At 45.1% G+C, this 57,671-nt stretch carries 44 protein-coding genes and 1 riboswitch (2 of these 45 only partly in view); of the genes, 11 read left to right on the top strand and 33 right to left on the bottom strand.

The genetic code is table 11. From position 1 onward, the window contains the following. The 3 genes in view from NST34_RS04045 to NST34_RS04035 are tightly spaced (at most 13 nt apart) and all read left to right on the top strand, a layout consistent with a single transcriptional unit that may run on beyond the window. Positions 1-441: the 3' portion of a DUF4358 domain-containing protein gene (locus NST34_RS04045; RefSeq protein WP_042184975.1), read on the top strand. 48 nt of this gene lie to the left of the window's left edge; the window shows 441 of its 489 coding nt (coding positions 49-489); its start codon lies off the left edge, out of view; the stop codon is at positions 439-441. A 6-nt stretch (positions 442-447) separates the two neighbouring features. Then, positions 448-1,833 (top strand): MBOAT family O-acyltransferase, encoded by a 1,386-nt coding sequence (locus NST34_RS04040; protein ID WP_341127223.1) that lies wholly within the window; start codon positions 448-450, stop codon positions 1,831-1,833. A gap of 13 nt (positions 1,834-1,846) precedes the next feature. Next, positions 1,847-2,986: a DHHW family protein gene (locus NST34_RS04035; RefSeq protein WP_341127222.1), complete on the top strand. Its 1,140-nt coding sequence runs from the start codon at positions 1,847-1,849 to the stop codon at positions 2,984-2,986. Positions 2,987-3,700: 714 nt separating this feature from the next. Here NST34_RS04035 and NST34_RS04030 read toward each other — a convergent pair. The 3 genes from NST34_RS04030 to NST34_RS04020 are packed head-to-tail and all read right to left on the bottom strand — an operon-like array spanning position 3,701 to position 7,035. Beyond that, positions 3,701-5,110: a sensor histidine kinase gene (locus NST34_RS04030; protein WP_341127221.1), complete on the bottom strand. Its 1,410-nt coding sequence runs from the start codon at positions 5,108-5,110 to the stop codon at positions 3,701-3,703. After that, positions 5,094-5,741, bottom strand: a complete 648-nt coding sequence (locus NST34_RS04025; RefSeq protein ID WP_076300313.1) for a response regulator transcription factor — start codon at positions 5,739-5,741, stop codon at positions 5,094-5,096. Before NST34_RS04025 ends, NST34_RS04030 begins: the two co-directional genes overlap by 17 nt. 10 nt (positions 5,742-5,751) lie before the next feature. Continuing rightward, entirely contained in the window at positions 5,752-7,035 is a 1,284-nt protein-coding gene (locus NST34_RS04020) for a glycoside hydrolase family 5 protein (RefSeq protein ID WP_341127220.1), read from the bottom strand. A 156-nt stretch (positions 7,036-7,191) separates the two neighbouring features. Between NST34_RS04020 and NST34_RS04015 the strand changes: the two genes are divergently transcribed. After that, the gene (locus NST34_RS04015) at positions 7,192-7,635 is read left to right on the top strand and encodes a hypothetical protein (protein WP_341127219.1); all 444 of its coding nucleotides are present in this window, start codon (positions 7,192-7,194) and stop codon (positions 7,633-7,635) included. 81 nt (positions 7,636-7,716) lie between these two features. On the opposite strand, the gene gshAB is transcribed toward NST34_RS04015, so the two are convergent. Both gshAB and NST34_RS04005 read right to left on the bottom strand, forming a co-directional pair. Then, positions 7,717-10,047, bottom strand: coding sequence for a bifunctional glutamate--cysteine ligase GshA/glutathione synthetase GshB (gshAB, locus tag NST34_RS04010; protein WP_341127218.1), 2,331 nt, complete (start codon positions 10,045-10,047; stop codon positions 7,717-7,719). Between the two features lie 19 nt (positions 10,048-10,066). Then, on the bottom strand, positions 10,067-11,419 hold the full coding sequence (locus NST34_RS04005; protein WP_339800538.1) for an MATE family efflux transporter: 1,353 nt from the start codon (positions 11,417-11,419) through the stop codon (positions 10,067-10,069). Between the two features lie 207 nt (positions 11,420-11,626). Between NST34_RS04005 and NST34_RS04000 the strand changes: the two genes are divergently transcribed. The 5 genes from NST34_RS04000 (at position 11,627) to NST34_RS03980 (ending at position 18,254) form a co-directional block, all read left to right on the top strand. Then, complete coding sequence (locus tag NST34_RS04000; protein ID WP_339800535.1) at positions 11,627-12,544, top strand: ArsR/SmtB family transcription factor; 918 nt, start codon at positions 11,627-11,629, stop codon at positions 12,542-12,544. Between the two features lie 18 nt (positions 12,545-12,562). Beyond that, the gene (locus tag NST34_RS03995; RefSeq protein WP_341127217.1) at positions 12,563-13,837 is read left to right on the top strand and encodes an MFS transporter; all 1,275 of its coding nucleotides are present in this window, start codon (positions 12,563-12,565) and stop codon (positions 13,835-13,837) included. A gap of 240 nt (positions 13,838-14,077) precedes the next feature. Next, entirely contained in the window at positions 14,078-16,096 is a 2,019-nt protein-coding gene (locus tag NST34_RS03990; RefSeq protein WP_341127216.1) for a serine hydrolase domain-containing protein, read from the top strand. A 59-nt stretch (positions 16,097-16,155) separates the two neighbouring features. Next, positions 16,156-16,833 (top strand): response regulator transcription factor, encoded by a 678-nt coding sequence (locus NST34_RS03985; protein ID WP_341127215.1) that lies wholly within the window; start codon positions 16,156-16,158, stop codon positions 16,831-16,833. Next, complete coding sequence (locus NST34_RS03980) at positions 16,830-18,254, top strand: HAMP domain-containing sensor histidine kinase (RefSeq protein ID WP_341127214.1); 1,425 nt, start codon at positions 16,830-16,832, stop codon at positions 18,252-18,254. The genes NST34_RS03985 and NST34_RS03980 overlap by 4 nt, the downstream gene beginning before the upstream one ends. Before the next feature lie 395 nt (positions 18,255-18,649). Here NST34_RS03980 and NST34_RS03975 read toward each other — a convergent pair whose 3' ends face one another. The 6 genes from NST34_RS03975 to NST34_RS03950 form a co-directional block, all read right to left on the bottom strand. Next, entirely contained in the window at positions 18,650-19,378 is a 729-nt protein-coding gene (locus NST34_RS03975) for an ECF transporter S component (RefSeq protein ID WP_341127213.1), read from the bottom strand. Continuing rightward, positions 19,360-21,030 (bottom strand): ABC transporter ATP-binding protein, encoded by a 1,671-nt coding sequence (locus NST34_RS03970; RefSeq protein ID WP_341127212.1) that lies wholly within the window; start codon positions 21,028-21,030, stop codon positions 19,360-19,362. Before NST34_RS03970 ends, NST34_RS03975 begins: the two co-directional genes overlap by 19 nt. Next, complete coding sequence (locus NST34_RS03965) at positions 21,003-21,893, bottom strand: energy-coupling factor transporter transmembrane component T (protein ID WP_076286160.1); 891 nt, start codon at positions 21,891-21,893, stop codon at positions 21,003-21,005. Before NST34_RS03965 ends, NST34_RS03970 begins: the two co-directional genes overlap by 28 nt. Further along, positions 21,893-22,867, bottom strand: coding sequence for a DUF4430 domain-containing protein (locus NST34_RS03960; protein ID WP_341127211.1), 975 nt, complete (start codon positions 22,865-22,867; stop codon positions 21,893-21,895). Before NST34_RS03960 ends, NST34_RS03965 begins: the two co-directional genes overlap by 1 nt. Positions 22,868-22,940: 73 nt before the next feature. After that, positions 22,941-27,560: an S-layer homology domain-containing protein gene (locus NST34_RS03955; protein ID WP_341127210.1), complete on the bottom strand. Its 4,620-nt coding sequence runs from the start codon at positions 27,558-27,560 to the stop codon at positions 22,941-22,943. A gap of 206 nt (positions 27,561-27,766) precedes the next feature. Next, a riboswitch (cobalamin riboswitch) is annotated at positions 27,767-27,967 on the bottom strand. 90 nt (positions 27,968-28,057) lie between these two features. After that, positions 28,058-28,624 (bottom strand): hypothetical protein, encoded by a 567-nt coding sequence (locus NST34_RS03950; RefSeq protein ID WP_341127209.1) that lies wholly within the window; start codon positions 28,622-28,624, stop codon positions 28,058-28,060. A 219-nt stretch (positions 28,625-28,843) separates the two neighbouring features. Here NST34_RS03950 and NST34_RS03945 point away from each other — a divergent pair, with 219 nt between their 5' ends. Further along, complete coding sequence (locus NST34_RS03945) at positions 28,844-30,565, top strand: cellulase family glycosylhydrolase (RefSeq protein ID WP_341127208.1); 1,722 nt, start codon at positions 28,844-28,846, stop codon at positions 30,563-30,565. Positions 30,566-30,626: 61 nt separating this feature from the next. On the opposite strand, the gene NST34_RS03940 is transcribed toward NST34_RS03945, so the two are convergent. From NST34_RS03940 to NST34_RS03910, 7 genes are all read right to left on the bottom strand, one after another. Further along, a complete protein-coding gene (locus NST34_RS03940) occupies positions 30,627-30,920 on the bottom strand; it encodes a hypothetical protein (protein WP_042184951.1) in 294 nt (97 codons plus the stop codon). A gap of 24 nt (positions 30,921-30,944) precedes the next feature. Continuing rightward, on the bottom strand, positions 30,945-31,502 hold the full coding sequence (locus NST34_RS03935; RefSeq protein ID WP_341127207.1) for a hypothetical protein: 558 nt from the start codon (positions 31,500-31,502) through the stop codon (positions 30,945-30,947). 108 nt (positions 31,503-31,610) lie between these two features. Further along, positions 31,611-32,264, bottom strand: a complete 654-nt coding sequence (locus NST34_RS03930; RefSeq protein ID WP_341050257.1) for a M48 family metallopeptidase — start codon at positions 32,262-32,264, stop codon at positions 31,611-31,613. 81 nt (positions 32,265-32,345) lie between these two features. Further along, the gene (locus tag NST34_RS03925) at positions 32,346-33,719 is read right to left on the bottom strand and encodes a hypothetical protein (RefSeq protein WP_341127206.1); all 1,374 of its coding nucleotides are present in this window, start codon (positions 33,717-33,719) and stop codon (positions 32,346-32,348) included. Between the two features lie 118 nt (positions 33,720-33,837). After that, positions 33,838-34,434: a hypothetical protein gene (locus tag NST34_RS03920; protein WP_341127205.1), complete on the bottom strand. Its 597-nt coding sequence runs from the start codon at positions 34,432-34,434 to the stop codon at positions 33,838-33,840. A 168-nt stretch (positions 34,435-34,602) separates the two neighbouring features. After that, positions 34,603-35,256 carry a bacillithiol biosynthesis deacetylase BshB2 gene (gene bshB2 / locus NST34_RS03915; RefSeq protein WP_341127204.1) on the bottom strand — a complete coding sequence of 218 codons (654 nt, stop codon included), beginning with the start codon at positions 35,254-35,256 and terminating at the stop codon, positions 34,603-34,605. Positions 35,257-35,279: 23 nt separating this feature from the next. Continuing rightward, the gene (locus NST34_RS03910) at positions 35,280-35,624 is read right to left on the bottom strand and encodes a YojF family protein (protein WP_341127203.1); all 345 of its coding nucleotides are present in this window, start codon (positions 35,622-35,624) and stop codon (positions 35,280-35,282) included. Between the two features lie 270 nt (positions 35,625-35,894). Here NST34_RS03910 and NST34_RS03905 point away from each other — a divergent pair, with 270 nt between their 5' ends. Then, a complete protein-coding gene (locus NST34_RS03905) occupies positions 35,895-36,353 on the top strand; it encodes a hypothetical protein (protein ID WP_341127202.1) in 459 nt (152 codons plus the stop codon). 150 nt (positions 36,354-36,503) lie between these two features. Here the strand turns inward: NST34_RS03905 and NST34_RS03900 are convergent, their stop codons facing one another. From NST34_RS03900 to NST34_RS03830, 15 genes are all read right to left on the bottom strand, one after another. Further along, the gene (locus NST34_RS03900) at positions 36,504-37,727 is read right to left on the bottom strand and encodes an MFS transporter (RefSeq protein ID WP_341127201.1); all 1,224 of its coding nucleotides are present in this window, start codon (positions 37,725-37,727) and stop codon (positions 36,504-36,506) included. A gap of 111 nt (positions 37,728-37,838) precedes the next feature. Continuing rightward, positions 37,839-39,398 carry an aminomethyl-transferring glycine dehydrogenase subunit GcvPB gene (gene gcvPB, locus NST34_RS03895; RefSeq protein WP_341127200.1) on the bottom strand — a complete coding sequence of 520 codons (1,560 nt, stop codon included), beginning with the start codon at positions 39,396-39,398 and terminating at the stop codon, positions 37,839-37,841. A gap of 26 nt (positions 39,399-39,424) precedes the next feature. Further along, entirely contained in the window at positions 39,425-40,825 is a 1,401-nt protein-coding gene (gene gcvPA, locus NST34_RS03890) for an aminomethyl-transferring glycine dehydrogenase subunit GcvPA (protein ID WP_341127199.1), read from the bottom strand. A gap of 54 nt (positions 40,826-40,879) precedes the next feature. After that, entirely contained in the window at positions 40,880-41,662 is a 783-nt protein-coding gene (locus NST34_RS03885) for an SDR family NAD(P)-dependent oxidoreductase (protein ID WP_076286146.1), read from the bottom strand. A gap of 14 nt (positions 41,663-41,676) precedes the next feature. Further along, positions 41,677-44,832 carry a glycoside hydrolase family 2 TIM barrel-domain containing protein gene (locus NST34_RS03880; protein ID WP_341127198.1) on the bottom strand — a complete coding sequence of 1,052 codons (3,156 nt, stop codon included), beginning with the start codon at positions 44,830-44,832 and terminating at the stop codon, positions 41,677-41,679. 78 nt (positions 44,833-44,910) lie between these two features. Further along, complete coding sequence (locus tag NST34_RS03875; protein ID WP_076286144.1) at positions 44,911-45,723, bottom strand: carbohydrate ABC transporter permease; 813 nt, start codon at positions 45,721-45,723, stop codon at positions 44,911-44,913. Next, a complete protein-coding gene (locus tag NST34_RS03870; RefSeq protein WP_076286178.1) occupies positions 45,720-46,673 on the bottom strand; it encodes a carbohydrate ABC transporter permease in 954 nt (317 codons plus the stop codon). The genes NST34_RS03875 and NST34_RS03870 overlap by 4 nt, the downstream gene beginning before the upstream one ends. A 62-nt stretch (positions 46,674-46,735) precedes the next feature. Then, entirely contained in the window at positions 46,736-47,959 is a 1,224-nt protein-coding gene (locus NST34_RS03865) for an ABC transporter substrate-binding protein (RefSeq protein ID WP_179085840.1), read from the bottom strand. Positions 47,960-48,116: 157 nt separating this feature from the next. Further along, on the bottom strand, positions 48,117-49,337 hold the full coding sequence (locus tag NST34_RS03860) for a response regulator transcription factor (RefSeq protein ID WP_341127197.1): 1,221 nt from the start codon (positions 49,335-49,337) through the stop codon (positions 48,117-48,119). After that, positions 49,315-51,063, bottom strand: coding sequence for a sensor histidine kinase (locus NST34_RS03855; RefSeq protein ID WP_341127196.1), 1,749 nt, complete (start codon positions 51,061-51,063; stop codon positions 49,315-49,317). Before NST34_RS03855 ends, NST34_RS03860 begins: the two co-directional genes overlap by 23 nt. Before the next feature lie 139 nt (positions 51,064-51,202). After that, positions 51,203-52,909: an amylo-alpha-1,6-glucosidase gene (locus tag NST34_RS03850; protein WP_341127195.1), complete on the bottom strand. Its 1,707-nt coding sequence runs from the start codon at positions 52,907-52,909 to the stop codon at positions 51,203-51,205. 284 nt (positions 52,910-53,193) lie between these two features. Further along, a complete protein-coding gene (locus NST34_RS03845) occupies positions 53,194-54,891 on the bottom strand; it encodes a hypothetical protein (protein WP_341127194.1) in 1,698 nt (565 codons plus the stop codon). Between the two features lie 61 nt (positions 54,892-54,952). Beyond that, positions 54,953-55,798, bottom strand: coding sequence for a TolB family protein (locus NST34_RS03840; RefSeq protein ID WP_341127193.1), 846 nt, complete (start codon positions 55,796-55,798; stop codon positions 54,953-54,955). 141 nt (positions 55,799-55,939) lie between these two features. Continuing rightward, positions 55,940-57,520, bottom strand: a complete 1,581-nt coding sequence (locus NST34_RS03835; RefSeq protein WP_341127192.1) for a hydantoinase/oxoprolinase family protein — start codon at positions 57,518-57,520, stop codon at positions 55,940-55,942. After that, positions 57,520-57,671, bottom strand: the 3' portion of a protein-coding gene (locus NST34_RS03830; RefSeq protein WP_038568756.1) for a DUF917 domain-containing protein. 961 nt of this gene lie beyond the right edge of the window; only the last 152 of its 1,113 coding nucleotides appear in the window; its start codon lies beyond the right edge, outside the window — the gene reads right to left on this strand; it ends in the stop codon at positions 57,520-57,522. The genes NST34_RS03835 and NST34_RS03830 overlap by 1 nt, the downstream gene beginning before the upstream one ends.

The raw sequence follows: 57,671 nt of genomic DNA, 5'->3' as shown, positions 1-57,671 counted from the left end.
ATGCTTAGCGCCTGTTCCAGTAGTAACAATGAAGCCGTTGTCGAAACCAATCTGACGCCGAAAGAAATGATCGACGAGATGCTCGCAAAAGTGGAACAGCCTTCATTAATGGAAGTTGAAGAAGATATGGTAGCTCAGCTGTACCATCTAGCTCCATCATTACTTGAAGATTATAGCATTAGAATGCCAATGATGAATGTGAAAAGTAACGAAATTGCCATTTTAAAAGTTAAAGATGCAAAAGATATCTCTACTGTCGAAACCGCCGTCAAAGAGCGTGCGACTGATATTCAAAAGCAATTCGAACAATACCTTCCGGATCAGTATGAGAACGCCCAAAATTATAAGCTGGTCACAAAAGGCAATTACATCTTATTCGTGATTTCGGAGAGTGCTGATCAGCTGGTGACTGAATTTGATACCTTGTTTACTAAAAAATAATTAGCGATGGTATTCAGCAGCCTACTGTTCCTATTCCTGTTCCTGCCGGCTGTCCTTGCACTCTACTATGTTTCGCCTTGGCGAATCAAAAACCTCATATTGTTCTTAAGCAGTCTGGTGTTTTATGCTTGGGGCGAACCCGTCTACATTGTAATTATGTTGCTGTCCACCATTACGGATTACGGCTTTGGTCTACTTCTTAGTAGACCGAAGCTAACTAAGGTACAGCGCAAGTGGATTGTGGTTAGCTCTATGGTTATTAACCTGGGCTTATTGTCGTATTTCAAATATGCAGATTTTCTCATCCAAAATGTAAATGAACTCCTCGGTACTCATATCCCATTAACTGATTTACCACTACCTATTGGGATTTCGTTCTATACCTTTCAATCCATGTCGTACATCATTGACGTATACAGAGGAACTGCTAAAGCACAGCGAAATTGGATTGATTTTGGTACGTTTGTAGCCTTGTTCCCGCAATTAGTAGCCGGTCCTATCGTTCAATACAACACCATCGCAGAGCAATTACGAGCGCGTTCGGTGGATATCCCCATGTTCGCAGAGGGTGTACGGAGATTCATTATCGGACTAGCCAAAAAAGTGCTGCTTGCCAATAACATCGGTTTGCTCTGGCACACCATCTCCAGCTCCAATCTAGATTCCATGCCTGCTTTAACCGCTTGGATTGGCATTATTGCATTTGCTTTTCAGATCTATTTTGATTTCAGTGGATATTCGGATATGGCGATTGGCCTCGGACTTATGTTCGGCTTCCGCTTTAACGAGAACTTCAACAAACCTTATATTTCACAGAGCATTACCGACTTCTGGCGGAGATGGCATATTTCCCTTAGCAGTTGGTTTCGTGACTACGTATATATCCCGCTTGGAGGCAACCGCCGGGGTTTAGGCATTCAAGTGCGCAATATCCTCATCGTCTGGCTGTTGACGGGAATCTGGCACGGAGCAAGCTGGAATTTTCTACTCTGGGGATTATACTTTGGGGTTATTCTTATCTTTGAAAAATGGTGGGGATTAAAGCTACTGAGCCGCCTACCGCGCTGGGTTAGGCATCTATATGCCATTGTACTTATTCTCGTCGGATGGGTCTTGTTCGCCTTTGAAGAACTTCCATTGGTGCTTAGTTACTTGCAAGCGATGCTCGGCTTTAACGGTCAGCCATTGTGGGATACCACTACTTTATACTTCACTTACACAAACGCGATTCTACTTGTGGTACTAACTTTAGCCTCTGCACCTTTAAAAGCTTTCAAGCGTATGGATGCTAGAACGATCCCTTCTCTGATTTGGTATGGTGTGCTGTTCTTCCTATCTGTCGCTTACTTAGTGGATGCTACCTTTAACCCATTCTTATATTTCCGATTCTAGGGGGTGATTGTTTATGAAGCAGAGAACGGATCGAATACTAGTGGTGGGATTTGTCGCGACGCTGTTTCTGGTGGGTATAACCTTTTTCTTATTGCCAGTTCAACGTTTCTCTGAGCTAGAAAACCGATATTTGCAAAGCGCTCCCCAACTGACATGGGACAATTTATTATCCCACACCTACGCGGAAGAGGCGGAAAGCTTCGTAACCGATCACTTCCCTTTTCGCGCCAAATGGGTATGGGTGAAATCGGCGATGGAGCAAATGAGGTTGCAGCAAGAGAATAACGGAATTTATAAGGGGAAAGATGGCTACTTATTCGAAAAATTTGAGGCACCTGATCACAATAAGGTTCAGCAATATACAGCGGCTGTGAAGCGTTTTGCCGATAAAAATGCGGAAGCCAAAACGACCTTTCTGCTTGCGCCGACATCGGTAGGCTTGTACAACGAGCGTCTGCCCTGGTTAGCACCCGTATATTCGCAAGCCGAGGTGAATCAAACGATTGCTGAGGATGTAGGGGATAGCCTTACTTTTATAAATGGATTTAATGTTCTTGCTCCTCATGCCGCAGAGGACATTTATTATCGGACCGATCATCACTGGACAACCTACGGCGCTTATTTGGCTTACATAGCTTATGCTAAAAGTATGGGATGGCAACCTCTGTCCCAGAGCGAATTCGAGATTGAGACGGTTAGCGATTCGTTCCTTGGAAGCTACCATACGCGGAGTCAATTTAACGGAGTGGCACCAGATTCCATTCAAATGTATAAGCCAGTTCATGATGTATCCACCAAGATGCATATTGTAGATACGGGTGAGACTTTAACAAGTATGTACGATCCAAGCTATCTGGAGAAAAAAGATAAATACTCTTATTTCCTAGGCGGCGTTCATGCCCTTATGAAAATCACAAGTCAGCTTGATCCTAAAGTGGTCAAACAGGAGAAGCTGCTCGTCATCAAGGACTCCTATGCGCATAGTGTCATCCCTTTTTTGACTCAGCATGTACCGGAAATCCACGTGATCGACATTCGTTATTATAACGGGAGTATCAGTGAGTACATGGCTCAGAATGATATCAAGGATGTATTGATGCTGTTTAATACAGCTACTTTTGTTGATAATGCTTCGATCTTGAAGCTGAATTGATGGTAGGGCGATGAATATGGTGATGGCTGGTGAAGAATATGGTGATTGTGTGATGAATATGGTGATGGGGCGATGAATATGGTGATTGTGTGATGAATATGGTGATGGGGCGTAACTGCGGGAAGTTTGGACTTTCGGTCGCTGTTGTCTCCAGATGTTTTTGATTTTACCGCTATCAGCGGATAACATCCGGAGACAAAGGCGAACGCTCCGCTCCTACAGTTCCAAAATTCCCTCCGTTACTTTTCACCATATTTATGGGTTAAATCTAAAAACCATTCACGATTATGTGTAGAATCGTGTCTCTGCCGATAGCTTTAAAGCGAATGAATCCTCCTTGAAGGAGTGCTTCATTTATTATGAGCTGCAATTCAATTCCACTAGCATTGCATTAAGCTTCACATCACACCACTTTGCGGATTAGGGAAATCCTCCCTAAAATTAGTCAATTATCGGCTCAATTTGTGACTTTTAAGGAAATCCTCCCTAATAAATACGAGAATATCCTCTTTATGAATGAAACACCCTGATAATTGGGGAGATTTTCCCTAATTATCGCTTGGAGCACGATTAATCTCACATAATTAGGGAGGCTTTCCCTAATCTAAACATTTAATCATTGATAGTGCCTGATACATATTCATTATGAGGTTGATTAAGAGTGAAAGAGTTGCAACAGTAACTGAAGATTTCTTAAGGGACATTTTCCTCCCACTAGCAATTATTTTCTGTAACCTCAACATCAAACCAAACACTAAAACTAATATACGAATCCTCTAATGTGGCTTCATATTTTAGATCATTCTTAGCTAGAATCTCCGCGACGATAGACAGGCCAAGTCCAGTTCCTGAGATTTCTTTATTCCGAGACTCCTCGATGACATAGAACGGGTCCCAAATATACGCTAGATGCTTCTCTTTTAGGCGCGTGGTTTTATTAGTAATGGTGAATTTCAAAGTGCCTTGGGTATCATTCGCTACTGAGATTCCAAAGACATTCTCTTCCCCATATTTAATGGCGTTACTAATTAAGTTGTTGAATACAATTTCTATCTGGCTAATATCCTCTTCAACGATGGATTGTTCAACCGAATGGAAGTCGGTCTGTAATGTCAGGTTTTTATTTTTAAGCGTAATGTTATATTGTGAGATCACTTTGAGCAGAAGCTCTTTAAGATCGAATTTTTCTTTATACACTTCGGTCTTTTGAATCTTGGACAGTTTAATTAAGTAATCCACCATATCAGACGTATACTTCACCTGTTCCAAAATGATATCCGTATACGTACCATCATCCAAATCATCTTGAATGCCAATGGTATACGCCTGGATTAAGGATAACGGTGTTTTTACCTCGTGTGAAATGCTTGAGATCAGTGTGTTTAAGCTTTGATTTTTCTTTTCCAGCTCTGCATGGGCACTTTTCAGGCGCTGACTCATCTGGTTAATGCTCTTTGATAATTCTTCGATTTCATCTCCGGATTTAATCGTCACTTGTTTAAAATCAAGATTGGAGATATCCTTCGCTACATCCTGCAATTGCTCCAACGGAGTAATGATTTTCCTCGAAAAATAAGCCACTAACAGCAAGCTAATAATAATCCCCAAAAGAATAGAATAGAAGCTGAATTGGTTTACGATGTTTAAAGCATCTGTATTGTGCACAACCACTGTGCCGATGAGGATTAAGCTACCATCCTGCTCATATATTTTCGTTAACAGGCTGGACTTCAATTTCCCCTGATTAAATAATAGATTCACCGTTTTTCCTTCATTTACCTTTTGCAAAACTTCTTCCGTAATCCAGAACTTATTAAGTGCCACTTTATCTTTGTACAACGCAAATTGAATGTTCTCATTGATTATTGTTGCGCTTCCGTTGTTCTCAACCCTAACTATCGTTACATTGTTATTGTTCTCGATCGCTGTTTCTTTCTCCATGAGCTGATCCAGACTGAGATCCTTTACTTCGTCATATATGTCGTTAATTTTGGTTTTCATTTTGTAAAGGTAATAATCAGACGAGAAAAAATTGTGCAATGAATAGGACGTCCCAAATACAATCAGCAGAATAATACTTACCATAATCAATAACTTCGTGCTTATTTTATTGATTTTTATCATGGAAGCTGTACCCCATTCCCCTGTGTGTAATTACGTGGTCAGCCCCAATCTTATCGCGTAATCTTTTGATATGTGTATCCACGGTTCTCTCTTCACCAAGATAATCCATCCCCCAAACGGAAGATAACAAAGAATCTCTGGACAAAATCCGGCCTTTATTCTCGTATAGGAAGGTTAGCAGTTCAAACTCTTTTTTATATAGGGACAGCTCCTCCCCATTCTTGAACACTTTTTTTCGCTCAAAATCAATTTCTAAGTCCCGTATAGCAGCTACTTTTTCGGTACCCAGCATTTTTTTGATTCTCAGCATTAAGATCCGTGGATCGAATGGTTTTCTTATATATTCATCTGCACCGATATCTAATGCGCTAAATTCATCGTCATGGGAAGATCGAGCGGTCAACATGACCACCTTAGCTAAACTAACCTGCTTGATTTCATTGCACACCTCAATCCCGCTTCGCTTAGGCATCATCCAATCCAGTACCACAAGGTCGATCTTATTCGAAAAAAAGAGCTCCAGCGCCTCCTCCCCATCCATAGCTACCCAAACGTTATAGCCCTCTTTTTCGAAATAAGTCTTCAATATAGTAGTCATGTGTTTCTCATCATCCGCAATTAGAATGTTCAAGTAGCATCATTTACTCCTTTCCTTCAAGTCCTTTCTTCAATACTTCCCATATTGGGCTATCGACTACTTTTCGAGGAGGCTGTTCGCCATTCTCTATCGCTTGCCAATATTCCCAGGTTGGGGGCTTACTTCCCAATTCATAATCCATACCGTCCCAAGTATCCTCGCGGAAAGCATAAAACGCCCAGTGCCAGCCGAAATCATCAAAAATCGAGATTAAATCAGCCATGTATTGATCTGCACCTTTTACTAATCGATTCGTTCCAAACTCTTCTGCAACAATCCGGTTTGCGGGGATGTTATTTTCCTTTGCCCACTGCGCAACAGGTTCCAGAAATTCCTTTAAGGCTTCCTTGTTAAAAGCTTTTTCCGTTTTATCTTCTCCTACTTTTATCGTTCCAGGATATTCATAGGTTAACCCTTTTTTCTTATTTTGACTGGTTAGCTCGTAAGGCTCGTACATATGAAAAGCATACAACACATTCTCATCATCGATCGGTTTTAAATATTTAAAGGCCCAAGGCGTAGCATACAGCCCAGAATTTACGATAATTGGTGTCTTCGTATCTACGGTACGAATAGCGGTCACTATCGTCTCATATAAAAGATTCAAATCCGCAGGGGTATTCTCTACTGAGCTATACCATTCGCTGTAGTCCTGTGTCCAGAAGTCATTAAATCCCGTGGCGGTCTCTGGATGTGGCTCATTTATCAGGTTATAACCGATTACCGCAGGATGATCTTTCAACCGGCTTGCTAGATCTCTCCAAAACACTGCCGCTTGTTCATGATAACTGAAATCTTTCCATATCCGGTCATCATTTTTGTAATTATTGAACTGCCTCCAGCGATCTCCGGGGAGACTGAGGACGGTCAGCACTACTTTGGAGCCCCGAGCCTCGGCTGCATCTAAGTCCGCTTTTAACTCGGCAAAATCCTCCTCAACAATCCCTTCATACTTATCTGCATTCCCTATTAGAAAATCTTTATCCGGGTTCGCATCCGGTTTGTCATTAAATAAAAAGTCACTGTCTTTTGCCCATTTATCTGGTGCCAAACGAATGAATTCAATATTCTGCTCTTTCGCAGCATCATAGTTTTCCGGTAAAGATTTTGAATTCATGAAATTGGTTCCTTTTCTCTGGCCATCCCAGAAGGCTAACTTCTCATTCCTTTCTTTCGTTTCTTCCTTCTTCTCTTCTTTCTTCAGTTCTGGATTGGCTTGTGATGGTACCGAACTGCATCCGACAACCAACAATAAGATCAACACGATAAAAGCTTTAGATTTCTTCATTTTCTCACCTCGTAGCCTATCGTAGCGAATCTCTGTTACAAGAGTGTCACAAGGGGTCGGAATCAAGCTCTACAAGTAGGTAGCTGATGAATTTCATACGAATCCAAGAATCGAACCTTACTCTTTCATATTCTATTTCTAGGAGGTGAGTATAATATGACCATTCAGTTTGTAGATTTAAGACTTTCCAACCAAGCTGCTTCGGATGCTACACCAGCAGTTATTCCACTAGCAGCGACTCCCCTTGTTTTTGGGGATATTGGTATTCAGACCGCAGGCGTATCGGCAGATAATCAAGGCAATGTCCGCATACTTTTGACTGGATTTCTAAAAGTAGAAAACAATCCTCTTTCCAACACTAATACCGTTAATGTTCGCAGAAACGGAACCATCATTTTCACCACAACATTTGGTGTTGCGATCAGCAGAGAAAACGAGGCTTTCGGCTTTACAGCAGTAGATGTTCCACCGCCAGCAGCGGTCGCAGCAGGTCAAATTCAGTACACGGCGGAGATCTTCACTAATGCTGCTGCAACAGATCCCTTTAATAATGTCCAAGCCAGAAACTTTAGTGGCGTTGCGGCAGCGGGTAACTTCTAGCATTAATATGCAGCGGGTGGATGAGCGAATTGTCTCATTTAAAAGCAGAAGCTCAACCAAAAGTACTGGTTGAGCTTCTGTTCATTCTCCAAACAACAGATCCAAAATCCGTTCATCCGCTTGGCGGTTCTTGCCTTTATAAGGATAACAATGAATATGAATCGCTGGATTAAAATTGATCTCAATAATGCTGTAATTGGTATCGGTAGCCACTTCCCTAATATCATCAATCATCATGTCTACTCCACAAATAGTGGCCCCTGCAGCTTTAGCTGATTGAATGGCCAGATCTTTATAGCTGTCAGGAATCTCATCAGTAAAGTCTAAGCTATCTCCACCGGTACTAATATTCGAATTCTCCCGCAGGTAGATGATCTCATTCAATGGAGGGATATCGCTCCAAGCCATAGTGTGATTATTCAACAACATCTCTTCTGCTTCGCCAATCCGAATCTTCTCAAGCGGAGTTTTGTAGCCACGACCTCTTAGCGGATCCTTATTCTTTTCGTGAACCAGCTCTTCTATTGTATGTACACCATCACCGACCACATTCGCCGGAACCCGGTGCAATACTCCGACTACTTCATCACCCATGACTAGAAAACGATATTCTTTCCCCGTCATAAATTCCTCAAGCAGCACTGTTCGATCATGCTCGAAGGCGATTGCGAAGGCTTTTTGATAATCTTCTTTGGAGAAATCATCTGTAAAAATAGTAATGCCGAGTCCAAAGTTGGTTGATTTGGGTTTGATCACTATTCGCTTATTACGATAAGTGCCATATGCATTCATTGCCGCTTCCAGATCTCCAAATGCCTCACCTGAGGGAACACGAATGCCTTGTTGTTTGAGAACTTCCTTCGTAACAATTTTATTCTCCATAATTAGTACCGTGCTGTAAGAATCCAGGGATGTCTTCGTAGCCTGCTTAACGTATTCTTTATGATCGCCTTTCGTAAGTACAACGAAGTTCTCTTCCCGATCGAGCAATTGGAACTTAATCCCACGTTTAACCGCTGCCTTCAGCAGAAGCTGTGTAGATAGCTCCAAATCCTCATATCCGACAAATCGGTATCCATTCGCAAGACTTTCCTTAGCATATTGTTTGGCTTTATTCAGATGATATTTAATAAAAGAGGATTGTTGAACTTCCGACTTCACAATTCCCGCAAAGCTCTGATCTGAATTTAGAATCTTATCCTTAGCTTCGTTCAGAACGTTCGAGAACTGTTTATCCTCTGGGTTCAATAGCTGTATCATATCCTGCATCTCTTGCATACAAATTAAAGCCTTCTGTTCCATTGTCCCGCAAGAATCTCCGTAATCATGCAAACAGCCTTTGATCCCCTCCATGATCAATTGATCATGATTAAGATTCGCCATCTTCTGATCCTCTACTCCGAACGGTTCGTCCTCTTTCATTAACATATACAGGATAAACAGATGAATGAAAGTCATTGATTCTTTGCTTATTCCTATTTTATAGAGTGGATTGAGATCAATAAAACGAAGCTCCAAATAGGCAATCCCATCCTGCAGCAGCTCCTCTAACGGATGTTTACCTCTTGCCGTCTTCACTCTAACCGGGCTATAGAACTCTTTTACACTTAATAATTCTTCCGATTCTATCAACGCTTGTAAATCATGTACATATTCCGTAAGCGAGTCAAAAGATACATAGAGAGGCTTTTCATTCCGATACCCGCATTCGCTATTTCGCAGTGAATTCATATTCAGATAATAGAAGCTTTTATCATCATCCGATTCACCACGTGCCACACATTGCTCCATATAAGTCTTATCAAAAACAGGACTAGCACCTGTTAAATAGATTAGAAGCCAGCGGTATCGCAATAGGTTGCGGGCTATTTTTAAATAGGTCGCATCTTTGAAATCTTTAAAACTCTCTTGTGGATCAGCGATATCATGAAGCTTTTTTAGAAATTGTTCATCAAAAGAGAAATTATAATGGATCCCACTCAGCAATTGTCTTTTACGACCATACTTATCGGCTAGCTGATGTCTATACTCGTCCTCTACCGGATTACCCATTCTGGCAATGGGAATGTCCTTATCATTCGGTAGCATGGGAGGATTACTACTCGGCCACAGATATTCTTCATTAAGCTCTAGCGACACAATATCCTGCAGCGCCTCCAGAAAGTTATAAGTCTCTTCAATAGAATCAAAAGAGGGTGTCACCATTTCAACCTGACTCTCTGAGAAATCCGTTTGAATATAGGGGTTCTCCAGCTTGTTTCCAAAGGCTTTTGGATGTGGTGTCAGCGCAAGTCTTCCCTCTGGATCCACTCTGACATTTTCTTTTTCCAGTCCAAATTCTCCGTGAAAAATCTCCTTATTCAAATGGTTATCCTTTAAAAGCTGTATGAGTTTACGATTTAATAAAGCCATTCCTACGCTCATCCTTTGCTTAGTAATTTGCCTGCTGTTTATTCATTCTGAACAAAGATCTTCTAAACCAGAACACAAGAATAACACCCTTGAACACACTGCTTAGCGCAATCGACATCCACACCCCATTCAAGCCAAAAGGTTCGGATAAGAGTAGGGCTAGTGGAATTCGGAGTGCAGTAAATGAAATACTAAAGATCGGTGGGATGTGGGTTTGACCCATGCCGTTAAAAGCACCTACTGTCATCAATTCCATACACATGAATAATTGTGAGTAACCGATGATCCGCATATAATCTGCGCCCAATTCCAAACTTGTCTGGTCTGATAAAAACAATGAAAATAGCTGCTGCGGGAACGCAATAAATATAAGCGACACGATCACGCCAAAAATGGAGGTTAAAATTAAGGCCTGACGATACCCCTGCCCAATACGATCGAAGCGACGTGCTCCATAATTTTGACCAAAAAAGGCAGCAATAGCTCCCTGTAGTCCGCCAATGGTCATATAGGAAATGGATTCAATTTGGATTCCTACTTTTTGAACCGCAATAGCATCCGCTCCAAATCGTACAATGATCTTGGCAATGATGATCGATATGATCGTAAAGGTGACCCGTTGGATCGTTATTGGTAGCCCCATGCGGATGACTTCTTTCATTTGACGACTGTCCCACGCGGATGTGTTTGAAATGAGTTCTGACTTTTTTGTCTTCACGATAAAAAGAGCCGTAACCAAAATGTTCGCCGTTAATGTTGCAATAGCTGCCCCCGCTACTCCCCATCCTTCAAAACTGCCCCAGCCAAAAATCAAAAATGGATCAAGGACAATATTAACCATAAGACCAATAGAGAAGATCTGAAACGGTTGTTTACTATTTCCCATAGCGTTTAAGAGCGTTGCGAATAACGTATTCACGATGGAAAATACCGATCCAAATATCGAAATCACTAGAAATTGTCTAGCCATCCGCTCTACTTCATCACTTCCAAGATCAAAAAAACCAATCAACTGATTCTTGGTTAATAGCACTAAACTCATATAGAGAAGTCCTAATAAAATAGACATCATAAATCCATTCTTTATATAAGATTTAGCCTTCTCTAACTGACCAGATCCCATGCAATGCGCCACCTTAATCCCTGTGCCGATCGTAACCATAGTCGATAAAGCAATCGCTAGATTAATGAAAAAACTCGCTGTACCAATCGCGGCAACCGGACCACTTCCTAATCTTCCAACCCAAATCATATCGACTAGACCATAAGTAGTAGAGATGAAATTCGTCGCAATAATCGGAAGCGTTAATTTCATTAAGGTAGGCATAATAGGACCCTGAGTCAAATCGTTTGTGTCCTTCAAGTCCTTCAAGTCTAATTACACCTTCTTCATCTAATTTCAAATCCATTATATAACCACACACTTATATAAACAATTGATTATGTGTGAACAATATGTTGAGTTCGGATTTTTCGGTGAAATGGCTATTGAAAAGAACGATTAGTTCGTTTAGAATAAAACCAACGATCAGTTCTATATTTATAGAACTAATAACAAGTTCAGTATTTCACTGAAAGAATGGAGCAGCTCTTGGATTATAAAGTAGAGGTCGATTTTGCACCCATGTATGAATGTGTTAGTAGTATGACTGCTTTTCTAAGTAAGCAGAACCATACTGCCATGGATTCCGGCAAGCTCTGGGTACGCGATGTTCAAGCCAGATTCGCGCCAATGCTGCTACGTAAAATGCAGGAAGTCGTTAAGAAACTTGATGATTTCAGTTTGGCTCCCTATATTTGGTGCTGTCCGGGAGAGCGTTCGGTAGAGGGGTTTTTGGAGTGGTTCGATGGTTTATCTTCGGGCGAACTGTATGAAATATCCGGACGTTTCGGCCAATCGGTCCCTTCCAATCTTGCGGAGCTTAGGGACACTGCCGCTGACATCCTCCGCGAATGGAACTCAGGTTACTTCAGTGGAATCGATCCTAATATCATCAAAGGGCTTGAGCAAGAAGCCGAATCAAGACGCGCGATGCTAAGCGGGAACAATGATATGGAAGTCTTTGAAGCAGCTACTGCTGGAATGCGCCTTTATCCAACCGAACATCTGAAGCAGGTCATTATCATTCCGCAATATCATGCTCGTCCACTGGTTACGACCGCTATGTATGATGAATTCGTATTCACCAGCTACTCTTGTGATGTTCTCCCTCCGGAAGCTGGACGGCCTGCGCCTGCATTACTCCGCCTTACCCGTGCGTTGTCAGATGAGACCCGGCTGTATATCCTTCGTTTGCTCACAGGCAAGCAGCTCAATTTCACAGAAATCGTGCGTGAGGTAGGACTTTCTAAAAGCACAATCCACTACCATCTTATCGCACTGCGTGCAGCTGGGCTGGTCATTGTCCATACCAATGTTAGAAACGCATCGTACAGCCTGCGATTAGAAGCGTTAAACGGGCTGCCTCAGCAGATTGGGGCGTATTTGGAGAGTTAAGAAAGGAGCTACCAAGCAATGATAAAACGCAGCTATTATGGTCTACTCTCCACCATCACTTTAAGCGCTTTTGGAGATGCTTTTGGCTTACTGGCTATGGAATGGCTCGTCTATGAGCTAACCGGTTCTAAGCTAGCGATGGGAGCACTCGCGCTCAGCTCCGGCATACCTGAGCTGCTGTTGCGCTTGCTCGGTTCACCGTTGTCCGATCGGCTGCACCGGATCCGTTTTATGGCCTGCTTGGCAGCCATTCGCTTGTTGGCTATAGCACTGCCACTCGGCATGGGCCTGGCTGGCCAATTGCAGCTGTGGCATCTGTTTGTCGCCGCGGGTCTCAGCGGATCTTGCGCCGCATTGTTCATGCCAACAGCGATGGCTGTTATTCCTGGCGTTGCCGACAGCCGGAAGCTGGTGCGAGCTTTTGCTATCATTGATGGCAGCAAAAGCGCAGCAGTCCTGCTGGGGCCTGCCTTAGCAGGTGCGTTGACCGCTGCTAGTGGAGCGCTGCCCGCCCTTGGCATCAACATGATATGTTACGCAGCCGCCATCACTACCTTGCTGTGCTTACAAAAGCTACCGAAACCTTCTCCAGCCCCAGGTAGTTTCTCCATCACCGTTTACGTTCGCGAGATAGCCGAGGGTTTTACCTTCTATAAACAATTTCCTGCAATGCTTACGATTATGATCATGGCCTCCATCAGTAATTTAAGCTCAATTGCCGTCTGGACGATGATGGTCCCTTTTGTACGCGAAGTGCTCCACCGCGATGCGGCCACGATGGGCACGCTAAGTACAGTTTTCGCACTGGGAACCTTAGTCGGGCTAAGTGTGATTTCCATGATAGGGGAAATTAAAAAAAGACGGCTTGTCATGCTTAGCAGTCTGGGGACCATAGGTTTAGTGACTACCTTATGGGGGTTATTCCCTAGTTTTTCTTTTGCTCTCGCCGCTGTATTTGCTACTGGGACGTTAGGTCCCTTCTTCGGTTCCTTAAGCTCTTCACTCCATGGACGTCTAGTTCCGAGCCATCTGCAAGGAAGAGTCAATTCTATTCGCTTTCTGATCGGTGGCGGCTTGCAGCCTTTTGGTGCTTTTGCCGGTGGCGTGATTGCCCAGCATTATGGGGTGTCCGCACTTTTTGTAATCTCCGGACTGCTTCCAATGCTCTGTGCTAGCGCAGCCTTGCTGCTCCCCGGACTAAAAGCGCTGGATGGTGACCTTTCCACCCTTGAGGCTACCCATAGGCGACCCGTTGTGGAAGTTCCGTCACAAGGTGTTGTAACTGAACGATAAGTGGGGATATGTAGAAGAGTTCACTGATTCTAATAGAAACAGCGATAACTTAGGACAAGGAAAACACGTCCTAAACTACCGCTGTTTATTTTAATTTATCAGGCAAAAAAGGAAACTGGAATTTCAATTTTTTCACAATAGACTACCCTCTGTCGTTGAAGGCGGCGGATGGCAGTCTGTTTTTTTATAGTCTTGTTAACGTTCCATTCACACTACTCTGATAATGTCTATAAGCGTTAGGTGGATGATCATCCAAACCCAATAAATGATGATGCGGAGGATAATAATGTTAACTTATATAAAAAAAGACTGATCGCTGGTCTAACCCTATTGGCTGTGATCAGTGCCGGATTAGGCGCAAGCCTGGTGTTGCCTGGGAACCAGGCATGGGCCGAGACCAAAACGGATCAAACTGTGCTACCTATAACCCAGACTGAAGCACCTGCCAATCTCGATGATACCGAGAGTCTGACCACCTTCGTTGATGGCATCATGGAAAAAGATATGAATCGGCTACAAATTCCGGGAGCCGTGATCTCCATCGTAAAAGATGACAAGATTATTTTGGCTAAAGGTTATGGTAGTTCCAATCTAGAGGCAGCAGCCCCCGCTGACCCGACAACCAGCATGTTTCGAATCGCTTCAACGACAAAGCTGTTCACCTGGACAGCGGTGATGCAACTGGTCGAGCAAGGCAAAATTGATCTAGACACGGATATTAACACCTACCTGAAATCAGTGAAGATCCCTGCTACTTATCCTGAGCCTATCACTATGCGCCATTTGATGACACATACAGCAGGTTTCGAAGAAGGTGGAGTAGGTTATCAAATCACTACAGACCCTGCCAAATTGCCGGGGTCAATATCGGAAACACTCAATAAGCATATGCTGGCACGGGTAAGACCCCCCGGAGAGATGAGTTCTTATTCGAACTTTGGGGCTACACTAGCGGGTCTGATTGTGGAGGAAGTCAGCGGTGTTCCTTACAATGACTATATACAAAAGTATATTTTCGATCCGCTCGACATGAAATATTCGACTGTGGTAGAGCCTTTGCCGGAGTCATTCATACCCAACCAAGTTGTAGGGTACACGAGTGAGAACGGTAGTTTTATTCCAGGCACACCTACCTTCGAGGGCGGGTTTCGTCCTGCCGGCTCGGGTACAGTATCAGCAGTAGATATGGCGCATTTCATGATCGCCCATCTGCAGAACGGGAAATATGGTGACCAGCAAATTCTTAGAACGGAGACTGCAGAACTAATGCATTCAACGGCGTACCAATTCGACAAGCGTCTGCCGGGAGTAGATCTGGGGTTCGCTGAGAAACACATCAATGGTCTCAGACTGATCACTCATGGTGGTTCCGACCCCATGTTTAATACGGAGTTTTATCTTGTGCCTGCCAAGCATGTAGGCATCTTTGTATCCTACAACGGCGGTGAGGGCGGTGATTCCGCAGAAGACCTCATCCAAGCCTTTTTCAACCGCTACTACACTGCTCCTGATGCGAGTCAGCCTGAATTCATCGCTTCTGATGAATCTATTCAAAAATATGCAGGAGCCTATCAATTTACACGCCGAAACATCAGTGATATTGATAAGTTTTTCAACTTTTTCGCTCAGCTGAATGTCTCGGTTGAGGATAATAAGCTATCCTTGGGAAGTGGTAGTGAACAACAATTGTATAATGAAGTCAGTCCGAATATGTTCCAACTCGAGGGAGGTACCGAACAAATTGCCTTCCGCACGAATGAGTCCGGTAAGGTTACACATATGATCTTAGGGATGGCACCGGATATGCCGCTGGAGCGTACGCCTCTCTTGGATCAGAATAAATTTTGGTTTATCGTACTAGGGTTCTCGGGGTTGATTTTCATCACTGCATTGCTCGGACTAATCTTCTCCAGACGCAAGATTAAGGCGATGACGCCACCTGAAAAGTGGGCCATCCGCCTATCTGCGGGAACTGCTGGTTGGGCGCTGCTATCTTTCGTCACGATATTTATGGTGGTTATGTCCATGGACATGATGCAGAAGTTCAGCGGGATCAGTCTTTCGCTTTCTCTCAGTTTAGTTATGCCAATCATTTTGGTTGGTCTGACTTTAGCTTTGCTAATCTCGGCTATACTGGTTTGGAAGAATAAATACTGGACAGCTTTCAAGCGTGTGCATTATACGTTAGTGGCGCTTTCGGCTGTGGCGATGACTCTGTTCTTCTACTATTGGAACCTGTTGGGTTGGCAGTTCGGATAACACCATTACTTGCCAAGTACAAATCAGATATAATGAAAGCTTAATAGAGGAGGAAAATCGTGGCTACTATACTTATCGCTGATGATGATGATAACATCCGAAAGCTAATGTCTTTATTTTTGCGAAAAGAAGGTTTTGAACTCAAAGAAGCCAGGGATGGTACCAAAGCTCTGTCCATTATACAGAACTCGCGTGTCGATCTCGTCATTCTAGATATTATGATGCCAGGATTGGATGGTTGGGATCTATGCAGAGAAATCAGGCGCTGGGATGCCAACATCCCCCTCCTTATGGTGACAGCTAAAGCAGAATCTGCACACAAAGTGAAAGGCTTTCAACTTGGTACGGATGACTATCTAACGAAACCATTTGATCCGCTTGAACTGGTAATGCGAGTAAAAGCTTTGCTTAAACGCTCGCTGGTCGTTTCTTCCCAGTCCGTGCAGTTGGGTAATGTGGCGCTCAACCGGCGCACTTTTCAGGTCACGCGTGGTGAAGAACCGGTCACAATTCCTTTGAAGGAATTTGAGCTGCTGTTTCTGCTGGCCAGCCATCCTGGGCAAATCTTCACAAGAGAACAGTTGATCCTTCAAATCTGGGGACTGAATTATGAAGGAGACGGCCGGACTGTAGATGTGCATATAAGTCGGTTGAGGGAGAAATTCAGCGGCAAGGGCGAGCAATTTCAAATCGAAACGGCCCGCGGCCTGGGATATCGGCTGATCCCTATGCCATGATCAAGACATTGTATGTACGCGTCATTCTCACGTTTCTGGGCATCATCATCTTTAGTCTAATCTGTTCCTTTTTCATTGGCTTGTATGTCTTTCAGAAACAAATAAGTTATGAGGGACAGAATGAAATGATCGTAGTGGGAAAAGAGATCATTCACCGCTATGATGACGCCAAACCTAAAGATACGGACGAGTTCCTGAATAGTATGGTTAAGGTATCCGCACACCCTATCCACCTGTACAATCATGCCGGAGAACATACCTTTTATGGGCTCAAGGGTAGTCCGGCTGTCACTGTCCCCCCCGAAGCTGTCAAACAAGTACTACAAGGAAAGCTCTACCGTTCCTCCGCGGAAGATAAGGATATTTTTATCGGGATGCCTTTTATGTTGGACGGGGAGTGGCGCGCGATGTTCTTGCAGTATTCTGCTGAGAACGAAAATATCGTTAATCGGATGGTGCTCTTTGTGCTTTTGCTCGTGCTTTTGCTGGGTAGTGTATGCATTCTTATTGCCGCCAGATATTTGGTGGAGCCGATCAAAGCACTGACGAATGCAACAAAAAGACTGGCCAAGGGTGATTTCGAGGTGGAGCTTAAAGTGAACCGAATAGATGAAATCGGGGAATTGACACAAAGCTATGTGGAGATGGCAGGGGAGCTGAAGCAGTTGGAACAAATGAGGCAGGATTTCGTATCCAACGTTTCTCATGAAATCCAGACACCGCTTACGTCGATTTCCGGCTTTGCCAAGGCGTTGCAGAACCATGATTTAATCGTGGAAGAGGAACGCAGCGAATATCTTGATATCATCATTGCGGAGAGTGAACGTCTGTCGAGGCTAAGTGATAATTTATTGAAGCTCGCTTCCCTGGATTCTGAACATCATCCCTTCAACGCAAGTCCCTTCAATCTTGACGAGCAGATTAGAACCATCGTTGTGACTTGTGAGCCCCAATGGTCAGCCAAAGGCATTGTTATCGATCTAGAGCTGCCGGAAGCGGTGAAAATTAAGGGTGATGAAGATCAGCTGAAGCAAGTATGGATGAATTTGCTCAGCAACAGCATCAAATTCACACCGGTAGGCGGGAATATTCGCATCAGTATAGTTAGTAGTGCAGCAGAAGTATCCGTCACCATCATCGATAATGGAATCGGGATGTCACCGGAAGAGTTCAATGCCGTATTCCAAAGATTTTATAAAATAGACAAGTCGCGGAACGGAAACAACAATGGCAACGGTCTCGGACTTGCGATCGTTAAAAAAATTGTCTCTCTGCATCAGGGAAGGATAGAGGTAGACAGTGCTATCGGAGAGGGAACGACGATTATCGTTAGGTTGCCCGTCTCCCCGTCTGCTCCCAGCCGAAAGAGCCTTAAGCCCTTTGAAGATACCTCAGCGCCTATGGATATCGAAAGGGAATAATCAAAAAACAGGCGATACCGGTAGACCGGAGCATCGCCTGTTTTTTAAGGTTAGATCTAGGAGCATCGCTACTAGAATTCCATACCGATTGTAATATCTTATAGTGGCCAAACCTCCAGCCACTAGGTACTGCCGCCCCCCCTTCGGCTAAAAACCGAAGGGGGGGTTCTTTGAGCCTTTCTTCGATGTTGGATTTGGGTTTCGCGCTGATAGCAGCGGAGAGAACGGACTGATTGTGGAAAAGCGGAGCGTTCGCCTTTGTGTCCGGATTTTACCCTAGGGGGAAAAATTCAAAAAAATCTGGACACAACAGCGATTGTAACAACAGTCCGTTCTCGGAGCGTCCGCCAGCGCAAAGCGCAGCACTTAAAACGCCAAATACCCAATTCCAAAACCTAAGGCTCAATCAACCCATACTTCGTTTTTATCCGATCCAACTTTTCAATCATAGGGTTAGCAATGAAAAAGAGGAACACCACCGTCGAGACCGCATGCACCATATCAAACCAAAAGGCGGAAATATAAGTTGTCATCAAAGCCGACCATGAGAACTCAGAAGTGAACATCATCAGCGAGCCTATATTGATAATGCCTCCATATACCAAGAACGTTGCTAGCCCTCCAAATATACAGAGAGACAGCTTAGTCTTTTTAAGCAGACCTTTCTTGAAGAAAATGCCCGCCAGGAAGCCAATGATGCCAAAACAAAACATTTGCCAAGGCGTCCAAGGTCCCTGCCCAAAGAAGAAATTGGAGACGAAGCCCGCAACAGCACCGACCAGAAATCCTGCCTCAGCTCCCAAACTCACCCCTGCGATGATCACTATAGCAACAACCGGCTTAAACTGCGGCAACATGAAAAAGGCTGCGCGTCCAGCAACGGCAATAGCTGCTAGCACCGCTATGACGATGAGTTCCCTCGCCTGCGGCTTCCGATTCTCGAACACCATCGCAAACGGAATCATCGTATAGAGGACGATCAATAGGCTGATAAAGTAATATTTTCGATCGTCTAGGACAAAGATACCTAGCAAAATTGTAGCTGGAATAACTATAAAGATTAGTAGTGCTGCTAATAAAGTTCGACGACTCAAATGACGACCCGTTACCTGCTTCGTTGACATAAATCAATCACACCCTCTATCGTTACTCCCTCGCTCCATACATGACGCGCCATTCGGTTGGCGGCAGTCGTATAGAAGCTGTTTCCCGCAAAAAACTTCTTCGCTGTATTAGTAGTGATGATACTTCCGTCAAAGAACATCGCGCAAACTTCCGCGTATTTGGCACAGAATTCAACATCATGCGAGACCATTACGATGGTAACACCATCGGCATTAAGCTTCTGTAGGAATAAAGCGAGTTTCTCCTTAAAAGGTCCATCCAATCCTTTAGTCGGTTCATCCAGCAGCAGAATCTTTGGTTCTAACAAAAGCACCTTAGCCAGCGCAGCACGCTGCTGTTCTCCCCCGCTAAGATCATACGGATGCATGGAGAGAAGATGTTCCAGTTCTGCGAACTTAACCACGGCCTCAACTTTAGCCAACTTTTCTTCCTTCGTTAAAGGAAGCTGGGATAACATTTCGTATAAATCTAACTCTACTGTTTTCTTCACAAATAAGGTTTGTGGATTTTGCGGGAGGATGCCCAGATTGTTAGTAAACAGTTCTTTGGCATTCATTTTTGCTGGGTTCTTTCCACCGATTAGAACCTTCCCTCGATAGGGCTGAAGGATGCCGCTCATTAAGGAGAGTGTTGATGTCTTCCCCGTTCCATTCCCACCAACAATGCAATAGAACTCCCCTTGCTTTACTTCAAAAGACAAATCTTTAATGATGTCCGATCCGTGTTTATCATATTTAAACCATACATCCTTAAACTTTATGACTACAGGGCCGTCCACTTTTGAGCTTGGCTGAGATTCTGCGATCGCTGCAGGTGTCTTATCCTCTAGAAAAGCATCCAACCATTGGCGTCCTTCCTTCACTGTAACAGGCCATGCTAAGTCATTCTCTACGCCTGCGTAAATTTGCATCGGTGAGGGCATGGACAGAAACATTGGATGATTCAGCTTGCTTAGAGCTTTTCCCACCCTTTGCGGGGTATCATCAGCAATCACGATGCCCTCATTCAGCACAATCAGCCGATCTGTAAGCGGAAGAACATCCTCTAGACGATGCTCGGTCATGATAACGGTTGTTCCAAGCTCGCGATTAATCTTTTTAACCGTCTCCAAAAAATCGGAAGCCGCGATAGGATCTAACTGAGAGGTAGGCTCATCAAGGATTAGAACCGAGGGATGCATAGCCATAATCGCCGCTAAATTGAGTAGCTGCTTCTGGCCACCCGATAGCTCAGTCACACTTTTATGGAACCAGGTCTGAATTCCGAAAAAGCTCGCCATCTCAGCCACGCGCAAACGAATCGTAGAATTGTCATAACCTAAGCTTTCAAGACCAAAAGCCAGCTCATGCCACACCTTGTCTGTCACAATTTGATTGTCCGGACTTTGGAGTACATAACCGATTTCCGCTGCTTGTGTCCGTTGATCGATCGCTTCTACAGGTTGACCCTTATAATAAATCGCCCCTTGGCGTTTGCCATGTGGGGTTAGGATTGTTTTCAGTTGTCTTAGTAAGGTACTTTTGCCACAGCCTGACTTTCCACAAACAGTAATAAAGTCTCCGCTTGCAATCGTAAGATTAATATTCGAAAGAGCCATCTGCTCTTGTTCAGGAAAAGCAAAGCTTAGTTCTTCGATTCGATAGATTTCCATTTTATTGCCTCCACCATATTGATGAGCACAGGGATCATACATAGAGCAAAATAAGCGATATATACAAGGATACTAAAAGGTGTAATTGCGCTCGCTTTAATCGACGGATAATATCTCATCGTGTTCTCACCCATCGCTGCGCCGATGGCTACCATCGCAATTAAGCCTGTCATGATCAAGAGGGCTACTTTGTCCCGGGCATCTAAACGGAAGATCGAAAAGCTTGTACGTCCAGGCAATCCATATCCTCTTGACTTCATGGAATCTGCCGTTTCAATCGCATTTTCCAGAGCCCAGGTGGTCATTATCGATAGGATCGTAATCCCATTTCGCGCTCGCGCGAGAAGATTTCCCTGCGTGACATCCCGACCTATACATTTTTGAGCATTCGAAATCACCTTGATTTGCGCTAAATATCTAGGAACAAAACGAAGCACCATCGAAAAAATCAACGACAGTGCCGGCAGTATTTTTCCGAATATATAAATAAACTTATCTGAGGTCATCACGACGTTATAACAGGAGAACCATATGATTACCGTCACAAACATGCACGCCGCTGCTACACCATAAAGAATGGATTCCTTCGTAATGGGATTTCCATTGTTCAAATAGAACAAGATCGTTACCCCTTGATGATTAAAAACAGGGTTCATAATCGCCATAAATAGTAGAAAAGGAACCATGTACAGCAGATTAAATCGAACGGCTTTCTTTCCTTTTAACATAAAGGAGTAGACCACTGCACTAATAAGAGCAATCACCTGAAATATGGGATGCATGAACACCATGCTAAATAACAACACAACAACAAAATAAAGAAAATTCACAAACGGATGAAAGGTAGAAAAGCTATCCTTCATTATTTCTGTGCTCCTCCTGTGGCTACATAACCACCTACATCTCGACCTAAATCACAAGTGTATACCCACTCAACGACATCGCCATCCTTGAGAACATAACGACTACTGCCGTAGTTAGGGAACCAGCCATTTACTTTGTACATCCATCCACTAAGCTCTCCAGCATCAAATTCATAAAGATTATTTATGCCTTCAATATAATTACTGTTATAGATCGGAGTCATACTGAATTCCATATGGATTTTATTCTTCTTCATCTCTCTTAGCAAAACATCAAACACAGACTCACCTTCATAAAAGGTTACCTTCTGCGCTTTATAAATGATACCATCTGCCGGCAATACTTCAACCTTATCCTTATTGAAAATATCCATATTATCTAAAATCGTTGCTGCCGACACGGACAAAGTAGCCGTTAATTGCTTCTTCTTATCTACCGTTGCATCTTGCCATTCCACGGGCTTAGGTTTCCCGCTCGGCACTGGATCGGTAAGGAATTTATCCTTTTTCGGTTCCTGCTTTGTTTCTGTTGTCGCTACTTTTGAATCCGGTTTGATTACTGGTTTTGCCGTCGCTTTCGTTTCCGGCACGGACGTTTTAGCCGCTTTCGGTGTTGCGGTCGGTTGTGCCTGTGTATCCGATTTAGGTGTTGCAGTCGGCTTTTCAACCTCTGTTACCGCAGTTTCGGTTGGCGTTACCTCTTCAGTTGGTTTTACCGTTTCAACGGGCTTAGGCTTAGCTGTTTCACCAGGTGTAGCTGTAGGAGCTATCTCCGTTGTCTCGGCATCACTTGAGGTTGTAGGCTCTACATCAACATTCTGATTGGAGGCCGTATTGGCTGATTCTACAACTTGAGACTCAACACTGTTACTCGCAACCTTGTTCGGGCTCTTCTGATAATTCCCGCCCCAAAAGAAGGCAATCGCCAACACACCAATAATTAGTATCGCTGTTAGCCATTTTTTCTTATTCATTTCTTAAGTTCCCCACCTTAAATAATAAGCAAGGGTATACATGCTACCCTTGCTTATCTCTTTAAATAAAGTTCTATTTAACGTCTGTCATGTCATAAAGACTCGTCTGACCCTTAACGAACCGATCATAAGCAACCAGTGCATACATCGCTTGATCCGTAGCCATAAGATCTACTTCTCCGGGTTTCGCGCCTCCGTTGCCTACGCCACCCTGCTTCACGTGATAAAAACCACCTTCAGGTGCAGCAAAGCCAAGCAACGCATCTACCGCTGAACGGCCATTTTTAATAAATCTGGAATCCTTATGTGGATCTATACCAAGTCCAGTTAAAGCTACAATAACCTGAGCAATGCTCTCGGAGTTCGTAGACTCCCAGCTTGCAAAGCCACCGTCTGCTGTTTGCGTTTTGGATAACCAAGCAATTCCACGATCCACAGCAGCCGTTACTTTGGCATTCGTTTTGTAATACGGGGTCAAGCCTTGAATAACCATTCCCGTAATATCCGGATCGGCCTCAGTAGCATTACTGCCTAGTGCCCATCCCCCGCCGTTGATCTCTCTGCCCAAAATGTAATCAATGAGCGTCTCTCTTGTTGTCTGCGTCTTAACATCCTTAACCACTGGAATGTCGTAATGATTACTATCCAGAGCGATCAGGGCAAACACAGGTCCATTAATGCCTTGCTTGATTACAGTATCAAAATCAGCGAGCGGTTCCAGTAGGTTATAACCCGCCACTTTATCAATATTTTTGCCGATTGAAGTTAATGCCAAAATAACTCTATCATATTCGGTATATTTTACGCTATGCAGCTTCCCAGCTTTTTCTTTAAGGGTGGCTTCTACATTCGCATAGTACTTAGCGTAATAACTATCTGGAACCTTCACACCAGAACGTGCCAGCCCAAACACTGTCCAATCGCCGCCAACCGAGGCGATGACCGGGTTTGTAACTGTTTTTTGCAAAAAGGCTGCTGTGTTCTGAATATATGGACTAACTGCTGTATTCTGAATATTTGGACTAACCACTTTGTTCCCACTCTTATAATCATGGGTTCTTGTAGCTACAACAGCCGCCATTTCTCTAGTTACAAGCTCTTTAGGCTTAAACTGATTATTGTCACCTAACATAAGTCCGGTGGCAACAATGGTTTCCACATCTGCTTTTGCCCATGCAGACACAGTATTGATATCTTTAATAGCTGTACCTGGCTTAGTAGCCGGGATTGATAATGCTCTGACAATAATGGCTGCCATTTGTTCGCGAGTAATCTTGTCATTTGGCTTAAATTCATTATTAAAGCCTGTAATTAACCCTGCTTTATGAGCAGCATTCACATATGGATAGAACCAATCTCCCAGAGCGACATCCTTGTAGGTAATTCCTTTGTCACTCTTGATATCCAGTTCCAATGCTGATACTAGGATCTTAGTAAATTCTGCTCTTGTAATTTCAGACTTCGGATTGAATTTACCATTGTTACCTTGGATATATCCTTTTTGTGTAGCTGTTTCAATCGCTGAGTACGCCCAGGGTGAGATCTTATCGGCGTCTGTATACAGTTTTTTGATATCATTTGCATTCGAGTTATTATCTTTCGAAGTATCCTTAGGACCCTCTGTTGGAGATGGCTTTCCGTCAGTATTAACATTAGTCCCTGGTGTAGATCCACCACCCGGAGCTGAAGTAGGCGTTGGTTTAAATCCTGATCCCAAGTCCTCACCTAGATCCGTAGTATAACGCCACTGAAGACTATCTCCAGCATTCAGGGTATATAGAGATGCCCCATACCCAGGATACTTTCCATTCACATTATACATCCATCCACTACCACTACCATGATCAAATTCCCCATCACCAGCAATGGATTCGACATATACACTATTGTATATTTCTGTCCACTTAAACTTATATACGATACCGCGGCTATCCAGAACTCTTTTTAGTACAGTCCATGCTGTGTCACCAGGTTGTAGCTCAACCTGTGCAGATGGAACAACATACCCTTTATTGATGGTAAGCTTATCCACAGACAAAGTTACAGTTGATTTAGGTGGAGTGACTTCGCCACTGTTACCTTCGCCACTACCGTCACCACCAGGTGTTTGTACTGTACTAGTGGTGTAAGCAACGTAATCAGTGAAGTGATTGGTTTTTACGATTAAATCATTTCCACTATCATAGGTATACTCAGACTTACCGCTTGCAAAACCTAAGTCATCATTTGCAAACTTTTGAATGTTATGTGGTGTGCCGTCTTGAATATAAGCTGCATCTTTTCCTTTAAGATCCTTAAAAATTAACGTAATGAATTGACTGAATTCTACTCTTGCACTGCCGCCCATTGAAAAAGCCTGAACAATGCTCTCCAGCTTCTTGTCCTTAGGAATAACCTGATTCAGACTATCCTTAAGCGCAGTTTCTGTGCCTGCTATAGATGAAATAAGCTCAACCTTAGCATCACCACTTGTAACTTTTGCACCTTTAGGAATGACTACAGATACGTCACCTTTAGTAGCCTCTATTTGAGGAAGAGTACTATTTCCAAGTAAATTGACACTTACTGCGGATTGCTTATACTCTGGGATTTCCACTGTGATTTCTTTGTTGCTATCTTCGGGGCGTATCGGAATGATGTAATCATAATTATCGCCCTCTGGAATTTTAATTTCTGGTTTATCTCCTGATGGGATCTGTACTTCTATCTCTTCTGGATCTTCTGGTTGTTCAGGTCCCGGCTTTTCATCATTCATATCATACAGACGGTTCTTATGATTAATCAGACGATCATAAGCAACAAGTGCATACGTACCTTGATCCGTTGCCATTCCATCTACTTTTCCGGTGAGAGTATGCTTAAATCCACCATCCGGTCCAGCAAAGGTAAGTAGCGCGTCTATAAGCGAATTTCCTTCTTTTACAAATTTAATGTCACTGTGCGGATCTACGCCTACGCCAGTTAAAGCCACAATAACCTGTGCGATGCTCTCACTGCTTGTGCTTCCCCAGCTTGTATATCCACCTTGAGCATTTTGCGTACTCGATAACCATGCAATCGCCCGATCCACGGCAGCTTTTACATTTGGATTAGTTGCATAATAAGGCGCAAGAGCTTGTATCGCCATCGCAGTAATATCGGTATCAGCTTTTGCTGGGCCTAATGCCCAACCTCCGGCGTCCGCGGTACCTTTTTTGATTTCTTTATCTAAAATATACTTAATCAAATTCTCTCTTGTAGTCTGATATATTACCCCATCTTTATCAGGCTCAGGGAATAGAACGGGGATCTCGTACGTACGACTATCTAAGGCAATCAGTGCAAATATGGGACCATTAATCCCTTGCTTCTGAACATATTGATAATCAGCGAGTGCATTGATTAGATTATTACCCGCAACATTCGTGATATCCTTCCCGATCGAGGTAAGTCCTAGGATCGCTCTGGAATGCTCTGTGCTTTTAATAGCATCGAGTTTTCCATCCTTCATTAATTCTGTTACTTTCTTAGCTACGTTGTTGTAATAGAGATCATAATAACCACTTGGTACTTCGTAGTTGGCACGTGCTAAAGATAAGATCGACCATTCCCCACTGCCAGTACCAAATGACGGATTCTTTACCGTTTTTAAAATATAGGCCAAGCTTTTATCTAACTGTTCCTTTGCGCCAGTGGTAGCATTCAGCTTGTAGGTAATTTGATATGTTTTCTCTACTCTATTTTCTGCTCCGTCTACTGCCGTTACAGTGATTACATTACTACCTGGGCTTAGAGATGCTTTGTACTCACCATTAGTAGCAGATAGAACGACTCCATTAAGTTTTACTGCTGGCATGATATCTTTAAATATATTGTCTGTGACAACTACTCTGAAACTTAAATCTTTATCGGACACTTCCTGTTTATCCTGAATACCACTTACAGTAATAACAGGTGGCTCTATATCCAAAGAATTGGTAAGCCCGACAAGCGCATGATCTACACTTACTTGAGAGCTTTCAATATTTTCGAGCACGGAATAGGCTTGGTAGACTGCCGATTGTACTACAGTTCTATCCAAAATACTTTCTTTATTCGGATCGCTGTTAATCTCTGCAATTTCAGCAGTTAAAGCGTCCTTATTGGCAAGTTGAATTGGTAGTTCTCCCCAACCACCACCAAGATCAGAACCATAGCCATACGTGGTGAACTGAGTTCGGATGATGTCACCATCTTGAGGATCATATTGAGAAAAACCAACTGGAGGAAATTCATTATTTACTGCATACATCCAACCAGACATGGGGGTGTAGTCAAACTGACTCAACCATTGTTGATTTACTTTAGTTCCTACTGTCATCCCACCAGCTGAGATCATATCTAAAATATATTTCGGAATATTCACTTCATCTCTGGCATTATCTTTAACTTCAGATAGATAAAAGCTACTATTTATATCTCCTAAATATTTATAATTGCCCTCTCCTAGCGCACGCATAATTAAAGATGCGCCATTGTCCCCTTCGTAGATCGGAACTTTAATAGGTTCCTTAATATATCCTTGACCCAATGTGAACTTCTCTACAGATACAGTTGCGTACCCTTTAAGCGTAGAGCTTGCTCCATCTGCATGAGCCGGAATTACACTTGTAGAGAATGTCGTGATGAATACAGCTACAATAAGTAACCAAGCTAAAAACTTATTTTTCTTCATGTTTCATAACCCTTCCCTTCTTTTCCTATGATAAAAAACAGAATTAAACCCAGCGAGAAAAAACACCAGCGCCACCCATTAAGGGATGGCATTCACAAAAAAAAACCACTCAACATAAACGTCAAGAGGTTTAAAATAGTGAACTGAAAACGCCATAATAGCTGACATGCACTATTCAAACACCTCTCTATCGCTCGTAGAGTTTAACGGTGTATTAGAAACAGGCAGATATTCTGGCTCAAGTATCATCACCCTTGCTACCTTCCCAGTTTCCCAGTGGTACCTTGCAAGGACTCCTCTTTCACAGCGGCGGGACCGCGCGGGATTCACACCCGCTTTCCATTTAACCAATCTATGATTGTAATTCCGAAACATTCATAATTGGCACCTATTGCTAATATTAATTTTTCATGCTTCATCATATCTAATATATATGCTTTTGTCATGCAATATTTGTTTTTTGTATAACGAGTAGTTAGCGATAATCCTATTGAATATCAAATCATTTTAACCACAATATACTCTTTTTCTCTCAGCTCAAAACCATCCTCCAGTGACAAAGAGGCCAAATCAAAGATTCGATCATACTTTTTATTACGTGGGAGCCCTTCTTCCTCAGCCCAGCATGTATAAAGCTCGAACTCGGCACCAGATACCCCATAATCTGTCATAAGCCTAAATAACTCCCGACAACACTTGAGTGAGGCGTTATACGATCCCGGTAAAGTATCTTTTAGCTTAGAGCCGCCCCAATTCGGTGAAATCCGGTACACATACGGACTCCGAAAATGCTTGCGAATCTCATCGTTCCAATACCCAAGTTCCTCTATAAAAATACCCGCTGCATCTTCTTCCGAGTCGTATACAAGACAGTCCTCATCTCTTAAATGAGATAGATCTGCGATGTCATCCAAAGGAATTATACCTTGCAGGCGCAGAGCCTCTCTTTGTTTCTTATACTCCGGGGAATTTTTCACTTCATTATATGTCTTTGCTGACGGTACACTGCCTCTTTCTCCTAACGGAAGCTCTGTAGCCGAGCCTATGTAATGAAATCTGCTCACTGGATTGCCCTCCATAACTTTGGAATCACTGCAAATCACTAATTCATATATGAATTTACCACAAATTAGTAAGGTACTCGTTGAAATTATTCTATGTTAGGGTATTTGGTAAGCGTTTACAACGAATTCATGGAGGTGTACGTATTCATCTAAGCACCAAAGTACTAAGGAAGGTCAGGTTTAAGCATCCTCAAAAATGATCTTACAAAGGAGAATTCAATGACTACTCGAATCCAGAAATCATTCTTATCATTGACCCTTGTCACCGCTCTTCTGCTCTCTTTGTTCTCATCCATTGCCGCCGCTGCCACTAAGGACGAGCAACAAGCTAAGGCAGCACCAAAGAGTAAGATCCAATCCTATGTAGACGATATGCAGCCCGGATGGAACCTTGGCAATACTCTAGATGCTACAGGTGAGGATGAAACCTCCTGGGGCAATCCGCGTGTGACCCAAGAAGTGATTAAGAAAATCGCCGCACAAGGCTACAATAGTATCCGGATTCCTATCACTTGGGATTCACACATAGGTGAAGCACCGAACTACACCATTGATCAAGCTTACCTCGACCGTGTCGAAGAAGTTGTAGGCTGGGCGCTAGACGCCAAGTTATATGTAATGATCAATGTCCATCACGACTCCTGGTTATGGGTAAGTCATATGGAAGAGAAGCATGATGAGACGCTGGCGCGTTATAATGCAGCATGGACTCAAATTGCGGACCGCTTCAAGGATAAATCCGATAAGCTGATGTTCGAAAGCATTAATGAACCTCGTTTCACGGATGGCGGAAGTACGGATGAAGCGAAGATGGAACAGATGCTTGCAGAGCTCAACAATTCCTTCCATCAGATCGTTCGAAACTCAGGTGGAAAAAATGATGTCCGTCCGCTAGTGCTACCTTCATTAGAGACTTCTCCTACCCAACCTAGAATGGATCAGCTCTACAAAACGATTATAGCTCTTAACGATCCGAACATAATTGCGACCGTTCACTACTATGGCTTCTGGCCGTTCAGTGTGAATATCGCTGGTTACACCACGTTTGAAAAAGATACAAAAAACGATATCACCCAAACTTTTGATAACGTTTACAACACATTCGTAGCCAAAGGAATCCCTGTTATCGTTGGTGAGTTTGGACTCCTAGGATTCGATAAAGATACAGGTGTGATTGAACAAGGCGAGAAGCTGAAATTCTTCGAGTACCTTACCTATTATTTAAAAGAAAAGAAAATGACCTCCATGCTCTGGGATAACGGGCAGCATTTCAACCGCAAAACGTATAAGTGGTCCGATTCTGAGCTGCAGGGTGTATTAATGTCTGGTCTGAAGGAACGTTCCTCCAGCACTGAAAGCGATCTGGTCTATCTAAAAAAAGGTGCAGCGATCAAAGACACCAAGGTGAAGCTGAACCTAAACGGCAATAAGCTAACCACGATTAGTGCAAATGGGAAGTATCTAACCAAGGGAAAAGATTACACCTTGAATGGCGAGGAGCTCACACTCAAAGCCAGCCAACTCAAAAAACTCACAGCTTCCCAAAAATACGGTGAAAATGCTGTGTTAACGTTGAAATTCAACAAAGGTGTTGCGTGGAGACTAAAGATCATCGTGAACGACACTGCCAAATTAAGTGAAGCCAAAGGTACGACTGAATCGTTTGCGATTCCAACTACCTTTAATGGTAACCAGCTTGCCACGATGGAGGCTGTCTATACCGCTGGTGGCAATGCAGGCCCGCAAGACTGGACACCATTCAAGGAGTTCGGCAATACGTTCTCACCCTCTTATAACACGAAAGAAATCAAGCTGCTTCCAGCCTTCTTTAAAGATGTTAAAGATGGAGAGGTCATCTTGAAATTCCACTTCTGGAATGGTGATATCCTTACGTACAAGATCACGAAGAGTGGAACAAACGTTGTAGGAAAGTCTTCTTAGCTTTCGCTGTATAATATAAAAAGGAGTGTCCCTTCACGGGGACACTCCTTTTTTAACTACATCATACATATACTTCTTCATACGTCATCAACATCAAGCGATAGACCAGATATACTCCAAGATAAGCTCCCGTTAAAAGGAACATTGGATTCAAAAAAATCGCATGGATCGAGGTCATAAATACCGTGTTATCTCTTAATATTTCATATATAGCTAGGGCAGAAATATTACCTAAAATAAGCGTAGACAACACAGAAGCTACATTAAAAACAATACGCCACTTTATCCATTTCCGTTGTATCATTAGCATGGCGACGGGAACCACTATACTGCCAAATACGATTAGAAATTTCATTTAGCCAGCCACCTCAGTATCTCTTTAATCCTCCAGTTCAACACTTTCGATTTGCCCCTCGGCATTCACTGTCCACTCGATATCAACACCTGGCATCAGTCCAAGCTTGTCCTCATCTTCGATCACTACATGATCGGGGATGGTTAGGGTCTGCTCTCCCCCACCTTCGACTTTAACGGTAACCTGTTTACCATTAGACGTAGTAATCTTCCCATCATATTCAATCTGCTGCAAAACAATCTTTTGGCTCGGATCCGTAATGGTAACCCGCTTGCCACCGTCTGTCAGCAGCTCAATCTTTTTATGATAACCATCCTTTAAAGTGACTTCCTTAATAACTCTCTGAACGCTAACATCCGCCGGAAGTCCCTCTGTATTTGTACCGGATGATGCATTGGGTTGTTCTGTTGCATTGTTCGTAGCCGAAGGTGCAGTGGCTTCTGTTATAGGCGTTGGAGTTACTTGTGTGGTTTCATTGGCAGCTTTAGAGCAGCCACTTAATAGGACGGTACAGGCACAGATCAAACAAAGAACTGAAGTTCGAATCTGGCGTTGTGAATTTCCTTTATTCTGTGTCATCATTTACCTCCGCATTTAAATTTCTTCCAGTTCTATTTAGTGAACTTAGTTTTACCTCTTCCCTTCCTTTTATTCACCAGAAAATGGACCATCTGAATTACTCTCTGATTATCACAGCGTCATAGCACGCCCATATCTAGCTAAATACTCTTCCTTCTCCTTATAATCCGGCATGAGACTTCCAACCTTTCGCCAAAAAGAGCGGTCATGATTCATATGAAGTAAATGACACAGTTCATGAATGATTACATAATCGATAACATCCACTGGAGCCATCGCTAGGCGATAGTTAAAGGTTAGCTTTTTATCCGAGCTACAGCTTCCCCACTTGGTTCTAGATTCAACAATATCAATCGTCTTAGGCTTTACTCTAAGCTGTGTCTGATATTTATTGATCCGTTCAGCTACAACCTTCTTACAGCTAGCGAAATAGAATTTCTTCAGCTTAAGTTTAAGCTCTTCCTCATTTAAATCCCCTGTCTCTATTAGCTCTTGCAGCGAATAATATTTGCCTAGATACAGGAACTTACCCTCGTCTTCATACTCTTTGAGCTTTGGTGTTTCTCGGTTCGCTTCAATACTTTGCAGCTTCTCCACTATTAATTTCCCATTACGCACAACCACGCTTTTAATCGTCTCTTCACTTGTTTTCTTGGGAGCTTTGAGCGTTATACGCCCTGAAGAATCTATGTGAATGGAGATTTTCTTGCCGTTTCCATATTGAACATTAAACTCGATCACCTGATTGTCGTACTCAATCTTCATACCCACCATCGTTTCTATAAGGTTATTCGCAAAAAAAAGGAGAACGCGTTTAAGCGTCCCCCCCTATTTTAACATGATTCCTCAATACACTGGATATCCTGCCACAAACATCGCTAAATACAAAAGACTCCCCGCAACAGAAACTACAGTAAGGATAGCATCCTTTGATTTCTCTTCAGTGAGCGCGACAGCAGCAAAAGCTAGTGGAAATGCAACAAGCAAGTACCGCGGGGCTGACAGCAGCCAGGTAGCTCCGACTACGAACGCAAAATACACGATGAAATAGGCGGTGTATGAAGGTCGTATCTTTTTTGCACCCATGAACATGATAATTAGTGCTGAGAATATAGCGATTAAATTAGGCAGCCATAAGCCGAGAAAAGAACGACTATCTCCACTCTTAAAGGTGCCCACAGCGTATTCCATCTGATATCTTACCGTATCAAAAAAGAGATAAAACCGCTGAGACCAATGCTCTCTCTGGTAAATACTGAACTGAAACGCATTTCCCGTCACGTGATAATTAATAAACAGATAGGCCAGCAAGCCCGTTGATATGATAGCGAGAAAACATACAGCGCTGATGATTCTATGTATAAAGACTTTTTTACTTAATAGCTTATAGTTGCCTATCAGATCCCGTCCAAATTCAATCGCAACCGGTACAATCAGAAGCACTCCGGGAGAACGTGTATAAGCTGCAAGTGCACCGCATAAGCATCCGATCAGCCATTCCTTTTTTCTCACAAAATATAAACACATCAAAGATAATGCCAGAAATAGAGCCTCGGTCATCGGAATGAAGAGAAAGAACGCGGCAGGGAATATGAAAATGTATTTCACGACCCGCATGGCATTCTTTCGATGCATGTCTAATGCTGCCAGTTCATAAGCAACCAATGCAGCGACAATCGATGAGATATTGGAAACGATGAATCCAGCGACAAGATAATTGCCTACGAATACTTGAACTACTTTAATTAGATTTGGGAAAAAGGGAAAAAATACAATATGGAACTTTGGATCTCCCTCCGTTACGTACCAGTTCTCGGCAATCCCCAGATAACTAGAAGCATCGATTCCAGAGATATGCCAAGTCTCTGCCATTTTGCTAAGCAGACCACCTGAATAGCCATTCTGTATGATCAAAAATGAATACCCGATGAGCATAAGCAGGATACGACTCGCCAATATCCATCCAATAATATAAAGCCAAGCCTGTCTTCTATCCTGCTCCTTACTCTTCCAAGTCACTTCAGGTGCTGGATTCGTCAAAACAAAATCCGTCAATACAGGTATAGTACGGAGCCCCAATAGCACAAAAAGCCCGAAACAGACCACAGAAGCGAGGGTGCCCAACATGGTCCAGCTCTGAGTCGAAATGGCCCAGTAAATAGCCGTCACCATCATAACAAGTATGAAGATGAAGGAAATGATTTTGTCGTGCTTTTTCATTTGATCCTCCAGTTATTTAGTCCGAACAATTGTTTAGGAAAAAAAGGATATAATTACCTATAGAAATATAATAGTCTTTGTGTATTTTTTTGTAAATCACATCTTATCTCTTCGTTCCTTACTCCCCCTCATAGCTGAAATAAAAGTTCAAAGGCAATTCATCATCACTTTGAAAACTGTTCGACATCCTGTAGGTTATATACAATTTATCCTCGCCCTTGCCGTATGACCATGATTCTTCGATAGAGCCAGTTAATGGATTTAGAGGAAGAGTCATCCTGTCAATCGTTAGGTTAGATTTTTCGACTTTTTCAGCCGCCTCCTCATCCGCAGGTTTGTATTGGTTCATAAAAGCACGTACCAGTTCTCTCGCATCTTGATAACCGCTTTCCGATCTGGGAAAGACCGTTCCTACCCGGTAACCAATAATTTTATTGGTCTTAACATCTACCACAATCTGCTGTATAAACTCCTTTTGATTCACGGATAAGATATCATCCTGCATAATTGTACCCAAGGTTGTATCGTATTCACCCACTGCATCCGCAATTTGCAAAGCAGCAAGCCCTTCTTCACGCGGCTGCATGAACACAGCCCGATGCTCTTCCACATGTGTGAAAAGCTCAGCATACTTGGGTCTTTCCTTACTGCATGCAGTGAATACCAGCAAAAGAATGACTATTCCACAAATGAGATTGAAATATGATTTTTTCAAACGAATACACCTCCTGGCCTGACGAAACCGGTTTGGTTGATCCCCCTAAACCTTACCATATATTTGAAAAAAGACACAGATATTCATGCCTTATATTAGAAAAATGAAGCCTGACCACGGCAGTGGGCCCCAAAGAAAAAGCCCGAGCGTTTATGCTCGGACTTAATATCATTCAAATGGATAGATCCAGAAATGCTCTGTTCCAAAACGATCTTGGATTTCTTTATCCTCTAGCGTTTTGCTGCCTAACAGTTCAGCGGCTTGGAATTGGGATTTATGCGCCTGAATGGATGCCATCTTTTGCTTCAAGAAATCTTTCACTTCAATGATTACCTGAGGCTCTCCAATCTCTTCAATATTATTGGCGAAAGCTATACAGTGAACAGGAGGTCTCTCTGCCTTGGGCATTCTTCCAACCGTTCGAACCACTGCAGCTCCGGTAGCATCATGATCGGGATGAACGCTGTACCCCGGATAGAATGTAATGATCAGTGAGGGGTTAAGCTCCTTCAGAAGCGCATCAATATGACCCTCAAGCAGAGCTTGATCTTCAAATTCAATCGTCTTATCGTGGAAACCAAGCATTCTCAAATCCTGTATTCCAATCGCTCGGCAGGATTCTTCCAGCTCCTTTTTACGGATCTCTGGGAGGGTTACCCGATTCGCAAATGGCGGCACGCCCATATTCCGTCCCATCTCTCCAAGTGTCAGACAAGCGTAGGTGACTTGGGTGCCGTTTTGCACATGTTTAGCTAGTGTTCCAGATATACCGAAGGCCTCGTCATCCGGATGCGGTAATATAACTAGAATATGTCTTTCCACTGAACTCCTCATCTCCTCTACCATTAGAACGGCTCCCGGCTTAATTGCAAGGATACGACCAGTTTGCCTTGGTTGTCATGACCGGCCAGAATTAATCTTTCGGTCTCACTCTCTTCATAGTGAGTTAGTCCTTCCGAGTACACCCAGCCTTGTGACATTTTTAGGCCTACGCGATAAGGTCCATGACCGGAAATCGAACCATGAGAATATTTGATCACAGCATTAGTAATGAAAGTAGCCGCTGGGTGCTTAGAACTATCGAAATGGGCAGCGTATGCTCCCGTCGTCATCTCAAGATGGATATATAGATCCTGATCTTTAAGCAGGTCGATCCTCTCTTGTATTTCGGATTGATTAATTAGCTGCAAGGTTACGCCTCCATATCTGAATGAAATTATACCTACGAAAAATAAGATCCTGCCTTATTAAGGACGGATCTGTTAAAGGATAAGCGGGTCCGTATTTCTCATCAAAGTATAACTTCCAAAGCTTTGTAATTCAATGGTTACTCCTGAGAAGAGGCCTTACACATAAAAAAATAGAGCATTAGCCCGCGTAGCTTGATCAAACACTGAGATCACAATATATGGTAAAATCATTGTGGAGTCTTTGAATTACAGGAGAAAGGATGGAGTAACTTGGGATTTCATGAAACGTCTCTTTCAATCAAATATCCAAACGTAATGAGAACACTAATTGCAATGTGTTTTTTAGAAGTTTCCTTAATAATTACTATGTATAATAGTACTAACCGCACACCTGACTTCCTGTTCTTCTTTCCAAGAATATGGTTCATCTTTATATTCATTATTATCATATTTTTACTCTATCGATTGCTCAGTTCCAAGAGTATTACACTTGGCGACAATTTTATTATTTCTTTAAATAAGAAAAGATACGATGCGGATGAAATAAGTTCAGTGTTTATCGATGGTAAACGAATTGGAATTAAGACTGTTGACAAAAAGTTGGTTCCACTACATCTGTACTTTACTTTTAAAAAGGAGAATACGGCTAATGGCATAGAGGAAATTAGGGAGTGGGCAAAAAGAAACAACAAACCCATAAGATATAAGTTCTTCTTTGGATGGATTTAATGCAGGTTATGTTAGAAGGAAAAGCGAAAGCCTACTTCAATGCAAAGGGGCGTCCTATATCCATTTCACATGGATTTTTGGACAGCCCCTTATATATTTATTCACACTGCTGTCCAAATTGAATTATTTATGAAAATTGTATTCAGCCATTCATTCTTTCAGCCTTTTATCCAGAATTGGGCGTATGAACCAGATGTAATAAACCAGACAGAGAATCAATACTACAGATGTCAGAAAAAAGGGGATTTCATAATCCTGTCCAATCAAAATCCATCCCGTAAGCAGAGCGGCGCCGGATGATCCGAGGCTCCGAAATACGGATCTCATCCCTGCGTAGAGATTCCTCTCCCGCTCCTTAAAGGCAGACATCAACTGACTATCCAGCAGATTAGACAGCATCGTAAGCCCTCCCCCGCGAACCAGAAACACGATTGTGAACATCCAGACCGGCATAGCCCAGGATAATAAGGCGAACACGAGTATGTTAACCAAAAAGACAGATACGATCGCCACATTGTGGCCGAAACGCTCTAATACATAAGGCGTCATTAAAGAAGCTGCAAACAAAACAACTCCGCTTACCGCCAGCAGAATGGACACTTTATCATCCATCCAGTTCAGTCTATACTTCACAATTACATTAAGAAATGACCCAGTGATGGCTATCGCTCCTCCGAGCAGGGCCATGAATACCGAGAACAGCCAGAGTGTGCCGGAAGGCAGATTTTTCCTCAAACTAGAGACTTCACGGTTCACTTCCAGAACTTCAGAGGTTCTAACCGTTTCGCTTTCCTTCCCCTCAGAGGGAAGCCAGAGTCCTCTAATCATACTGTGAACAACGAAAACCAGTGCAGCAAGCAGCAGCGTAAGCCCATATCCATCCCCGCTATCAGCCGAATTCGGCAAGTATCCAGCAGCCAGGGTTCCTGCCCCTGTAAATGCAGTAAACACGGCAAACATCAGGGAGAAAGCACTTGCTTCTTCCTTGCGCGAGGCACAATAGTGAAATAACAACTGCACCTCCGTCGTCTCCACAAGAGTAAGGCCAATCGAGACCAAAGTTTGAGCCAAATAGAATATGCCGGAATGATTGCCAATCGCATAAAGTGCACTTCCTGCCGCTATAAACATGATGCCGGATACTAGCAGCTTTTTACGACCTATACGGTTTGCCGATATGGATACAGGAATAGCCAATGCACCCATGATCAGTATACCTATGGACATGAGCAGCCCGATTTCATCCTCCTTCATCCCTTTGGACAGCAAGTGCAAATTAAGAACTAGCGAATACATACCGATGCCGATGCCATACATAGCTTCGGTCATAAGAAACCGGCGGACGCCGACAGACAGGCGCAGCAAGTTCCTCATATACCCAGACATACTCATAACCCCTTTCTTTGGTGATACAGTCAAATAGGAAGGGCTCCAAACGGAGCCCCTCTACTTTCAAATGTATATTTTAATTGTAGGGACCAAGCCCTATTCCGGCTGTGTCTTCTTTAGATAAGCCCGCCACGTAATACACCACTTTGCAGGATCATCAAGAGAAGATTCCACATTCCGGTGAACGGTACTGTTGTGCGGAGCTAGTTTGACGATATGCGGCTGCGTGTAAGCTTCATTCGAAATATGGGTCAGCGCCTCGATATATTCATCAAGATCTTCCTTCGAATAAGATTCAGTCGGCTCCAGGGTGAACGGCTGCGGAACGATGTACGGATGATGGGATGTCCAATAATGCAGGCCGAAATCACACATCCGGCGGGTGATGTCTTCTGTCGTTACCCCAGTCTCATCCGTAAGCTGCTTCCAGCTGTACCTTACCTGTTCAAGACGTCGACCTTTGATGTAAGGAGCGCTGGCTCCGCGGATTTGCAGAATTTTGTGATACAGGTAGTTATTATTCAGTACAGCGATTTGGGCCACATTCTTAAGACCGTCTGGCCCCAGGCTCATAATCCAAGCGTAGGAACGAAGTACAGTCTGGGCCACGCCGTGGAAGCTGCGGACTTTGCCGATGCTATCACCGCTTTGCTCTACAAGGACATAACGACTACCGTCCCAGTCAACAAGCGGACCGGGCAGGAAACGCTTAAGGGAATCGGTTACCCCAAGAGCGCCTGTAGCCGGCCCTCCGCACATGTGAGGTGCGGCAAAGGTCTTATGCAGGTTGAAGAAACACATGTCAAACCCGGCTTCCTTAGCCCGGGTGATACCCAGCAGCCCATTCGCGTTCGCCTGATCGTAGAAGCAGATTCCTCCTGCTTCATGAACCACGTCCGTGAACTCACGGATACGATGATTGTATATCCCTGTGTCTTCCGGATTGGCCACGACGAAACCCGCCGTGCGTTCAGATATGGCATTCTTCAGCTTCTCCAGATCCGGGAATCCGTCTTCGTCAGGATGCAGTGTAATAATCTTATATCCTTTAACAGCTGCGGTCGCCGCTTGGGACGGATGTGAAAAGATCGTCGTAATGATCTCATCCCGCTGTTCTCCCTCGCCACGTGAATCATGATATGCGCGTACAATGGAAGCCATGGCCAGCAAGGCCTGGGTACCACTGCTTGGCTGGAACGAGAAAGCATTCATCCCTGATATTTCACGCATCGCCTGATCCAGCCTATAGTAGATTTCCAGAATTCCTTGAACGGATCCAGCATCCTGCAGAGGATGCAGTTCCATCAGATTTGGGGTACGTATAAGCATTTCATTGATACGGGGAATATATTTCATCGTACATGTCCCCTGTCCGATCTCTACGTTAAGGTCGGAACCCAAAGTCTCTTGAGAGAGTCTTAAATAATGCCTAAGAACTTTGGCCTGACCGATCTCGGGCAGCGCCGGTGCTTCTTTTCGCCGCATCGCTGATGGAATTCGGGCGAAGCCTTGACCAACAACCTCGGCAATCCCAGCCTCGGTGCCCGGCGGGATCACTCCGCGCTCACCCGATCGGTGAAGCTCGAAGATCACCGGTTCATCCCATTTGGCCTGGTGAAAGCGGCGTACCTTATGATCTCTACGAATCCGTTTCATGGCTTTCCTCCTACTCTTCTGTACTATTAATTCTTGCAGACAATGTTCTCGATAGCTGAGGCAAGCCGGTCCAGATCTGCCTGCATATGAATTTCAGTTACGCAGTACAGAGCACATTGTCCCCACTGGGGATATGCGGAGGATATATCTTTTCCTCCGAAAATCCCTACTTCCAAAAGACGCTTGTTAATCTCAGCAACAGATATTCCAGTCTCGTTGAAATCTAAGACAAATTCTTTGAAAAAGGCTGTATCTTTAAAGCGCAAAGAGACCCCGGGAATGGCACACAGCTTATTCGCCGCATATTGAGATTTCTGTATAATGGTCTCCCCTACTTCCTGCATCCCCACTGGTCCAAGCAGGGATAGATAAACTCCGGCGGTAATTCCCCACAGGGCTGTCTGTGTTCCCACCGACTCTTTCCCCTTCTCCCGTTGGGCAAAGGATGTACGCTCATAGGCTACATCACCGAAGCCATATTCACCTTCCACTTCAGTAGGAACAATACCGAACAGGCGGGACGGATATTCCATCACATAAGTCTCTTCATCCCGGGTAGCGATGAATCCGGCTTGACCCCCACCATAGTTCATATGCATGCCCAGCGGCTGCAAATCCCCACAGACAATATCAGCGCCATAACGGCTTGGAGGTTCCAGTACGCCAAGGGAGATCGGATCAACGCCCACAATAGAGATAGCATTTACCGCGTGCACAAGCTCAGATATTTTAGCACCCTGATCCTCAATAATTCCGAGATAACCTGGATTCTCGAAGTAGAACGCCGCCGCTCCTTCCTCAAGCTTGCCCTGCAGATCATCCAAATCTATTTTTCCTGTCACCGGATCAATCTCCACGTACCTAATCTCCATTACAGGTGTACAGTAATTGGTAATGATCTTGGCTTTATCCGGATCGACGGATCTGGAGAGCAGCGCAATCCTACGGCCTGTAATCCGACCTGCCATTCGGATGGCCGTGGAGGCTGCCTGTGCCCAGTCGAAGGTAGGGACATTAACTACGTCCATATCGACGAGTTCGGCCATCAGGCTCTGATACTCGAACAAGGACTGAAATCGGCCGTGGTCTTCGTAAGGCTCTCCTGCATAAGCCGTCACGAACTCCGAGCGCTGATTAATTTCGTCGCATACAGCCGGAACGAAATGCTGCCAGCAGCCAGCCCCGAGAAAGTTGATATAATCGGCGCCATGCTTGTTCTTCGCAAGCAGAGCCTCGATATGTCGACGAAGCTCATATTCATTCATAGCTGGAGGAAGATTCATCTCCCGCTTAAGCTTCAGACTGTCTGGAATTGCATCATGCAGCTGGTCGACGGAGCTCAGGCCGATTTCCTTCAGCATTGCCTCACGGACTTCCGGTGCTGTATTCGGGATATAGGGATGGGCATAAGTTCTGTGTTCAGACAAGGTTAACGCCTCCGTCCTTAAAAGGTTGATTTAAAGTATTTATTTCTTTAACCGTTAGGCAATGCCGCCGCCATCCACAACAAGTACGCTTCCGGTGACCCAGGAAGACAGATCGCTAGCTAGGAACAATACCGCATTTGCGATATCACGTGGTGTACCCAATCGCTCCAATGGACGCCCCCCAGCAGAAGCTACGAGGAAAGTAGCTTCGTCCTGTTGAAGCTGCTTGGCTTCATCGCGTAAAAGCGGCGTATCCGTGTCGCCTGGGGACACGCAGTTCACGCGAATGTTCGCGGGACCGTGGTCAATGGCCATGGCTCGGGTGAGATTGACCACTCCAGCCTTGGCTGCACAGTAGGAAGCGGCACGGTCCCCGCCTTTAAGGCCCCAGCCGGAGCCGGTATTAATGATACTTCCACCGCCTCCGCGCTCCATCACCGGGATTATATATTTGGAGAGTAGATAAACTCCCTTAAGTGATACATCCATTACCAGATCCCAGTCGGCTTCCTCAAGCTCGACAACGGTCTTACGGCGGATAATCCCCGCATTATTGAACAGAATATCGACTTTGCCGTACGCGTTCTCAATCTCTGAGGCAGCACGCTTACAGTCCTCCGAAGAGGAGACATCGCAGCGGTGGAAGCTTGCTTTCCTTCCCCGCTCTTTCATCTCATGAACAGCCTGCTCCCCTTGCCTTACATTGATGTCCAGCACAACCACATGTGCTCCGAAATCCGCAAGCAGTCCGGCCGTAGCAAGGCCAATACCTGAAGCACCTCCGGTAACAACAGCTATCTTTCCGCTTAAATTGAGTACATCCTGTGTGTGGAGCATGCTGTCCCCTCCTCTCATTGATGCGATTGTGGTAACCCGTACAGCATTTGTCTACCAAGCCACTCTGGCGTGGTATCTTCTGATAAAAACGGAGTGAGCAGAATACGGAATGTAAAAGCTTCCGATGTTACCTTATGATCCGGCATCTGGGCAGGTCCACAACTGTTGCTGCCCAGCCCATTCTGCCGGTAATCCAGATTCAGCGTGACGAAGTCACGCGGAACAAGCTCGCTTGCATGTTGTGCCTCTTCAAGATCCTTGTCCGTATAACGGCGCGCGCTGAATTCAAGCGTCGGACTACCTGTAGCAAGTAGACCAAGTCCGGATGCGTCTGTGACGGATAACCATCTGACATCCATCCGGTTCCCATTCTCCTGCGGATATATATATGGAGTGAATAGTCCATCAATTGAAGCTGTGTACACTCCAACACGGCATGCCTCTTTGCTGTCCGAATAATTCTCACCAGGTCCCCGGCCATACCATTTCACTCGATCCATGTCGCCTGGAATCTCCATCTGAAGTCCAATCTTAGGCAGCATTTCTGGCGGCTTGCCCTCCGGTGTGCCCTGCACATCCATAGTGATTTGCCCTATACTGTTTACGGTATAGGTGTTTACACACCGGAAACCCCAATCAAAAACTGGCGGAGCAATCCTTGAACTCACAGTGATGCGGATGTTCCCTTCATCAAGCCAGGCCCAGCTAACCTCATCAACACGTTCTGTTAGCCGGTCCAGGTGTGCTTTGCGCCAGTCCGGTAGCACATACATGTCATTGTCGATCGGTGCACGCCAGAAATTCAGCCGCGGTCCGGCTTTCATTAGTTCCTTGCCATTCAGACGAAGCGAATCGATTCGCCCGCTCCGCGTGTCAAAGATCATCCGGAAGTCCTCATTTGCGAGAATGATCTGTCCAGCAGCTTCTGTGCAGTGAAGATTCCGCCTGATCTGCTGACTTCTCATCCCAATAGCAGCATTGGAATGGTCATCTGAATGCCCTGTATGACTATCGCCAACACGATTTCCCAACTCATCCTGCATTAGAAACTGAGCCCAAGCCACTTCATGCCCCTGCTCCGCCCAAAGACAGTCAGCGGCGATCGAGAAGCTGATGTTCAGCCACTGTTCCGCATCCTCACTGCGAAGGAGAGCATCAAGACTGTGGTCATAAGGAATCTCCACTTCTGCCTGTCCGCCCGCTTCAATCTCTGGCAGTGCAAGAACCCCGCTTTGAACGGTACGTCCATCCATGGTAATGCTCCAATCAGCATATAGGTGATCCAGTGTCAGGAAATCATAGCGGTTAATCACATTAACCTTGTTCCTGCTTATATACTCGACGCGAACCGGCTCGATAATTTTCTTATATTCAAGCAGGCCCGGTGATGGCGTTCGGTCCGGCCGGACTAGACCATCTATGACGAAGTTGCTGTTATTGGGCACATCCCCGAAGTCCCCGCCATAAGCATAATCAGCCTTCCCATCCGCCGTCTTCCAGCTCAGCCCGTGGTCAATCCATTCCCACACAAAGCCGCCCTGCAGTCTATCGTACTTGTCAAAAGTATCAAAATAAGGTCTTAATCCACCGGGGCCGTTGCCCATGGCATGCGCGAATTCACACAGAATATGCGGCTTCGGATGATCAGTCAACTGACCGAAGCCTTCCATCTTCTCAACGGAGGAGTACATCGTGCTTACCACATCACAGACCTCAGCTTCGCGATCTTCTTCGTAATGAATAAGCCGTGTTGGGTCAGCTTCTCTGCACCACTGCGCCATCGCCCGGAAATTGCAGCCGAAGCCGGACTCATTCCCAAGCGACCAGAAGATCACGGAAGGATGATTCTTGTCGCGCTCAACCATTCGCTGAACGCGCTCCACGTAGGCTTCCTGCCAGGCAGGATCATCGCTGAGTCTGGAAATGTTGCCTAGCAGTTCGAATCCGTGTGTCTCCAGATCGGTCTCTTCCATAACATATAAGCCGTACTCATCACACAGATCATAGAACCGGGGATCATTCGGGTAGTGCGCGGTTCTTACAGCGTTAATATTGTGCTGCTTCATCATCTTGATGTCCTGTAGCATGGTGGAGACGGTGACTGTGCGACCTGTATCCGGGTGATGATCGTGACGGTTGACTCCTTTGAGTTGAATCGCCTTTCCATTCACCAGGAATTGTCCGCCGCGCACCTCAACTGTGCGGAATCCAACCCGCTGAGCCGTCATCTCTACCGTATCTCCACTTTCATCCAACAAAGTGATCTTCAGATGGTACAAATTGGGGGATTCCGCACTCCACAGTTCCGGCTGTCCTACCGGCATTATAAGCTGCACATTCTTTCCTGCAGTAACCCGATCCTCAGCCCATGCAACAGATTCACCACTTCGTTTAAGCAGTTCAAGCCGCAGACTGCCCTGTTCAGCAGCTTCCCCTTGTATGTTCACATAAACAGACAAGATCCCATCACGGCTTGATTCATCCAGTTCCGTTATAATCCGATAATCGGCAATGCGGAGCGAAGACGGCTCGGAGAGCAGATACACATCTCTAAAAATTCCGCTCATCCACCACATATCCTGATCTTCCAGATAACTGCCGTCCGACCATTGGTACACTCTAACGGCTAAAGTATTGTGGCCCGGTTTCACATAAGGAGTGAGATCGAATTCTGAGGTTAGGCGGCTGCCCTGACTGTATCCGACCGGTTTGCCGTTTACCCAGATATGAAACGCACTATCCACCCCGTCGAACTTAATGGCGACATTCCGTCCGTTCCAGGATTCAGGCAGCATGAACTCTCTAACATAACTGCCTGTCGGATTCTCGTCAGGCACATGCGGGGGGTCTGCCGGAAACGGATAATATAGGTCCGTATAATGTGGAGTTCCGTATCCCTGTAGCTGCCAGTGCCCCGGAACCTGAATCTCATCCCAGCCGGAAGTATCATACGCCTCCTCGTAGAAATAATCCGGAGCCCACTTTGGCCCTTTTGCATAATTGAACTTCCATATGCCATTCAAGGATTTGAACCAGGGGGAGCTTCCCCTATTGTAAGTTAGTGCCCCTGACCAGTCAGAATAGGGGATGAAGTAGGCCCGGCTTTTGGCCCGCCCTCGCTGAAGGATGCCAAGATCATCCCAATCCCTCCTGATAGTTTGCTGTGACATGGTTCATTTCTCCTCTCTTTTCTCTACTCTACTCTGCGCTGTGTGCTGTTATTAGATTTCCGAACCCGCTGCGGCGAATCAACCTTTGATGCCCGTAGTCGCAATGCCGCCAACGATGTAGCGTTGAGCGAAAAAGAAGATTGCCAGCGGCGGAATCGAGATCAGAACTGTAATCGCCATAATGGACTGCATATCCACACCGTACATCCCTTTGAACTGTGAGAGCCCTAGGGTCAATGTGTATTTCGTCTGGTCGTTAAGGAAAATGAGCGGACCCAGATAATCATTCCAACATCCCATAACCTGGAACACAGCGACCAGGATCAGCGAAGGCCCCATCAGCGGGACAATAATCCGTGTTAATACGGTCAGCTTATTGGCTCCGTCGATTGTAGCTGCTTCGTCTAGCTCCCGCGGGATGGTGAGAATGAACTGCCGCAGCAGGAAAATGAAATAGGCGGACCCGAAGAAAGACGGTACAATAAGAGCTTTGAGCGTATTAATCCATCCCAGAACGTTGAACAGCATATACTGTGGGATCATAGTGACTTCCCAGGGAATCATCATTGTTGCCAACACAACCAGGAACAGAAAATCCCTGCCCTTGAACTGGAATCTTGCGAATCCATAGGCTACGAGCGTGCATGAAATCAGTTGACCAAACGTCGACAGGATGGTAATAATCAGTGTATTTTTCAGAAACATATTGAAGGGCTGAATGTTCCACGCCTCTGCAAAATTGCTGAACTTCCATACAGAAGGAATCCATTTAGGTGGAAAAAGATACAGCTCGGACTGTGACTTGAGCGCAGTCGTAACCGCCCAGAACAGCGGGGCTATGAACAACAGTGAAAAAAAGAGCAGCAGGACGTATACGAGTATTTTCTTCACAAAGAACGTCTCCTTCCTTGAGCCTTCAGTTTCTCCTGAGGATTCTTCTTCATTTCACCTTCGTAGAACACCCAGGCTTCCGAGGATTTGAACACAAGAAAGGTCAAGCCGAGCACGATCAGGAACATGAACCAGGCGTTAGCTGCCGAATATCCCATTTTGAAATACTTAAACGCATTCTCATACATGTACATGGCATAAAAATAGGTTGCTTTCATTGGACCACCTCCGGTCAGCAATAAAGCCAGAGTCAGCTGCTGGAAGGCTGCAATGATGGATGTAATTAAGTTGAATAAAATCGTCGGAGTGATCATCGGAATCGTCACACTGAAGAATTGTCTGAGCTTACCTGCCCCATCAATGGAAGCGGATTCATAAAGATCTCTCGGAATCCCTTTGAGGCCAGCCAGAAAGATCAGCATCATCGAGCCTTGTCCCCAGAGACTTGCGACCACCATCGCTACTAATGACCATTGCTTATCGTTGAGCCAATCAGGGCCCTGAATACCGATCAGGGACAGGAAGTAATTCAGAATCCCGTAATCACCGCTGTACACCCAAGACCAGATCATAGCCAGAGCGACACCGGATATAACGGAGGGAATATAAAAGGCGGTTCGGAATATAGCACTGCCCCGTGTCTTCTGATTCAAGAGAATCGCAAGCCCAAGCGCCACAATGATGTTCAATGGAACAAACAGAGCTGCAAATTTGAGGGTGACCCCGAGTGAGGTCCAGAATAACGGGTCATCCGTAAACATTTCCGCATAATTGCCAAACCCGATAAAGTGTACTTCGCCGACAATCGGCCAATCAAAAAAAGAGATGATAAGGGAAAATAACAATGGCCCCAAGGTGAACACGAGGAATCCGAAGATCCAAGGAAAAATGAAGAGGTAGGGAACAGCCCTACCCCAACTACGTTTTCGTGTAGGCTTGAGCTGGGCCATAGGCTCCCCTGCTTGATGCAGAAAGGTCTGAGCCATCTCTTAACCTTCTTTCTGTAAATGTGTTATTTCAAATAACGTTGACTATCTTTAACAGCCTGATTCAGCACTTCCTGGGCATTGCTGCCGTGCATAACCGCTTCCACCGCAGCAGAGAGCTGGCGGTTCACTTCATTCCATTTCGGATTGAGCAGGAACGCAGGTGTATTGCTGGAACGCTCCAGCATCGTGTAGTACGGTTTATAAAGCGGGTCCTGATCTTTCTTCAGCTCATTTACGACACTGACCCTTACAGGCAGATCCGCCACACGCATCTTGATCGAATCATTAGACACATAGAATTTCACGAATTCCCAGGCCAGATCTTTCTGCTTCGAATCCTTGGCGATGGACAAAGCGGACTCCGCAAGCACCCCTTTGACCGGTTTGCCCGGGAACGCTGGGATTTCGACCGTACCTACATTTATGCCTGCCGTCTTGAACGATTCCAACGGCCAGATACCGCTCTCCCACATAGCGATTTTACCTGCTTTAAAAATGTCATCTCCGCTCTGCTGGCCTTTGCCCCCGGTCAGCACAGCCGAGCCGTTCTTGACCATGTCGCCGAGCATCTGGATGGACTCAGCTGTCTCTTTGCTGTTCATAAATCCTTCAATCGTTTTCCCGTCATCAGAGATGAACGAGCTTCCGTTGCTCCATACGAAGCTCTGAAGGTCATACGTATCGTTCTCTGCCCGAACCCCGAACCCGTACTGCTTCTTCGACTTATCGCTGAGCTTGGCCGCGATGTCCTGGAACTCCGTCCATGTCCATCCATCCTTCGGATAAGGGATCTTGGCATCATCGAACAGCTTCTTGTTGTAATAGACCACACGTGTGGTGAACCCTGCCGGAATGCCATATAGCTTGCCGTCAATTTTGCCATAGTTGAACAATCCCGGATAGAAATCTTCGATGTTCAATTCTTTATCTTTGCTCGAATAGCTGTCCAGTGGTTCCAGGGATTGATGATAGGTCGGAAAATCCCACATATACATCACATCTGGCGGATTGGTTGCCCCGAATCCGGCGGCAAGCTTCTGGTCAAAACCGTCTGCATAAGCCTCTACCTGAACCTTCGTACCCGGATGGGCTGCTTCAAATTTCTTGGCGATGTCTTGCTCAATCTTGAGCGCGTCTCCGGTATCCCATGTCGCAAAACGAAGCGTCTTCGTCTCCCCTGAGCCTGCAGCACCTGTGGATGATGAAGGCTCACTGTTCCCCCCGCAAGCTGTGACCATAGTTGCCATTAACGTAGTGGCAAGTACAATAAGAGAAATTTTCTTTTTCACTGTGGCAGCCTCCCCTTTGAATGAGGTAATAATAATTGAACCGCTTTCATCTTAACTTTTATGAAAGCGGTTCAAAACCGATATCTATTCGAATGTTTGCGTACTTTTGTTCGATTTACAGACCGGGGTGTCCATCTGTTCGAATCACGGCGTCTTTTTGTTGTATGCGGTAATAACTAGGCGTCTGACCCGTGCAGCGCTTGAACCATTTGCTGAAATATTTACTGTCGCCCAGCCCTGTCCGCTCCGCAATATCCTGCATCGTCAACTGCGTATCCCGCAGCAATGCCTTGGCAAGCTTAAGCTTCCTTTTATATTGAAAAGCCACAAAGCTGTCGCCAACCGTCTTCTTAAATAGGATCGAGAAATGGCTTCGGCTAAGTCCCACCTGGCTCGCCAAATCGCTAACCGACCAATCCGCTCCAGGGTTCTCATGCAGAAGCTTCACGGCCTTCCAGATCGGTTCAGGCCAGTCCTGAGACGAAATACCATGCAGCTTCTCCACTTCCGCTTCCTTGTGAAGCGCCATGAAGGCCTTGCTTAAATCTTCAGCGTTGCCCAGCGGTCCTCTCTTAGCCCATTTCAGCTTCTCGATTTGGCTTTTCATCTGAACGAGCAGACTGTCCGCAATTTCCTGCTCGTCACCAGGTACAATCCAGTAGCAAAGGTCCTCACCGTAAGGGATGATAACAGGTGCACTGTGGGGCATCCGGCTATTCTCATCCTCATTAAGCTTGACGAGATCCAGGTAAGTACAATCGCATCCACAGGTCTTGATCAGATAAATGTACAAGGGTTCCCTATTCAGCGGCAGCTTCTCCCTAATGAGCTTATCTATTTCGTCAACAAATTTGCTGCTGTGTCCACTCTGCCAGGCAAACAAGAGAGAGCCTAGACGTTCTCCATAGATTTCGCTTGTTTCAGCATCCGCTACGGGAGCAGACGATGTCAGCTCCCTCTGGAACTTCTCCAGCATTCCTTCCAGCTCTTCATCTTCAAAGGCCGTCTTAAGCAGATATCCTGAAGCCCCAAGCTTAATTCCCTGCTGAGCAAATTCGAAGTCACGGTGACAGCTCAGCAGAATAATCCGGGTGTCCTTATCGGCCTCTTTAACTTTGCGTAACAGTTCAATCCCATTCATCTCCGGCATGACGATATCGGTAATCACTATTTGAGGCAGGTGAATCTGATAGGCCTCCCAGGCTTTAAGGCCGTTCGGCGCATCCGCCACCACTTCCATCCCATACTTATGCCAAGGAATTGTAGAGCGAAGTCCTTTTCGCACGATACTCTCATCATCTGCAATTAACACTTTAATGGTCTTGGTTGTCTCCATGCGGACTCTCCTCCTTCTTGGGCCACCGAATTACGATAGTAGTGCCTTCACCTTTCGTAGAATGCACCGTCAAGCCATACTGCTGTCCGAAATGAAGCTTGAACTTCTGATTCGCGTTCTGAACGCCGAGTCCTCCGCGTCTCTGCGGTTTGCTTTCCGGCTTTGCACGCATAAGCGCCTTCAGCTTCTCCTCAGTGATCCCTGCACCGTCATCAGACAATGTTAACAACAGATGCTCGCCTTCCTCCCGTACACTTAACGAAATGTTACCCTCCCCATCTTCAAATCCATGAAAAAAGATGTTCTCGAAGAGCGGCTGAAGGGTCATACGGGGAATTAGATACGGCTTAAGCTCTTCGTCACAGGTCTGTTCATAACTGAATGCGGACCCGTAACGGATCTCTTGTATTTTCAGAAAATGCTCAATCATACGGAGTTCACGTCCTAGTGTGATCAACTCCTGAGAGATATCCAGATTACCTTCGAGCACCATCGTCAGATGATAGAGCATCTGGCGGATATCCTCTGCCCCTTGGAGCCTTGCTTTCCACTGGATAGAATTCAGCGTATTGAAGAGCAAATGTGGATTAATTTGGTAGTGAAATGCCTTAAGCTCGGCCTCCTTCTTCAGCCGCTCACTTTGCTCCACTTCCTGGACAAGGGATTGAATTCCCCCTACCATACGATTGAAACTGGTGTCCAGGCTGCCGAGTTCATCCTTGCCTTCCACCAGGGTCCTCGTGTGTAGCTTGCCAAAGCTGACCTTCTGCATCGAGTCTTTCAGCCTGCGAATTCGAGCTGTGAATTTCGATGAGAATATATAAGCTAGCCCAAAGGCAAGCAGACAAGAAACAATGGCTACAAGTACTGTGTTGGAGCGGATCAGGCTCGAGGAAAAATAAAATGCTTTGGCCGGCAATCTTGCTTCAATCTTCCATCCGTTGGCTGCCAGTGTCCTATTCCACACCACGTCACTACCGTCTGGAGTGAATGGAGAATCTGAATGGTAAACGGGTTGCCCTTCAGAATCAGTTATCGTCAAATGCGCTTTGGTATCTTCTTCAAACATATGGAACATATTTAGAAGAACCTGCGCATTCTCTTCAATTAAGATCGTGCTTCCATGCTGGGTTCCAGCCGGATTATTAATCCGTACAGCGAGCCCCAGTATAGGTTCTCCGGTATCCGAAGCTTCCATGCCATGATTCATAGGATAGAAGCCCAGCCAATAGGGCCCTTTGGATGAATAAGTAAGGGCCCGCCAGGCGGGGATATCATTAAGCTTACTGACATTCAGATTATTCTCTCCATAGTAATAACCAGAGCGGGTAATCAGATAAATACCTCTTGTCAGATCCGTCTTAAGTGATTTAAGCAGCGCCTCGAAGTCATCTTTATCCATAATCTCCTGATACGTAGTTGGAACGTGATCACCTAGTCCCACCCGTGCAGGATCAAGGAGATACGAATAAATTGTTCCTGTCGTCTGATTCATCCGGTTCAAAGCGGAGCTGATCTGCTGATCAAGTTGTGCCACGGTGTTCTCCCCGTATTTCCCGAATTGAGAGTTGATGACTATAGCGGATTGATAATAGTTCAAGGCTCCCAGTGACAGTAGCGGAATAATCGCGACTATAAGAAAGCAAAAGAGCAGCTTAGTCCGGATGCTGAAATAAGAGCGAATAGAGAAGCGATGATATAACTTCTTAAAGAAATGACTCCACATGACTTCTCATCCCCGCCTTATATATTTCATTTTTATAGTTGAAGTGTAGCACGGACTGGCACACTCGGGAATATCTCGGAAAATGGGAAAGCACTTCCCCTCGCGCCGGTCTTGACCAGGAGGAAGTGCCCGTATGTTTTTAAGTTGTATACTCGTGCCCTAGGATTAAGAAGACACTTGAGGTCCAAGTAAACGCCCTGTCGCGAAGCCCTTGACCCGTCAGGGCATCGAAGTTCTCGGCCATGCCACTCTTGTTCAGCATATTGCAGAATCGGCGGGCTACCTCGCTTGCCAGTTCAACATCCCCCGCCGCGGCCACACCTTCCACGAGCAACATGGTTGATGGCGCCCAAATCGGGCCCCGCCAATAGCCATCCGGCATGTAGTAAGGGCTCTTCACACTCTCTGTAGCCCAGCCGTTCGGCGTCAAGAAGCGGCTCTCATCCCGCAGGCCATCCAGCAGTGCGCGCAGGATTGGCTCCGGCAGCCGCTTGCCAAGCAGAATGGGCATGAAGAGCAGCAGGCTGTCGCCGTCGGATGCTTCGTGAGTTCCAGAACGGCAAGCGGTGAACCTTCCATCCTTCCAGAAATGACGCAGCATTTTCTCCAAGGTCTCCTCGCCTAATCGTCTCCATGCGGTGCTTTCGTCGGTAAGCCCCAGAAGCCCGGCAATTTCGGCAAGCAGTTCAATCTGCAAGATTAAAAATGCTGCCAGATCCGGACTCTCCACCGGAATCCCGTTATTAAAGGCAGTACTGTTGTCCCACCCCGAATCGTTTCCATGATTGTACTGTGGTATACCGTCCTTGTCGTTATCCCGGTAATGGAACCACCAGTTCGTCCACTTGCTCAAGGGCCCATATACTTCACGAAGATGGGATTCCTTAATATAATCCGTCCGCTGCATCATCCAGGCCAGCGTCCAGCCATGAATAGGGGGTTTGTTGCAGTTCCAAAGCTCGTACTTGTCGTTGATAAAGTCCGGAATCAGGCCACTCTCATCCTGGCGGTCGAAGAAAATCATAAACTGGTCCCAGGCCAGCTCCGGGTGATGTCTGACCAGAGCCATCGCATTGAAGCAGTGATCCCAGCTCCAAATATTCGTCATCCAGTTCTTCGACATATACATTGCTGGCCGGGTCAAACATCCTTCCGCGGGAACCAGACAGGACCAGGTAATATAAGCCGCCAGTTCACGGCCGTCTTGCCAGCGTTCGGGAACGATCAAGCTGGCACCCAGCCACTGGTCATATTCCTGTTGCACCGCTAGTACCGCTTCCTCCCATGGTGTCCAGGCATCACGCCGTTCCCATACCGTGCGGAATTCTTCCACCGCGAACTCGGCAATTTCCGTACCCGCTTCAGGGATGAACTCCGCCACAATGCGGGAACTTTTGATTTTGTCCCAAGGTACCTCCATCCGAAGAGCCCCGGTTAACCGGGTGAGCATGAACCGGCATTCATGGGTGAAGCTGTTTACTTCCCAACTGCCTGCGCTATGTTCATAAGCATAATCGTAGGCTGAGGTACGGAAGGTTAGGCGGATGCCACATCCTCTGCTCTTGAAACGGACCGTACGGGCATCTGTGATACAGATCTCCGCATAGATATTGTCGGTATCCGTATTCAATCGAAGCAGTGCAGGCTCTGCCTTAGCCTCGTACGGAATATACTGATTACTCTCATCCAGCAGTTCAATTTGAAAAGCTTCACCAAATTTATCATCCCCACCACGCACGGTCCGTAAATAAAGTCCCTCCGCCCTGACATCCGATTCAGGTAGTTCAGAAATAGCCAGAAAGGTGCCTCTTCGGCTGAAGGGTACCGTGTTAAGATTAAAGTTCATATCGTCGGACTCCTTTCCAAAGGAAGTATGCGCTTTCAGTTTATCCAAGGCGTCAGAATTACGAAACAGACAGGTGTTAGCGATGGGGCGTCATATTGTTGGAGTGAGAAGTCTGAGGCGTACACGGGTGTCTTTTTGTTAGATGATCAGGGGTACAAATGTTAGCACGTCTTTGTAAACGAGCATGTCGATAGGGAAACGGCATATGAGTTTGGTAGAAAAAAAGGTTATCCGTAATACCTCATGTAGGCATTAACGGGATAACCTTCTGCTGGTAATTTAATTTAATTTAATGGGATCGAATAAAATAGTCTAGATCCTTTGTTGTTGGTATACCATACAATTTTGTCGCCGCTAACAATAGGGCTGCTTTCTGATAGTACAAAGTTCTTAATCGTTTGGATACCGCCAGTGGTTGCACCCTCTCCATTTATAAGAACATATTTCAGGTCACCCGGATGATTCTCTTTATCAAACTCCTGCCACAGCACCATCATTTTGTCGTCTGTGATTTTTACTAGTTTAGGGATGGACGCGATCAGGTTCGTGCCTACATATTTAGCCAAGGTAATGTGGTTCACTGCTGTGCTAGACAGGTTGGCTTTTGGCAGAACACTAAGAACGATATCTCTCTGATCCTTCTCTAGTCCCACCATCTCATAAGACGTATATTCTTTGACAAGCGAATGGTCAATCGTATTCATAGCGACAATATAGTTCGCCGAAGACATCTCAAATCCGCCTATAGAAACGCCTGTGGTGTTCGCTCCGATTTTGCCGGGAATATTAAACAGGTCTACCTCGTTATAGCTGGTTCCATTTCCTTTATTCAGCACAATCGAACGTGGATAGGCATCACCATGATCCACTAGAACATGCGTAGCACCATCAAACAATACATATTGATCAAAAGAGTGGCTGACATGATTCTTCTGGAATCTTCCCAGATCATTCGTCACTGTCATAGTTTGGGTATTCACGATAATGGTCAGCTGGGATTGATGATTTAGTTTATCTTCTGTCGTGTACCTTGTACGTGAAGTGTGGAATACAAGCGTATCACCAGCCTCGGCCATACTACCAGAGCCAGAATCAAAAGGGCTAACCGTATAACTCTCGCCACCCTTAATGGAGACACTATCTACTCTATTGAAGGTTTTATCATAACGGACAATACGAATCACTTCTTTGCTATCATTCTCTTCGCGATTCTCTTGTCCAAAAGCAATATAGTTATACTTCTCCCCACTATAGAAACCACCAAATATCGGAAGCTCAAAAGGGATACTCTTATTTCCAGTTAGTTCAAACTTCTCATTATATGATTCAATCGTAACTTCCTTATTCGCCTCAAGGACACTTACAGTCCCGTCATTATTATTCACGAGATAGGAAGTGGCCGTACTTTTCCATCTGGGAAAATAAGAAGATACAGCGTTACTTTCGGTTTTCACCGCCGTCTTTACCCGGTAAGCATGATCTGGAACTTTTGAGAACAAGGATATTCGATCAGACTGAACGTCATATTCAATATCGAATGGAATTTTCCCCGCCAAATCTCGCAACTGAACATAGTTATTCTCGTCAATATTGTACGCCGTAATCGACTGTAGCTGTCCGTTCACTAGCACTTTAGAGGTCGACAGCGTAGCTGAATAATTTCTATTGCGACTATAGTAGTTGCTGCTAGCTTTCTTTTCGGGAGTATAGGCTTGCCCGGTTATGATCTCTATTGCATTGTTTGCTTTATTCCAAGTGATATCAAATTGACTGGCTGTTCCCGAGAAATACTCCGCTACATCGCGCAGCCGGAAATAATTGTTGTTCGAGATATTGAATCCGTTCAGATCCCTTTGTTCTCCGTCAAAATATGTACTGCTCTCGGTTACCTTAGCCTTCACCGTACTGCTCGCAAAGGTTGTAGTGCCTAGCGCTGGTATAACCAGTAATACAATTAGCAAAACACTAAAAATCCTCTTCATCCAACTTTTCCCCCATTTATATATAAATAAAAATACTATAATTTTTATCGGTATTTTATTCCTATTCCTCCACCTCATAACTTACAAACGCCAAGCGCTTACTATCCGGAGACCACGAATTCACGTTAATCGTACCTTGTCCTCCAAACAATTGTACTAGTGTGCGATAATCTCCTCCCGTGCTTGCCATCAATCGAATCTCAACATCCTTATTCGCAGGGTGATCGCCAGGATCTACATCTCCTTTGCGGTAACTCAGGTAGGCTATCGTCTGACCATCTGGCGATACATGCGGGAACCAGTTATTACTCTCATCAAAAGTCATCTGTGTTTGCTCAGTGCCATCGGCATTCATTCGCCATATCTGCATCAGCCCTGTACGCACCGAGTTGAACCATATATGTCCCCCATCTGGTGAATATTCAGGCCCATCATCCAGCCCAGGCGAATCCGTCAGTTGTACCTCTACTCCCCCGTCTACTGGAATGGTATAAATATCATACTGACCATTGCGCTCTGCACAGTAAGCTAACTCAGCACCGTTTGGAGACCAACCATGTAAATAACTTGGAGCATTCGGTGTAACTAGAACCGGTTCGCCACCCTCCATGGGAAGAGTATATATACGAGATTTACCATCTTCTTTTGTATGATGACTAATTGCGATCTTGGTGTTGTCAAAAGACAGAACATGATCGTTATTACATTCCGTAGCAAATCCCGAATCAATACGAATGCTCTCACCGATTGCGATGTCGAACGAATAGAGACAACCTCGACTATTATAAATAAGACGCTTACCATCGCTAGTCCAATTGGGTGCCTCGATTAAATAATCAAATGAGCGGAGCGCAGTACGCTCCCCAGTCTGTACATCTACGATTTCTAATGTGCTAATCACTTTCATTGTCCTCTCTCCCATCGTTAAAATATGTACATAACCCACTTCGACAGCTATTCTTAATCCCCTTTCTTCTGGTCGTACTATTGTATAAGAAAAAAGATCCGCCTCGAAGAGTTCACTCCTCAAGGCAGATCCATACTCATCTTATAAACGTCCAGCCGCTTTTACTTTTACCAGCAAGGCATTGCCCGGCAAGTATGCAATCGGAATATCCTCAGACAATACGATCTGAACGGTATTGCGATCTGCACCGGCTAGAACAGCTTGCTCTATTGCATGGCTGCGGGCATCTTCCTTAGCTTCATCATAAGACATTTCGTCCAGGGAATAAATGCGCTCTGTCTCCCCGCTCACCTCACCTAACGCAGCGCCAATCGCATTCGCAGCATCATAGTGATCCGGTCTCACAATCCGTGATACACCTTCAAGCTTGTCTGCCACAAGAATACTTCCGCCACCGACCAAAATGACGTCAACAGGATCTGAGCTTGTCTTCATTCGATCAATCGCTTCCTCGATATCCCGCGTAATGATCTCATCTGCTCTCTTGCAGATCGATTCATCAAGCACCTCTGTCTGCGCATCTTTCCACTCGTATCGATTAAGCTTCACCGCCACATCGGTTGCTGTGAGCGTATCACCACCAAAGATGAGGCCGCGCTTCAATAGCTCGTACCCCACGCTATCCGGACCCACTGTTACCTGATCCTGCGTTTCATCTAAGCGAACGATTGTACCGCCGCCGATCCCGATCGATAAGATATCCGGCATGCGGAAGTTCGTGCGAATGCCGCCAATCTCAACCGCAGCGGAGGATTGACGCGGGAAGCCTTGCATCAAGACGCCGATATCTGTCGTGGTGCCACCAATATCAACAACAAGTGCATCATTCAGACCTGACAAGTGTGCCGCACCCCGAATGGAATTCGTCGGACCGCAAGCAATCGTCAGAATCGGGTAACGAAGCGCATATTCACTGTACATCAGTGTTCCATCGTTCTGACAGATGTATAGGCTCGCGTCAATTCCATAAGTGTGAAGCGCCTCTTCGAAGCCCTTTACGACTCCAGCAATAACGTTAAGTAATGCGCCGTTCAGCAACGACGCGTTCTCACGCTCGAGCAATCCAATACTTCCAATCTCATGAGACAACGTCACAGGCATATCTGCGCCAAGTACTTGCTTCGCAAGTTCTTCGACACGTTTCTCCTGAGAGGTATTCACTGGGGAGAACACACCACAGATCGCAACCGCTTCGACTTCACCCTTCATTTTCAAAAAGCAGTCTAGAATCTCTTCTTCATCCATTTCAACAATCGTGCGGCCATCATACTCATATCCACCATGAACAACATAAGCATGTGGGCAAACCGTTGCCTTAAGTGTATCGTCCCAATCCGCAAGTGGAGGAACCGCAGTTGTTGCCGGTGCCCCGATTCGAATCAAGCCGACTTTCCCCAAGTGCTTGCGCTCTACAATAGCATTCGTACAGTGCGTAGTTCCGAGCATTGCATAACGAATCTGCGCCGGATTCACACTACTCTCTGCTAACAAACGACGGATGGATTCAGTAATGCCTTCATTTACATCACGTGTGGTATGCACTTTTATCGTATGAATGGTGTTTAACTTGGAGTCGAGCAAGGCTGCATCTGTATTTGTCCCGCCGACATCAATCCCAATGCGGTATATTTCTTCCATGTTGTCTACATTCGTATGAGACATTACTCTGCTCCCCCTTTCTCTGCTGCCAATTGTTCAATTGGAACATAAGGTGCATCATAGCCAAAATATTGTGGACCTACCGTCTCGAGGCCCTTTGGTGAACGCCATTTCGGATCACAAGGGAAACCAACCACACTCACCCGGGCACCGT

The organism is Paenibacillus sp. FSL H7-0714 (genome assembly GCF_038003765.1).
In the GTDB taxonomy this organism is placed as follows: Bacteria; Bacillota; Bacilli; order Paenibacillales; family Paenibacillaceae; genus Paenibacillus_AQ.
This window is presented reverse-complemented; position numbering and strand designations above follow the sequence as displayed.

Coding starts and splice junctions, on each gene's coding strand:
- NST34_RS04040 (WP_341127223.1), top strand. CDS start 448: ATGGTATTCAGCAGCCTACTGTTCCTATTCCTGTTCCTGCCGGCTGTC.
- NST34_RS04035 (WP_341127222.1), top strand. CDS start 1,847: ATGAAGCAGAGAACGGATCGAATACTAGTGGTGGGATTTGTCGCGACG.
- NST34_RS04030 (WP_341127221.1), bottom strand. CDS start 5,110: ATGATAAAAATCAATAAAATAAGCACGAAGTTATTGATTATGGTAAGT.
- NST34_RS04020 (WP_341127220.1), bottom strand. CDS start 7,035: ATGAAGAAATCTAAAGCTTTTATCGTGTTGATCTTATTGTTGGTTGTC.
- NST34_RS04015 (WP_341127219.1), top strand. CDS start 7,192: ATGACCATTCAGTTTGTAGATTTAAGACTTTCCAACCAAGCTGCTTCG.
- gshAB (WP_341127218.1), bottom strand. CDS start 10,047: ATGGCTTTATTAAATCGTAAACTCATACAGCTTTTAAAGGATAACCAT.
- NST34_RS04000 (WP_339800535.1), top strand. CDS start 11,627: ATGGAGCAGCTCTTGGATTATAAAGTAGAGGTCGATTTTGCACCCATG.
- NST34_RS03995 (WP_341127217.1), top strand. CDS start 12,563: ATGATAAAACGCAGCTATTATGGTCTACTCTCCACCATCACTTTAAGC.
- NST34_RS03980 (WP_341127214.1), top strand. CDS start 16,830: ATGATCAAGACATTGTATGTACGCGTCATTCTCACGTTTCTGGGCATC.
- NST34_RS03975 (WP_341127213.1), bottom strand. CDS start 19,378: ATGTCAACGAAGCAGGTAACGGGTCGTCATTTGAGTCGTCGAACTTTA.
- NST34_RS03970 (WP_341127212.1), bottom strand. CDS start 21,030: ATGGAAATCTATCGAATCGAAGAACTAAGCTTTGCTTTTCCTGAACAA.
- NST34_RS03965 (WP_076286160.1), bottom strand. CDS start 21,893: ATGAAGGATAGCTTTTCTACCTTTCATCCGTTTGTGAATTTTCTTTAT.
- NST34_RS03960 (WP_341127211.1), bottom strand. CDS start 22,867: ATGAATAAGAAAAAATGGCTAACAGCGATACTAATTATTGGTGTGTTG.
- NST34_RS03955 (WP_341127210.1), bottom strand. CDS start 27,560: ATGAAGAAAAATAAGTTTTTAGCTTGGTTACTTATTGTAGCTGTATTC.
- NST34_RS03945 (WP_341127208.1), top strand. CDS start 28,844: ATGACTACTCGAATCCAGAAATCATTCTTATCATTGACCCTTGTCACC.
- NST34_RS03940 (WP_042184951.1), bottom strand. CDS start 30,920: ATGAAATTTCTAATCGTATTTGGCAGTATAGTGGTTCCCGTCGCCATG.
- NST34_RS03935 (WP_341127207.1), bottom strand. CDS start 31,502: ATGATGACACAGAATAAAGGAAATTCACAACGCCAGATTCGAACTTCA.
- NST34_RS03930 (WP_341050257.1), bottom strand. CDS start 32,264: ATGAAGATTGAGTACGACAATCAGGTGATCGAGTTTAATGTTCAATAT.
- NST34_RS03925 (WP_341127206.1), bottom strand. CDS start 33,719: ATGAAAAAGCACGACAAAATCATTTCCTTCATCTTCATACTTGTTATG.
- NST34_RS03900 (WP_341127201.1), bottom strand. CDS start 37,727: ATGAGGAACTTGCTGCGCCTGTCTGTCGGCGTCCGCCGGTTTCTTATG.
- gcvPB (WP_341127200.1), bottom strand. CDS start 39,398: ATGAAACGGATTCGTAGAGATCATAAGGTACGCCGCTTTCACCAGGCC.
- NST34_RS03885 (WP_076286146.1), bottom strand. CDS start 41,662: ATGCTCCACACACAGGATGTACTCAATTTAAGCGGAAAGATAGCTGTT.
- NST34_RS03880 (WP_341127198.1), bottom strand. CDS start 44,832: ATGTCACAGCAAACTATCAGGAGGGATTGGGATGATCTTGGCATCCTT.
- NST34_RS03870 (WP_076286178.1), bottom strand. CDS start 46,673: ATGGCCCAGCTCAAGCCTACACGAAAACGTAGTTGGGGTAGGGCTGTT.
- NST34_RS03865 (WP_179085840.1), bottom strand. CDS start 47,959: ATGGCAACTATGGTCACAGCTTGCGGGGGGAACAGTGAGCCTTCATCA.
- NST34_RS03860 (WP_341127197.1), bottom strand. CDS start 49,337: ATGGAGACAACCAAGACCATTAAAGTGTTAATTGCAGATGATGAGAGT.
- NST34_RS03855 (WP_341127196.1), bottom strand. CDS start 51,063: ATGTGGAGTCATTTCTTTAAGAAGTTATATCATCGCTTCTCTATTCGC.
- NST34_RS03850 (WP_341127195.1), bottom strand. CDS start 52,909: ATGAACTTTAATCTTAACACGGTACCCTTCAGCCGAAGAGGCACCTTT.
- NST34_RS03845 (WP_341127194.1), bottom strand. CDS start 54,891: ATGAAGAGGATTTTTAGTGTTTTGCTAATTGTATTACTGGTTATACCA.
- NST34_RS03840 (WP_341127193.1), bottom strand. CDS start 55,798: ATGAAAGTGATTAGCACATTAGAAATCGTAGATGTACAGACTGGGGAG.
- NST34_RS03835 (WP_341127192.1), bottom strand. CDS start 57,520: ATGTCTCATACGAATGTAGACAACATGGAAGAAATATACCGCATTGGG.